Genomic DNA, 43,586 nt, shown 5'->3' on the forward strand with positions numbered 1-43,586 from the left:
CGCGGCGCATCGGGATCGACTCCGTGCTCGTCACCTGCGACACCACCAATGAGGGCTCGCGGAAGGTCATCGAGGGGGCCGGCGGGGTGCTGGAGGACGAGCGGGGCGGAAAGCTGCGGTTCTGGGTGGCCACGGGCGGGTAGGAACGCGGAGTACGTGCGTACGAGCCTGCGGAACCGCCGGGCGGCCGTGCGCGTACTCTGGGTAGTACAACGATCGTCCCGGCGCGGCACCCGCACCCGAGATCTCTCCGCGACCGCGCGGGTGAACCGGGATCCGGGGTGGCCCCCACGTCCAAGGGCGGCGCGTCACCGCGTACCGCTCGCACCGAGGAGAAGAACCACTGGGCAAGCGACAGCCCGAAGGCCCGCCGCCCGCACCGGCGGTGCAGCGCATCCGACTGCGCTACACCAAGCGTGGCCGCCTCCGGTTCACCAGTCACCGTGACTTCCAGCGCGCTTTCGAGCGGGCGCTGCGCCGTGCCGAGGTGCCCATGGCCTACTCGGCCGGATTCACCCCGCACCCCAAGGTGTCGTACGCCAATGCCGCACCCACCGGCACGGGCAGCGAGGCCGAGTTCCTGGAGATCGCCCTCGTGGAGGCGCGCGACCCGGACAAGCTGCGCGAGCTGCTCGACGAGTCGCTGCCCGCGGGCCTCGACATCATCGACGCCGTCGAGGCCCGTACGTCGGGACTCGCCGACCGGCTGACCGCTTCCGTATGGGAGCTGCGGCTGGAAGGCGTCAGCCAGGAGGAGGCGGCACACGCCGTGTCCGCGTTCCTCGCCGCCGAGACGGTGGAGGTGCAGCGCCGGGGCAAGAACGGTCTGCGCACCTTCGACGCGCGCGGCGCCGTGGCCGGCCTGGAGGTCGACCCGCAGCCGACCCGTCCACAGCCTGATAGGCCGGGGGTCGGGCCCTGTGCGATACTGCGGCTGGTGGTTCGGCACGTAACACCTGCCGTCCGACCCGACGACGTCCTGTCCGGTCTCCGAGCTGTGGCCGACCTGGCGCCGCCGGTCCCCGCAGCGGTGACCAGGCTGGCGCAGGGGCTCTTCGACGAGGAGAGCGGCACGGTGACCGACCCGCTCGCGCCCGACCGCGAGGCAGACCGGCCCGCCCCAACCGAGGCCGCCGGATCCGCCGCCGCGAAGGCGCCTGAAGGTGCAGGTTCCGCGTAGGAGCGGTCGTTGTAGCGCAGCCCCAGGACTCGGGAGCCACCTGGGTCGGGCGGCGCACTGACCAGAAGACTTTCGCCAGGCCGTGCGTACATCGCGTAGGGAACCGGCGACCACAGACATACAGCTCCCGTGCGGCGCCCGCGCCCCGGACGGCGGCAACCGCGCACCGCGCGGGCCGCGGCCGGACCGGAACAAGGCGCGGCGCCCGGGAGCGTGACGGGAGAAACCCCCGCATGCTCGAGTCCACCGAACCCGGTACCCCCGGGGACACCAGCGCCAACGAAGAGAACAACTCACCCAGCGACACGCTGCCGCCGCGCCGCAGGCGCCGCGCCGCGTCCCGCCCGGCAGGCCCGCCGGTCGCCGCCGAGGTCAAGGACCCCGGAAGCGTGACGGAGACGATCACACCGGCCGCCGCTTCGGGCTCCGCGGAGCCCGCCGCCCCGGAGGAGCCGGTGGCGGCGCCGCGTGCGCGTCGCCGTGCGGTCCGTAAGACGGCGGCGCCGGAGCCGGTCGCGGCCGAGGCCGCCGCTCCTGAGGCCGCCCCCGAGGCCGCCCCTGAGGCCGTCGCTCCCGAGGCGCCCGCCTCGCAGGAGCCGGTGGCGGCGCCGCGTGCGCGTCGCCGTGCGGTCCGTAAGACGGCAGCGCCCGAGCCGGTCGCCGCCGAGACACCCGCTGCCGAGGCCGTCGCTCCCGATGCGCCCGCTCCTGAGGCCGTCGCTCCCGAGGCGCCCGCCGCCGCTCCGGAGACGCCCGTCGCCGAGGAGCCCGCCGCCGCGCCGCGTGCGCGGCGCCGCGCCACCCGTAAGGTCACCGCGCCCGCCACCACCGCCTCCGAGGCCGCGGCCGAGATCGTCGCCGAGCCGGTGCAGGCCGCCGAGGCGCCCGCCGTGGCGGCGCCCGCCGCCGAGGAGACCCCGGCCGAGGAGCCGGCCGCCGCGCCGCGCGCCCGCCGCCGTGCCACCCGCAGGGCCACCGCGCCCGCGGGCGCGCCGGAGCCCGTGGAGTCCGCGGAGGCCGCGGAGAACGACACGACGGCCCGGGGCGAGAGCCTGCCGGACGACACCGTCACCCGGATCGCCGCCGACGAGGAGCACGTCCAGGCCGCCGAGAAGGCCGCCACCCGGGGCCGTACGCGCCGCAGGGCCACCGCCCCCGCGACCGCGCCCGCCGCCGCTGCCGCCGAGCAGCCCCCCGCCGCCGCGCCCGAGCCCGTCAGGGAGAAGCGCGCCAAGGAGAGCGGCCGGGCCAAGGAGGAGCGGGCCGAGGCCCCCGAGCGCTCCTCCCGCCGCCGTACGGCCCGCCCCGCCGTCGCCGTCTTCCAGGCCCCCGTCTTCACCGAGCCGATGTTCCAGACCCCGGAGACGGCCGCCGCCATGGCCGCCGCCGGTTACGGACAGCCCGACGAGGCGGACGAGGAAGAGGACGCCACCGATGCCGTGACGGCCGCCGAGGCCGCGCCCGAGCCGACCGCGGCGCCCGAGCCCTCGGGCCGCCGCAGGCGCCGCCGTCGCGGCGAGGCCCCGGCGGAGCCCGCCGAGACCGAGCGCACCGCCACCACCCGTCCGGAGCGCGAGAGCGCCGAGGAGCACGAGGACGCCGAAGCCGCCGCCGAGACGGAGCCGGTCGCGGAGGGCGACGACTCGGACGAGTACGAGGACCGTCCCTCGCGCCGCCGTCGCCGGGGCGGTCGCCGCCGTCGCCGGGGCGAGTCGGCCGAGGACTCCGAGCGCGACGAGCGACGCGACGACTCGGACGACCGGCACGAGGACGCCGCCGAGCACTCCGACGGCGGCGCCGCCGAGCGGGACGACCACCACGACGACCAGCGCGACAGCGCCCCGGCCGACGAGGACGAGCACGAGGACAACGAGGCGGCCTCCGGTGGCGGCTCCTCCAGCAGCCGCCGCCGTCGGCGCAGGCGCCGCCGCAGCGGCGACAGCGGCGCCGAGGCCGAGTCGGGCTCGGGCTCCGGCACCGGCTCGAACGGGGACGACCCGGAACGTACCGTCGTCAAGGTCCGCGAGCCGCGTGAGCGGCGCGCCAAGGAGACCACCGAGCGCGAGCCGGGCACCGGCGCCGACGAGGTGCAGTCCATCAAGGGCTCGACCCGCCTCGAAGCCAAGAAGCAGCGCCGCCGCGAAGGCCGCGAGCAGGGCCGCCGCCGGGTGCCGATCATCACCGAGGCCGAGTTCCTGGCCCGCCGCGAGGCCGTCGAGCGGGTGATGGTCGTCCGCCAGAGCGGCGAGCGCACCCAGATCGGCGTCCTGGAGGACAACGTGCTCGTCGAGCACTACGTCAACAAGGAGCAGGCCACCAGCTACGTCGGCAACGTCTACCTGGGCAAGGTGCAGAACGTACTGCCGTCCATGGAGGCCGCCTTCGTCGACATCGGCAAGGGGCGCAACGCCGTCCTGTACGCCGGTGAGGTCAACTTCGAGGCGCTCGGCATGGCCAACGGCCCGCGCCGTATCGAGACCGCGCTCAAGTCCGGCCAGTCGGTGCTCGTCCAGGTGACGAAGGACCCGATCGGCCACAAGGGAGCCCGGCTGACCAGCCAGGTCTCCTTGCCCGGCCGCTACCTCGTGTACGTGCCCGAGGGCTCGATGACCGGCATCAGCCGCAAGCTGCCCGACACCGAGCGGGCCCGGCTGAAGACCATCCTCAAGAAGATCGTCCCCGAGGACGCGGGCGTCATCGTCCGTACGGCCGCCGAGGGCGCCAGCGAGGACGAGCTGCGCCGGGACGTCGAGCGGCTCCAGGCGCAGTGGGAGGACATCAAGAAGAAGGCGAAGAGCGGCAACGCGCCGACCCTTCTCTACGGTGAGCCCGACATGACCGTCCGGGTCGTCCGCGACATCTTCAACGAGGACTTCTCGAAGGTCATCGTCAGCGGCGACGACGCGTGGCAGACCATCAGCGGCTACGTCGCGCACGTCGCGCCGGACCTCTCCGACCGGCTCTCGCGCTGGACCAGCGAGGTCGACGTCTTCGCGACGTACCGCATCGACGAGCAGCTGATGAAGGCGCTGGACCGCAAGGTCTGGCTGCCGAGCGGCGGCTCGCTGGTCATCGACAAGACCGAGGCCATGATCGTGGTCGACGTCAACACCGGGAAGTTCACCGGCCAGGGCGGCAACCTGGAGGAGACCGTCACCAGGAACAACCTGGAGGCGGCCGAGGAGATCGTCCGCCAGCTGCGGCTGCGGGACCTCGGCGGCATCGTCGTGATCGACTTCATCGACATGGTGCTGGAGTCCAACCGGGATCTGGTGCTGCGCCGACTGCTGGAGTGCCTGGGCCGCGACCGTACGAAGCACCAGGTCGCCGAGGTCACCTCGCTCGGTCTGGTCCAGATGACCCGTAAGCGGGTGGGCCAGGGCCTGCTGGAGTCGTTCTCCGAGACCTGCGTCCACTGCAACGGCCGCGGTGTGATCGTCCACATGGAGCAGCCCACGACCGCCGGTGGCAACGGCAAGCGCGCCAAGAAGCGCGGTCGCGGCGGTGCCTCGGGTACGGAGCACGAGCACGAGCACGAGACGGCGGCCACGGAGAGCGAGTCCGAGGCCGAGGTCGCGGCGGAGGTGGCCGCCCCGGTCGCGCTCGCCGAGCCGGAGTTCGTCCCGGACGAGGAGCTGTACAGCAGCGTCGCGGAGGCGGAGGCCGCCGTACGCGGACGCTCGCGCCGCCGGGCGTCGCGCAAGGCGTCGGCCCCGGCCGGGTCGCCGCGCGGTACGGAGCCGAAGGCGGAGGCCGCGGAGGTGGCGGAGGCCGTCGAGGCCCCCGTCGCGACCCCGGAGCCCGCGCCCGCCCCGGCCGCCGAGCCGGAGGCGCCCGCCGAGGAGGCGGCCCCCGTGGGCCGTACCCGCCGCCGGGCCACCCGTAAGGCGTCGGCCCCGGCCGGTTCGCCGAAGGCGGCCGACGCGGAGACGGCGGCGGCCGAGGTGGTCCTGCCGGTCCGTACCGAGCCCGCGCCGGAGCCCGTCGCGGCCGAGCCGGTCGCGCAGGAGGCGCCCGCCGCCGAGGAGGCCCCCGTGGCCGCCCCGCCGCGTGCGCGCCGCCGGGCGACCCGTAAGGCGACCGCGCCCGCCGGTTCGCCCTCGGGCGCCGAGGACGCGGGCGTCGTCGTGGTCGAGCCGGCCGCCGAGCCGGTGGAGCCCGTACCGGCCGCCGAGCCCGCGGCGGACACCTCGGCCACCGAGGAGGAGTCCGCTCCGGCCAAGAAGGCGGTCCGCAAGACGGCCAAGAAGGCGCCCGCCAAGAAGGCCCCCGCGAAGAAGGCGGCGGCCAAGAAGACGGTCGCCAAGAAGGCCACGGCGAAGAAGACGACGGCCAAGAAGACCACGGCCAAGTCGACGTCGAAGAAGACCGCCGCCGCCGAGCAGCAGTCGCCGCGCGGAGTGTCGGCGCCGACGGACAACTGACCGTCGGTGGTACGCCGTTGAGCAGACCGGTGCCCCGTCCTGTGGTTCCAGGGCGGGGCACCGGTCTGTCCGGCCCCGCGCGTCCGGGGTGCGCGTGGCCCGTGCGTTAACGTGTCGGCAATTTGATGAGAAACTCCTGATAATCTTACCGACGGTCGCCGATGTGTGCCTTCCCTGCCTGGAGACTGCGGCGATTGTCCGCCCTGGCCCGCCGTCTCTCCCTCCTCAGGCAGAGCGTGGGTGTCGCGCCGGGGGGTGACGCGGCCTCGTCCGATGTCCGCCGCGCTCCAGACCTCAGTCCCGAGATCTCTCGCGGTGTTCAAGGAGGACGTCCATGCCGAGCAGTGACGCGCGGCCCATCCCGGCTGCCAGCCCGGTCATCGGTGAAGAGGAGATCGATGCCGCCGTACGTGTCATGCGTACCGGCCGTGTCGTGCAGGGCCCCGAAGTGGCCGCTTTCGAGGCGGGCTTCGCGGAGCTGGTGGGAGGCGCCCACTGCGTGGCCGTCAACTCCGGCACCTCGGCCCTCCACCTGCTCCTCCTCGCCCTGGGCATCGGCCCGGGTGACGAGGTGATCGTGCCGTCGTTCTCGTTCGCCGCGTCGGCGAACGCGGTCCGGCTGGTCGGCGCCGACGTCGTCTTCGCCGACATCGAGCCGGACAGCTTCTGCCTGGACCCGGCCGCGGTCGAGGCCGCGATCACCCCGCGCACCGCCGCGATCATGCCGGTGCACCTGTACGGTCACCCGGCCGCGATGGACCGGCTGATGCCGCTCGCCGAGAAGCACGGCCTCGCCGTGGTCGAGGACGCCTGCCAGGCACACGCCGCGGCGCTCGACGGCACGCCCGTCGGCGCCTTCGGCTCCGGCGGGACGTTCAGCTTCTACCCGACCAAGAACATGCACGCCCTGGAGGGCGGCATGGTGACCACCGGTGACGCCGAAGTCGCCCGTACCCTGCGGCTGCTGCGCAACCAGGGCATGGAGCAGCGGTACGCCAACGAGATCGTCGGCGCCAACATGCGCATGACCGACGTGTCCGCCGCCGTGGGCCGCGTCCAGCTGACGAAGCTCGACGGATGGACCGAGCGGCGCCGGGCCAACGCCGCGTACCTCGACGGGCACATCACCGCGCCGAACGTGGTCACGCCCACGGTCGCCGAGGGCGCCCGGCACGTCTACCACCAGTACACCGTCCGGATCCGGGGGGACCGCGACGCGGCGATGGCACGGCTCTCGGAGGCGGGGATCGGCAACGCCGTCTACTACCCCACCCCGATCCACCGGCTGAAGCCGTACTGGGAGCCGGACCAGAAGGCCGGTCGCGGCTGGGAGCTGCCGGAGACGGAGCGCGCCGCGGCCGAGGTCGTCTCGCTGCCCGTGCACCCCGCGCTCACGGCGGAGGACCTGGAGCGCATCGTCACCGTCGTCAACGGATTGGGAGAGAGTCTGTGAGTACTGGGGGGCTGAGAGCCGGGCTGATCGGGCTCGGTTCGATGGGACGTCATCACGCCCGGGTACTGGCCGGTCTTGAGGGCGTCCGGTTGGTCGGGGTCGTCGACCCGATGGGGGACAAATACGGAGCGGCGCAGGGAGTCCCTGTGCTGTCGACCGTCGACGAACTGCTGGAACTCGGCGTCGACTACGCGGTCGTCGCCTGCCCCACCGCGCTGCACGAGAAGGTCGGCCTCCAGCTGGCAGGGGCGGGCGTCGCCGCCCTTCTGGAGAAGCCCCTCGCCGACACGGTCGAGGGCGCGCGTCGGCTCGTGGAGGCTTTCGAGGCCCGCGCTCTGGTGGCCGGTGTCGGCCACATCGAACGCTGCAACCCGGCCCTGCTCAGCCTGCGCGCCCGGCTGGAGGCCGGTGAACTGGGCGACGTCTACCAGGTCGTCACCCGTCGCCAGGGCCCCTTCCCGCACCGCATCGCCGATGTCGGCGTGGTCAAGGACCTGGCCACCCACGACATCGACCTGACCGGCTGGGTGACGGGACAGGAGTACACCTCGATCTCCGCCCACACCGTGTCCAAGAGCGGCCGTCCGCACGAGGACATGGTCTCCGCCGTCGGCCGCCTGACCGACGGCACCATGGTCAACCACCTGGTCAACTGGCTGAGCCCGCTGAAGGAACGCTTCACCTCGGTCACCGGCGAGCGCGGCTGCTTCATCGCCGACACCCTCACCGCCGACCTCACGTTCCACTCGAACGCGGCCGTCACCACCGAGTGGGAGGCCCTGCGCGCCTTCCGCGGCGTATCCGAGGGCGACATGATCCGCTACGCGATCCCCAAGCGCGAGCCGCTGCTCGTCGAGCACGAACTCTTCCGGGACGCGGTCCTGGGCGAGCCGAGCGACATCTGCACCCTGCGGCAGGGGCTGCGCACGGTCGAGGTCGCGGCATCGGTACTGGAGTCGGCCGCCAGCGGCCGCACGGTGGTTCTTGAGACAGGAGAGCTTGCCAACCATGGGGGCTGACAAGGTGACGCCGGAGCGCCGCGAAGGCACCCGCGGCCGGATCGTGATGCTGGTCGACAACGGGGTCAACGGCGACTCCCGGGTCCAGAAGGAAGCGCGTTCCGCGGCCGAGGCGGGCTGGGACGTCGTCCTCCTGGGCAAGTCGCCCACCAAGAAGCAGCAGAGCTGGTACCTCGGTGACGCCGAGGTGCGGCTGCTGCACGTGCCCGCTCCGATGAACCGGCGGCGGCACGAGTACCGCCGCGCGATACTGCGCTCCCCGCTGGCCTACCCGGCCGGCCCGCTCGCCGCGTACCGCAAGCAGCGGGTGAAGGCGTGGCGCTCTGAGCTGAACATCCGGCTCATCGAGGCCAGGCTGAAGGGCTCGGCCCCGCGCAAGGCGGCTCTCGTACCCCAGCGGGTCGCGGCCAGGATCCTCAGCAAGTGGGTCGGCCTGCGCCTGGAGCGGACGTACGCGCTGGAGCGCCGCCGCAAGGAGATGACCTCCAAGCTGGACCGCTTCACCACCGCGTTCTGGAAGCGGAGCATGGGCGACCGCGCCTGGCGCCGGCTCGATCCGTTTCTGCTGGATCTGGAGCTGGCGTACGGGAAGGTCGTCGACGCGCTCGAACCCGATCTGATCCACGCCAACGACTTCCGGATGATCGGGGTCGGCGCCCGCGCGAAGCTGCGCGCGCAAGCCGAGGGCAGGGACGTCAAACTCGTCTGGGACGCCCACGAGTTCCTGCCGGGGATCAAGCCCTGGAACCCGCATCCGCGCTGGCACATCGCCCAGATCGCGCACGAGCGGGAGTTCTCCAGGTACGCCGACGCCGTCACCACGGTCTCCGCGACCCTCGCCGACATGCTCGCCGAGAGGCACGGGCTGACCGCGACGCCCGAGATCGTACTCAACGCGCCCGACGCCGAGGTCTCGCCGGAGCAGGCGGCGGAGCCGGTGCCCGATCTGCGGGAGCTGTGCGGGATCGGGCCGGAGGTGCCGCTGGCCGTATACAGTGGCGCCGCCGCTCCGCAGCGCGGGCTCGACGTCATGGTCGAGTCGCTGCCGCGGCTGCCCGGCACACACGTCGCGTTCATCGTCCTGCGGCCGGGCTCCGAGTACATGAACACGCTGCGGACGCGCGCCGAAGAGCTGGGCGTGTCGGACCGGGTCCACATCCTCCCGTACGTGCCGCACTACCAGGTCGTGCGGTTCCTGGCGACGGCGGACGTGGGGGTCATCCCGATCCACCACTGGCCGAACCACGAGATCGCCCTGATCACCAAGTTCTTCGAGTACTCGCACGCCCGGCTGCCCTTCGTGGTCAGCGATGTGAAGACCATGGGCGAGATGGTCGCCGAGACCGGCCAGGGCGAGGTCTTCAAGGCCGAGGACGTCGCTGACTACGTCCGCGCGGTCAAGGCCGTACTGGCGGATCCCAAGAAGTACCGCCAGGTGTACGACGGGAAGGGGCTGCTCGACACCTGGACCTGGGAGGCGCAGGCCGACGTGCTCGACGGGGTGTACTCGCGGCTGCTCGGGCAGACCCCGGCCGCCGCCCGTACCGACCGAGAGAGAGCCGTGGGAGCGACCGTATGAGTTCCGTACCCGACGTCAGCGTCGTCGTCGCCGTATACAACACCATGCCGTACCTCACCGATTGCCTGAACTCCCTCGTGGGGCAGACCATCGGGCTCGACCGCCTCGAAGTCGTCGCCGTCGACGACGGTTCGACGGACGACAGCGGCGCCGAACTCGACCGCTTCGCCGCCCGCTACCCCGGCACGGTGAAGGTCATCCATCAGGAGAACTCCGGTGGCCCCGCCGCGCCGAGCAACCGGGCGCTGGATGTCGCCACCGGCCGGTACGTCTACTTCATCGGGTCGGACGACCACCTCGGCGAGGAAGCCCTCGCCCGGATGGTCGGCTACGCGGACGAGCACGAGTCCGACGTGGTCATCGGCAAGATGGTCGGCACCAACGGCCGCTACGTCCGGCAGTCGCTCTACCTGAAGAACGACCCGGACGTCAGTCTGTACGGCAAGGAACTGCCGTTCGCCCTGGCCAACACCAAGCTCTTCCGCCGCGAACTCGTCGAGAAGCACGGGCTCCGCTTCCCGGAGGACATGCCGGTCGGCAGCGACCAGCCCTTCACCATCGAGGCGTGCGTACGGAGCCGGAGGATATCGGTCCTCGGTGACTACACGTGCTACTACGCGGTGAAGCGCGGCGACGCCAGTAACATCACGTACCGGGCCGATCATCTGGCGCGGCTCCGCTGCGTCGCGGCCGTCATGGAGCACACGGCCGCGCTGATCGAGCCGGGCCCCGACCGCGACGCCGTGTTCAAGCGCCACTTCACCTGGGAGATCTCCAAGCTCGTCCAGGACGACTTCACGCGCCTCGACCGTGTGACCCAGAGCGCGGTGTGCGAGGGAGTGGGACGGCTCGTCGACGCGTACCTGTCCGACGCCCTGCGCGACTCGCTCGGCGTCAAGCGCCGGGTCCGGCTCCTGCTGGCCCAGCGGGGCGCCGTGACCGAGCTGGAGCGGGCGATCCGCGAGGAGGGGGCGCGCGGAGCGCCGCCCTTCCTGCTGGACAAGGGGCGGGCCTTCGCCCGTTACCCGGGTCTGCGGGACCTGGGTGTCGCCCTGCCCGACCGCGCCTTCGAGGTGCTCGGGGAGGCGGTGACGGGCCGGATGTCCGCCGGTACGCGGCTGGTCTCCGCGCACTGGGAGCAGAACTCCGACGCGATGACGTTCGTCCTGGTGGCGCGGGTCCCGGTGGTGGGGGAGCGCTCCGGCGTGGTGGCGCGGCTGGCCCGGGGAGCCATGCCCGACACCGCCGACAAGCCGGGTGCGCGCCGTCTGCCGGCCGGCCATGAACTTCCCGCGCCGGTGGGGGAGTTCGCGTACGAGGAAGCGCCCGACGGATCCAGCACGATCCTGACGGCCCGCATACCCGTCGACCGGGCCAGGTCCAAGCGCGGCGTGCGGGTCTACGCCGACGTCGCGGGCAGCACGTACGAGATACCGATCCGCAGCAAGGGAGTGCCACTGCCGCTGGCACGGCGCTGGGGGCAGGACGACCCGTACCGTGCCTCGGCGCGTACGAATCCGAAGGGGCGGCTGGTGGTCGCCACCGCGCCGCTGTGGGAAGCCCCGTCCGGCCCCGGCGCGCGCCTGCGCAGGCTGCTGTCCCGGCTGAAGAGGAAGTGAATCCGATGAATATCTGTGTAGTCGCGCTCGGCAAGATCGGTCTGCCGCTCGCGGTGCAGTTCGCGGCCAAGGGCCACCGGGTGATCGGCGCCGACGTCAACGAGAAGGTCGTCGAGCTGGTCAACGCGGGCACCGAGCCCTTCCCCGGCGAGCACGATCTCGACGTCAAGCTGAAGCGGGCCGTCGGCGAGGGCCTGCTCTCCGCGACGACGGACACCACGGCGGCGGTCGCGCAGTCCGACGCGGTCGTGGTCGTCGTCCCGCTCTTCGTGGACGCCGAGGGCGTACCGGACTTCGGGTGGATGGACTCGGCCACCGAGGCGATCGCCAAGGGCCTGCGGCCGGGCACGCTCGTCTCGTACGAGACCACCCTGCCGGTGGGCACCACCCGTACGCGCTGGGCACCGATGCTGGAAGCGGGCTCGGGACTCACCGCCGGTGCGGACTTCCCTCTGGTCTTCTCCCCGGAACGGGTGCTGACCGGCCGGGTCTTCGCGGACCTGCGCCGGTATCCGAAGCTGGTCGGCGGCATCGACGAGGCGTCGGCGCTCCACGGTGTCGAGTTCTACGAGTCGGTGCTCGACTTCGACGCCCGCGAGGACCTGCCGCGGCCGAACGGTGTCTGGGACCTGGGTACGGCGGAGGCGTCCGAGCTGGCCAAGCTCGCCGAGACCACGTACCGGGACGTCAACATCGGGCTGGCGAACCAGTTCGCGCGCTTCGCCGATCAGAGCGGCATCGACGTCAAGAAGGTCATCGAAGCCTGCAACAGCCAGCCGTACAGCCACATTCACCAGCCGGGTATCGCGGTCGGCGGCCACTGCATCCCGATCTATCCGCGGATGTATCTGTGGAACGACCCGTCGGCCACGGTCGTACGGTCGGCGCGCGAGGCCAACGCGGCGATGCCGGAGTACGCCGTCGATCTGCTCGCCGCCGCCTACGGCGATCTGACCGGGGTGAACGTCCTGGTGCTGGGGGCCGCCTACCGCGGCGGCGTCAAGGAGACCGCCTTCTCCGGGGTCTTCCCGACGGTCGAGGCGCTGACGGCGCGCGGCGCGGTCGCGTATGTCTCCGACCCGATGTACACGGCGGCGGAACTGACCGCGCACGGCCTCACGCCGCACGACGGCGAGAAGGTCACCGCGGCGATCCTCCAGGCCGACCACGCCGAGTACCGCGAGCTGACCCCCGCCGACCTGCCGGATGTCACGGTGCTGGTCGACGGGCGCCGCACCACGGACCCGGAGGCGTGGCAGGGCGTACGGCGCGTGGTGATAGGCGGCTGACGTCCGCTGACGCCGTGAGGGGTCCGACAGGGCGGCCGGAAGGCGCTGTCGGGCCCCTCGCCGCGGGCCTCTCGCCGCGGGCGCGCGCCGGGGCGCGGCTACGGCAGGCGCGCGTCCGGCTCGGCCGTGACCTCGGCCAACGCACCCTCCGGGCTCTCCCGGTAGAGCGCGCCCGTCTGCGGGCACTCCCACACCCCCGGCTCCTCCTCGCGGGCCACGAGCCGTACCCCGGCCCTGCCGACCCAGCCGACAGCGCGGGCGGGCACCCCGACGACCAGAGCGAAGTCCGGCACGTCCTTCGTCACCACGGCACCGGCGGCGACCATGGACCAGCGGCCGATGCGCACCGGGGCGACACAGACGGAGCGGGCGCCGAGGGAGGCTCCCTCGGCGATCTGCACGCCGACCGCCTCCCAGTCGTCGCCGCGCTTCTGCTTGCCCTCCGGGTCGACGGAGCGGGGGTTGTGGTCGTTGGTGAGCACCACGGAGGGGCCGATGAAGACGCCGTCGGCCAACTCGGCCGGTTCGTACACCAGGGCGTAGTTCTGGATCTTGACGTTGTCGCCGATCAGGACGCCGGTGCCGACGTACGCGCCCCGTCCCACCACACAGCCTTCGCCCAGTCGTGCCCGCTCACGGATCTGGGCGAGATCCCAGACGCTGCTGCCGTCGCCGATCACGGCGGTCGCGTCGACCTGGGCGGAGGGCTGGACCCTGTAGTTCACTCTGCTGCCTTTCCGATGGTGATATGGCCCGGCGAGCATATGTCCGGGGCCCGGTCCAGCAGCAGCCGGTCGAAGTGGGCGCCGGTCCTCTCCCAGTCCCAGGTGGCCAGGGCGTGTGCGGACGCCGCGCGGCCCGCCGCCAGCCAGCTCTCCTCGGTGGCGGTGACTTCCCTCACCCGGGCCGCGGCTTCCGCGGGGGTGGTGACCACCCAGGACTCCGGGAAGAGCGTGCGGGCACCATGGGGCGTCCCGGCGAAGAAGGGCCAGTCGCGTACCACCGGAACGGCCGCGCTGGCCGCGCCCTCGACGGTGCTGAGCGACCAGCTCTCGCGGACGGAGGAGCTGAGGACGACCCCGATCTCGGTGAAGGCCGCCGGAACGTCCTCGCTCCGGCCCAACTGCCGGGCGGCGCCGGACTCCCGCAGCGGCGCCAGCTCCGCTTCGTACGCTCGCCGGTAGCGCTCCACGCCGGGTGCGGCGGAGTTGAAGGGACCGCCGACGAGCTGGAGCCGGTACCGGGCGTCCTCGCGCCGTACGAGCCGCAGGACCTCCAGCGCCCAGCGCGGGTCCTTGGCGATCTGGCTGGTGCCCATGAGCCCCAGGGTGAACCGCGCGTCCGGGGTCTTGGGCCGGACGAAACGACGGGTCAGGACGGCGTTGTCGATCACATGGAGCCGCGGCGCGCTCTTCTCCCCGAGCCCCGGCACGGCCGACACGGACAGATCGCGCAGATGCTCACTGACGAAGACGAGGTCGTCCACGCGCGAGAAGTCGACGAGATGGGGCCAGTGGGTGAGCGCCTCGTAGCTGTGCAGCCGCACGACGATCCTGGTCGTCCCGGGGTCGACCAGCGTGAAGAAGGCGGCAGCCGCGGCGCACCAGTCGATGAAGACGACATCGGCCCAGTCCAGATGGGGCCGCAGCGCCGCCTCCGCCTGACGTCCGTACGCCTGCTGACCGCCGAGCCTGCGCCCGGTCATGCGGCCCATTCCCTTGGCGAGGGGCGCGAGTCCGGGGTCGGCGGCGGTGTCGAGGACCCGTAGCTCCACCCCGGGGTGGTGCTCGTACCGCGCGATCACCTCGGCCAGGAAATTCTTGTTGGCGCTGTACGCGACGAGCAGCCGCAGGGGCCGGTCGGCGGGCGGCGCGGCCACGGCCTCCTCGCGGCCGGGGCCCGCCCGCAGGACGCGCATGGCCGCGCTGCCGCGCAGGGGGGCGGTGAACGCCCGCGGGTCCGTGGCGAGCGGTGAGGAGAGACTGTCCAGGTGCGGGCCCCGGTGGAAGGCGAGCAGGAGGGCCTTGGCCACGGACGCGGCGGCCTCGTTCTGCCGGCCCGCCTTCAGATGTCCGTCCGCGCAGGCCAGCTCCGCGGCGTACGCCTGGCGCAGATGGCGCGGGGTGTACCCGAGGGCGAACCGGCTCTCGGCGGCCTCGGCGAGGACATCCGCCTTGAGGCGGGAGTCCCGGACACGGTGCGCGGCGATACCCAGCACGCGCTCGGCGAGACCGGGAGAGTCGGTCTTGGCCATGCGCGCGACGCCCCATCGCGCGATGCGTGCCAATGATGCGTCGGAGATACGGGAGGAGAGCACGGTATGACTCCACGGTCCGGGTCAGGAATGGACCGTACGGAGTATCGCAGCACGGGTAAGTCCCGGTGACCACAGGATGAACACCGGGAGCGCCCGGGAATCGCCCGCTGCCGCGGGGCGCCGTCGGCTTCTGCTCGCTTCCGTCCGCTTCCGTACCCGGCGCCGGGAGTTGTCGCCACGCAGGGTGACGCGATCCGAACAGGGTGTCGCGGAACGGGTGTCGCCGTCGCGGGTCGAAGAATGGGTATTTCTTTGGGGAGTCGGCTCTTCCCGGGCCAGGACCCGGTTTGATTCTGTGCGGGGCGGCCCGTACTGTTGACCGTCGGCGTGTTTGTATGCGCGCCTACCCCTGAGCACCTACCTTCCCAGCGCTTTCGGGCGCGGTCGGAAGAGGCCGCTCGTCCTTTCCGGATCGTCACGGCCCCCGGGCCGTGTGAGCGGCTGGCATCAGGGGTTTCCGTTCCGAGCGAGAGTGAGATCCGCGTGTACGCCATCGTGCGCAGCGGTGGTCGCCAGCACAAGGTTGCTGTCGGCGACATCGTTGAGGTTGACAAGATTCCCACCGCCAAGGTTGGCGACACGGTCGAACTCTCGACCCTGCTCGTGGTCGACGGCGACGCCGTCACCAGCGACCCGTGGGTGCTGGACGGCATCAAGGTCACGGCGGAGATCGTGGACCACCACAAGGGCGCGAAGATCGACATCCTTCGCTACAAGAACAAGACGGGCTACCGCCGTCGCCAGGGCCACCGCCAGCAGTACACGGCGATCAAGGTCACCGGCATCCCCGCGGCTGCGAAGTAAGGGACTGAGGAGACATGGCACATAAGAAGGGCGCATCGTCCACTCGGAACGGGCGCGATTCCAATGCTCAGCGGCTCGGCGTGAAGCGCTTCGGCGGTCAGGTCGTCAACGCCGGTGAGATCCTGGTCCGCCAGCGCGGCACGCACTTCCACCCGGGTTCCGGCGTCGGCCGTGGCGGCGACGACACGCTGTTCGCGCTGAACCCCGGCGCGGTGGAGTTCGGCACCAGCCGTGGCCGCAAGGTCGTGAACATCGTTCCGGTCGCCTGAGCCGTTCCGGCACAGGCACGCTGTAGAACGGTTTTCTTCGCGAGGGCGGACCTCACTTCCCGGAGACGGGAAGCGGGTCCGCCCTTCGTGTGTTCTCACGTAAGACATTTCCGTATGTACTGGAGGCAATCCCCATGACCACCTTCGTGGACCGCGTCGAGCTGCATGTCGCCGCGGGTAACGGAGGCCACGGCTGCGCCTCCGTACACCGTGAGAAGTTCAAGCCGCTCGGTGGGCCCGACGGCGGCAACGGTGGCCGGGGCGGGGATGTCATCCTGGTCGTCGACCAGTCCGTGACCACGCTGCTCGACTACCACCACTCGCCGCACCGCAAGGCCACCAACGGCAAGCCGGGCGAGGGCGGCAACCGCTCGGGCAAGGACGGCCACGACCTCGTCCTGCCCGTGCCCGACGGCACCGTCGTCCTCGACAAGCGCGGCAACGTGCTCGCCGACCTGGTCGGCGAGGGCACCACCTACGTCGCCGCCGACGGCGGCCGGGGCGGTCTCGGGAACGCCGCGCTGGCCTCGGCCCGCCGCAAGGCGCCCGGCTTCGCGCTGCTCGGCGAGCCCGGCCGGAGCGGGGACGTCGTCCTGGAGCTGAAGACGGTCGCCGACGTGGCGCTCGTCGGCTACCCGAGCGCCGGGAAGTCGTCGCTGATCTCCGTCCTCTCGGCGGCCAAGCCCAAGATCGCGGACTACCCGTTCACCACGCTCGTGCCCAACCTCGGTGTGGTCACCGCCGGTTCGACTGTCTACACCATCGCGGACGTCCCCGGCCTGATCCCGGGCGCCAGCCAGGGCCGCGGCCTCGGTCTGGAGTTCCTGCGCCACGTCGAGCGCTGCTCCGTCCTCGTGCACGTCCTGGACACGGCCACGCTGGAGTCCGACCGTGACCCGCTCACCGACCTCGATGTGATCGAGGAGGAGCTGACGCAGTACGGCGGGCTCGACAACCGGCCGCGCGTCGTCGTCCTCAACAAGATCGACATCCCGGACGGCAAGGATCTCGCCGAGATGATCCGGCCCGACCTGGAGCAGCGCGGCTACCGGGTCCTCGAAGTCTCCGCCGTGGCCCACATGGGCCTCAAGGAGCTGTCCTTCGCCCTCGCCGAGATCGTCGCCAAGTCCCGCGCCGACAAGCCGAAGGAGGAGGCGACCCGTATCGTCATCCGCCCGAAGGCCGTCGACGACGCGGGCTTCTCCGTCGCGCTGGAGGAGGACGGCATCTACCGCGTACGGGGCGAGAAGCCCGAACGCTGGGTGCGGCAGACCGACTTCAACAACGACGAGGCGGTCGGCTATCTCGCGGACCGGCTGAGCCGGCTCGGGGTCGAGGAGCGGCTGATGAAGGCCGGCGCGCGCGCGGGCGACGGCGTGGCCATCGGCCCCGAGGAGGACGCCGTCGTCTTCGACTGGGAGCCGACGATGATGGCGGGCGCCGAGATGCTCGGACGACGCGGTGAGGACCACCGGCTGGAGGAGCCCCGTCCGGCCGCGCAGCGCCGCCGCGATCGGGACGCCGAGCGGGACGAGTCGCAGAAGGAGTACGACACGTTCCGGCCCTTCTGAGCCGCGGATCCTCCGGCGCCGGGTCGCGCGGCGCCGTGCGCGGGCGGTCGGCGCGGCGCCGTGCGCGGGCGGTCACGGCAGCAGCCGCGACCGCCCGTTGTCGCACCGGGTGACCGTCCGAACGCAACTCGTCCTCTCTCATGTGCGACCCTTCGCGCTCGTACGTGAAACTTCTGTGGTGTCCTTCACGGGCGCCCCCGCTCCACGTCCCACGGGCGCACTCGTCGTCGCAGGTGAACCAGGGGTTGCGTGCCGGTGGCCCCCGGTCGTGGTCCGCCTTGCGGGAGGATTGCCGCGAGTGGGACCATCGCTACATCCTCTGAGCCCGCAAGGTAGGTCAGTCCTGTGTCTGCAACTTCCGCGTCGCCCGCGAAGCCCCGCACCACCGCCGTCGTCCTGGCGGGCGGTACAGGTCAGCGGGTGGGTCTGTCGATCCCGAAGCAGCTGTTGAAGATCGCGGGGAAGGCCGTCATCGAGCACACGCTGTGGATCTTCGAGCAGAGCGACTCGATCGACGACGTGATCGTGCTCATGGCGCCGGGCTATGTGCCGGACGTGGAGAAGATCGTCGCCAAGGCCGGTCTGACCAAGGTCACCCGGGTCATCGAGGGCGGCACGACGCGCAACGAGACCACCGAGCGTGCCATCGCCGCCCTCGGTGAGGGGCTGGCGGAGGGCGAGGACCGCAACGTCCTGTTCCACGACGCCGTACGCCCTCTGCTGTCCCAGCACGTGATCAAGGACTGCGTGGACGCGCTCGGCCGTTACGCGGCCGTGGACGTGGCGATCCCGTCCGCCGACACCATCATCGTGACCCGTACGCACGGCGGCGACGGCGAGTTCATCACCGACGTCCCCGACCGCTCCCGGCTGCGGCGCGGCCAGACCCCGCAGGCGTTCAAGCTCTCCACCATCCGCAGGGCGTACGAGGTGGCCGCGGGAGACCCCAACTTCCAGGCCACCGACGACTGCTCCGTCGTCCTCAAGTACCTGCCGGACGTGCCGATCTACGTCGTCGCGGGCGACGAGTACAACATGAAGGTGACCCAGCCGGTCGACGTCTTCATCGCCGACAAGCTCTTCCAGCTGGCCTCCACCGCCGCTCCGCAGCAGGTCTCCGAGGACGCCTACCGGGAACTGCTCGCCGACAAGACGCTGGTGGTCTTCGGCGGTTCGTACGGCATCGGCGCCGACATCGCGCGGCTCGCCGAGGGCTACGGCGCCAAGGTCTACGCACTGGGCCGCTCCACCACCGGTACGCACGTGGAGAACCCGGAGCACGTCGACGACGCGCTGTCCCGCGCCTACGGCGAGACCGGCCGCATCGACTACGTCATCAACACCGCGGGCGTGCTGCGCATCGGCAAGCTGGCCGAGACCGACAACACCACCATCCAGGAAGCCCTGAACGTCAACTACCTGGCCCCGGTGCAGATCGCGCGCGCCTCGTACAAGTACCTGGTGGAGACCAAGGGCCAGCTGCTGCTCTACACCTCCAGCAGCTACACCCGGGGCCGCGCCGAGTACAGCCTCTACTCGTCCACGAAGGCGGCCATGGTGAACCTCACCCAGGCGCTCTCGGACGAATGGGCAGGCGAGGCGATCCGCGTCAACTGCGTCAACCCCGAGCGCACCGCGACCCCCATGCGCACCAAGGCGTTCGGCCAGGAGCCCGAGGGATCGCTGCTCTCCTCCGAGGCGGTCGCCAGGACCTCCCTGGACGTGCTGCTCTCCGAGCTGACCGGCCACGTGATCGACGTACGGCAGCAGGACCCGACGCGCGGCGCCTCCGAGGCGTCGGATTTCGAGCAGGCGCTGGCCGCCGTGCTGGACCGTCAGGAAGATGTGTAATAATTCTCCACAACTTGCATGTTTCGGGCCTCTGCGATCGCCTTACGGCATATCGCGGAGGCCCGAATGCGTGAAGCCCCACCTTCACAATTTCCTTCAAATGTGAAATAACCGGCACCCCTCTGGAGCAGGTTCTTCGTGATTTCGACCGCCATTCGACTGGCCCGCGTGGGCAGCCGGTCCGAGCTGGCCGCGGCAGTCCTGCTGGGGCTCGGCTATCCGTGTGTGCTGCTCGCCGCGCTGATCCCGAATCTCGGCTTCTTCGCCGGGGCCGCGGCTGTGACCTACGCAGCCGACCGCTTTCTGCATATGCGTGGCAGTTACCTGGTCAACCGGCTCCAGAAAGTCCGAGCCGGTCTGTCGATCCGCTTCCTCGTGCGTCAGCTGCTGCTGATCCTGCTCGTGGCGCGGCTCGACCTCGCGGACCGGGTCATCTTCTACGTCATGCTCGGCGGCTTCCTGGTCTTCTACGCCCTCCAGGTCTGCCACGGCGCGCTCGCGACCCTGATCCGGCTGCGCCGCACCATGCCGGTCGTGACCCGCAACGTCGACCTGAGCGCCATCAGGATCCCCGACGCGCCGCCGGGCGGCCTGCTGCGCCGCTCCGGCGAGAAGATACTGCATCTGGATCTGCCCGCGGTGGCCGGTCTGATCGTCGCCGCGTGGACCAACGACTACGTCTACGGCTATGTGGGGGTGGGCCTCACCATCGGCCTCGGCGTCCTCTACGTCGGCGCTCTCACGTGGTACCTGCGCGGGCGCCGCCGGGTCCCGGCCGCCTCGACCGTACTGACCGCCGTCGACGGCTGGCTGCGCGAGTACCGGCCCACCGTGGTGCTCTACTTCTCCGGATCCAAGGAGTCGGCCTACCAGGTCAACATGTGGCTGGAGACCATGGAGCAGATCGAGGGCCGGCCGCTGATCCTCCTGCGTGAGCGCGGGATCGCCGCCCAGCTCGCGCCGACCGCGGTGCCGGTGATCTGCGTCCCCGGCGGGACGCACCTGATGAACCTGGACCTCTCCACGGTCCGGGTGGCCCTGTACGCGGCCAACGTCGGCAAGAACATCCACCTGCTGCGCGTGCCCACCATGAAGCACGTCTTCATCGGCCACGGCGACAGCGACAAGCTCGCCAGCGTCAACCCGTACAGCAAGGCGTACGACGAGGTGTGGACCGCGGGCCGGGCCGGCCGCGACCGCTACGCGCTGGCCGATGTCGGCGTGCGCGACGAGGACATCGTCGAGGTGGGGCGCCCGCAACTGGCGCCGATCCAGCTGTCGAGCGGCGCCCCGAAGAACCCGATCCCCACGGTTCTGTACGCGCCCACCTGGGAGGGCTGGGACGACAACCCCGGCAACACCTCGCTGCTGCTGGCCGGTGAGAACATCATCAAGCGGCTGCTCGCGGCGGAGCGCCCGGTCCGGGTGATCTACAAGCCGCACCCGTTCACGGGCATCCGTGACCCCAAGGCCAAGGCCGTCCACGGGCGGATCGCGAACCTGCTGAGCGCGGCCACGGCCGCCAGGCTCACCGAGCCCCGCTGGGCGGAGGCCGCCGCGGCGGCCGCCGCGGAGCAGAGCACCGCGCTGGCCGAGCTGGCCCGTACGGAGACGGCGCTGGCGGCGCTCGACGCCCCCGGCCGCGCGGGCGGCGACGAGGCGGAGCGCTCGCGGGTCTCGCTGGTCGACCAGGGGTGGCTCGACGAGGCCAAGCGGCTGCGCGACGAGTGGAACGACGCCTACTGGCGCTCCTTCGGCTACTGGGAACACCGGGTCGTCACCGGGCCGGAGCCGAAGCTGTACGACTGCTTCAACCAGTCGGACGCCATGGTCTCCGACATCTCCAGCGTGGTGTCGGACTTCATCGCGAGCGGCAAGCCGTACGCGGTCACCGACTCGGCCGAGCTGGGCGTCGAGGAGTTCAAGCGGCAGAACACCGCCGTACGGGCCGCCGTGGTCCTCTCCAACAGCGCGGTGGAGCTGGACGAGCTGCTCACCTCGGTGGCCGACCCGGCCGCCGACCCGCTGGCGCGCGCCCGTACCGAACTGAAGCGGTATCTGCTGGGGCCCGACGAGCCCACGTCGATGGAGCAGTTCAACGCGGCGACGCGGGAACTGGCCGAGAAGGCGCAGGCGCGCAACACCGGCGTCGAGCAGCGGCTCGCCGAGCCGGAGGGCGCGGCGCCGCCGGACGACTCCGCGCCGACGGCCGAGCCCGAGGTCAACGACCTGGACTCACCGGTAAGGGGATAGCGCGACCCCGGCGGTAAGCCGGTACGAGAGAAGCCCGGCGGGGCGCCCCAGCGGCGCCCCGCCGGGCTTTTCGCCGCTGTCCGCCGGTTCGTCCGCCGCCGCGCCCGGAGAGCCGCTCCGGGGCCCCTCCGGGGGCCGCTCGGGGGGCCGCTCGGGGGTCGACACTCCGTCAGAGTCATGTGATGGCAGTCACAAAGACTGTTGAAGGTGACGACGCAACCAACATTCTCCGGAATCTGTCTTCTTTTCCGATGAACGATAAGTCAGTTCCTGATGTGAGTGTGATCGTCGGGGCATATGAGGCGATGCCCTACTTGATCCGCTGTCTGGAATCGGTCGAAGCCCAGACTCTGGGCGCCGACCGCATCGAGATCGTCGCCATAGACGACGGCTCGACCGACGGCACGGGGGAATACCTGGAGGAATTCGCGGCGCGGACGGCCATCCCGACCAGGGTGGTACGCCAGGCCAATTCGGGCGGTCCCAGTGGGCCGCGCAATGTAGGGATCGGCATGGCCCGGGGGCGCTATGTCTTCTTTCTCGACGCGGACGACTACTTCGCCGAGGAATCCCTGGAACGCATGGTCGCCATGGCCGACCGCGCCGGTACGGACGTGGTGCTCGGCAAGGTGGAAGGGGTGAACCGGGGGGCGCCCAAGTCGATGTGGCGCCGCACCGCCGACCGCGTCGACATCTACGACTCCCAGGTCATCTACACGCTCAGCGCGCAGAAACTCTTCCGCCGCGCCCTCATCGAACGGCTGGACCTGCGCTTCGACGAGGGGCTGAAGACCGGCGAGGACGCGCTCTTCACCATGGAGGCGTACATCCGGGGCGCCGGAGTCTCGGTCATCGCCGACTACACCTGCTATTACCTGGTCGGCCGGGACGACGGCAAACACGTGACCAAGAGCGGCAGTTACACACTGCGCTTCGATTCGGCGAGCGCGCTGATGGCGCTCATCTCCGCACTCGTACCGGCAGGACCCAAGCGGGACCGGCTGATGGTCAGACCCTTCACGGTCGGCCTGATCCAGCAGTTCGGGCACGGAATCCTGAAGCAGCCGAAGAAGATACAGAAACACAAGCTGGAGCTGGCGGCGCCGCTCATGGAGCGCTACTGGACCCCCGGCGTCGCCCGGCGCATCAAGGTCGCCGAGCGGCTGCGCCTGGAGTGCGTGGCCCTGGGGCGGCTCGATCTGCTGGCGGACATGTTGGCCTTCGTCAAGGCGGAGACCGTGCCCGAGGTGGTCCACCGCGGCCGGGACCGCAGCCCCCACCTGGTCTTCCCGCACTTCGAGGACCGCTCCTCCGGCCTGAAGGCGACGGCGTTCGAGGTGACCGTGCCCGACTGGCTGGGCAAGCCGGGGCAGCGGCGCATCGAGCCGCCCGAGATCGTCCGCCGGCGCAACTCGCTGGCGCGCAGAGTGGCACGCCGGGTGCGCGCTCAGGCGCGGGCCATAGCGCTGCTGCGCAACCGCGTCGCGTGATCACATCCGTCCGGGCCGCATCATCGTGGTCCGGACGGGCATCCGATGGAGAGCGAGGGGCGCACCGCCGGAGCGGCGCCGGTGGTACCCGACCGGCGCTCGCCCGCGCGCGGCGCCTCTGGAGCGCACTCCAGTGCGCCCCCGGTTCACTCGCGCAGGACGGCCAACAGCGGCCCCAAAAGGAGATGGTGGGTAAAATCGGACTGGTCGGGCGAGGCCCGGTGGCATCCAAGACCAGTAGGGGATGGGGATCGTGAAGGCACTCGTACTGTCCGGCGGGGCGGGTACCCGCCTGCGCCCGATCACGCACACCTCCGCGAAACAGCTCGTCCCGGTGGCGAACAAGCCGGTGCTCTTCTACGGCCTGGAATCGATCGCCGAGGCGGGCATCACGGAGGTCGGTGTCATCGTCGGTGACACCGCGGAGGAGATCAAGGAAGCCGTCGGCGACGGATCCCGGTTCGGCATAAAGGTCACCTATCTCCGGCAGGACGCCCCGCTCGGGCTCGCCCACGCCGTGCTCATCGCCAAGGACTTCCTCGGCGACGACGACTTCGTGATGTACCTCGGGGACAACTTCATCGTCGGCGGTATCAGCGGTCTGGTGGACGGCTTCCGCGCGGAGCGGCCCGACGCGCAGATCCTGCTGACGAAGGTGCCCAACCCCACCTCCTTCGGCGTCGCCGAACTCGACGCGGAGGGACGGGTGGTGGCCCTTGAGGAGAAACCGGCGGAGCCCAAGAGCGATCTCGCGCTCGTCGGCGTCTACCTCTTCACCCCGGCCGTCCACGAGGCGGTGCGCGCCATCGAGCCCTCCTGGCGCGGCGAGCTGGAGATCACGCACGCCATCCAGTGGCTGATCGACCAGCGGCGCGACGTGCGGTCCACCACCATCTCCGGGTACTGGAAGGACACCGGCAACGTCACCGACATGCTGGAGGTCAACCGCTCGGTGCTGGAGACCGTGGAGCCCTGCCGCGACGGCAGTGTGGACGACGAGACCGAGATCATAGGGCGGGTCAGGATCGAGGCGGGCGCGCGGGTCACCGGCAGCCGTATCGTCGGTCCCGCGATCATCGGCGCGGACACCGTGGTCCACAACGCCTACGTCGGCCCCTTCACGTCCGTTTCGGAAGGGTGCAGGATCGAGGACAGCGAGATCGAGTACTCCATCGTTCTGCGCGGCTCCTCCATCACCGGCGTGCGCCGGGTACAGGCGTCGCTGATCGGCAGGGATGTCGAGATCACCCCGGCGCCCCGTACCCCGTCCGCCCACCGACTCGTCCTCGGTGACCACAGCAAGGTGCAGATCTCCTCATGACCGACAGGATTCTCGTGACCGGAGGTGCGGGCTTCATCGGCTCGCACTACGTCCGTACGGTGCTCGGGCCCCAGGGCCCCGGGAACGTCCGGATCACGGTCCTCGACAGCCTGACCTACGCGGGCAACCCGGCCAACCTGGACGAGGTGCGCGACCACCCCGGCTTCGTCTTCGTCCAGGGGGACATCTGCGACGCCGAACTCGTCGGCAAGCTGATGGCCGAGCACGACCAGGTGGTGCACTTCGCCGCCGAGTCGCACGTGGACCGCTCCATCGACGGCGGCGCGGAGTTCGTCCGCACCAACGTCGTCGGGACGCACACGCTGATCGACGCCGCCCACCGCGCCGGTGTCCGCACCTTCGTGCACATCTCCACCGACGAGGTGTACGGCTCGATCGACGAGGGCTCCTGGCCCGAGACCGACCCGCTGGCCCCCAACTCGCCCTACTCGGCGGCCAAGGCGTCCAGCGACCTGATCGCCCTCTCGTACCACCGCACCCACGGTCTCGACGTGCGGGTGACCCGCTGCTCCAACAACTACGGGCACCACCACTTCCCCGAGAAGGTCATCCCGCTGTTCATCACCAACCTGCTGGACGGCAGGAAGGTCCCGCTGTACGGGGACGGCGGGAACGTCCGCGACTGGCTGCACATCGACGACCACGTCCAGGGCATCGAACTGGTCCGTACGCAGGGCAGGCCCGGCCAGGTCTACAACATCGGCGGCGGTACGGAGCTGTCCAACAAGGAGCTGACCGGGCTGCTGCTGGAGGCGTGCGGAGCCGACTGGGACACCAGCGTGGAGTACGTCACCGACCGCAAGGGCCACGACCGCCGCTACTCCGTGGACTGCGCCAAGATCCGCGACGAGCTGGGGTACGAGCCGCGCAAGGACTTCGCCGCGGGCCTCGCCGAGACCGTGGAGTGGTACCGGGCCAACCGCGCCTGGTGGGAGCCGCTGAAGGCCAGGGCCGCGCTGTGAGCGCCTGGCTGGTCACCGGTTCCGGCGGGATGCTCGGGCGGGACCTGCTGGCCCGGCTCGCCGCCGAGGGCGAGCCCGCCACCGGTCTCGACCGGGCCGCGCTGGACATCACCGACCCGGCCGCCGTGCGCGCCGCCCTGCGGGCCCACGAGCCCGCCGTGGTGGTCAACTGCGCCGCCTGGACCGCCGTGGACGACGCGGAGTCCCAGGAGTCCGAGGCGCTCGCCGTCAACGGCACAGGACCGCGCGTCCTCGCCGAGGCGTGCCGGGAGTCCGGGGCCGTGCTGGTCCAGATCTCCACGGACTACGTCTTCCCCGGCGACGCGGGCACCCCGTACGCGGAAGACGCTCCCACCGGCCCGCGCGGCGCCTACGGGCGCACCAAGCTGGCGGGGGAGCGCGCGGTGCTCGACACGCTCCCCGAGCGCGGCTACGTCGTCCGTACGGCGTGGCTGTACGGGGCCGGCGGCGGCAACTTCGTCCGCACGATGATCAAGCTGGAGTCCGTCAAGGACACCCTCGACGTGGTCGACGACCAGCGCGGCCAGCCCACCTGGACGGCCGATCTCGCCGGTCTGCTGGTCCGGCTGGGCCGGGCGGCGCTGGCGGGGACGGCCGAGCCGGGCATCTATCACGGCACCAGTGGCGGCGAGACCAGCTGGTTCGGCTTCACCCGGGAGATCTTCCGGCTGCTGGGCGCCGATCCGGAGCGGGTCCTTCCGACGGACAGCGCGGCGTTCGTCCGGCCGGCTCCCCGCCCCGCGTACAGCGTGCTGGGACACGAGGCGTGGAAGCGCGCCGGAATCGAGCCCCTCAGGAATTGGCGCGCCGCGCTCACCGAGGCGTTTCCCGAACTGCTGACGGCTGAGCGCCAAACGAGTGTTACCGGCCAGTAGATGTTTACGTTGCGGGCTTTTTCCCACTAAGTTCACTGAGAATCAATCCCTGGTTGTTGATTCTCAGTGAAGGGCCCCTTACGTGGATCGCCACGGCTTCCTGCGCCATATGCACCGTGTGTACAAACCCCGCACCTATTTGGAAATCGGGGTCAACGACGGGCGCAGTCTGGCACTGTCCCGGGCTCCCTCCGTCGCCGTCGACCCGGCTTTCCGCGTGGTCACGGACATCAGCTGTGATGTGCACCTGGTCAAGGCCACCAGCGACAACTTCTTCGCGCGCAAGGACCCGCTGATCCATCTGCGCAACGGCCGGAACCCGTTCCGCGCGCTGGCCCGCCGCGACCCGGCCAACCTGCTCGGCGGAGAGCCGAAGCTCGAACTGTCCTTCATCGACGGCATGCACCTCTTCGAGTACGCGCTGCGCGATTTCATGAACGTCGAGCGGCACTCCCGCTGGTCCAGCGTGATCATCCTCGACGACATGCTGCCGCGTGACGTGGACGAGGCCGCCCGCGACCGGCACACCACGTTCTGGGCGGGCGACGTCTACAAGGTCGCCCAGGTGCTGCGGCGCCACCGCCCCGATCTGCTCGTCGTCGACGTCGACACCGCACCGACCGGAGTGGTGGCCGTCTTCGGCGCCAACTCCGAGTCCACGGTGCTGAAGAACGCGTACGACAAGATCATCGAGGAGTACGTCGTCCCCGACCCGCAGGACGTGCCCCAGGAGGTGCTCGGCCGCAAGAACGCGGTGCGGCCCGAGGCGCTGCTCGGCGCCGGTTTCTGGCCCGGTCTGGTCAGGGCCCGCAATCTGCGCCGCTCGCGCTCCGCCTTCGTACCGCTGCGCCGGCAGATCGAGGCGATCACCGGCTGACGCCGCCCGGCTCCCGGGCGCACCGCCGGAGCACACCGAAGGGCCCGCGCGATCGCATCGGATCGCGCGGGCCCTTCGGGCTGTGCCGCGCCGGGCCGGTTCAGCCGCGCGCGGCCAGCTCCGCGTAGTACGCCCGGCACTCCTCGTACGACGGCAGCAGGCCCGTGGCCTCGGCCTCCGCGAGCGTCGGGGCGGCGGCGTCCTTGTCGGACAGCTGCGGGGCGATGTCCGCGGGCCACTCGATGCCGAGCGCCGGGTCCAGCGGATTGATGCCGTGCTCGCGCTGCGGCGCGTACCCCTCGGAGCAGAGGTAGACGACCGTCGCGTCATCGGTCAGCGCCATGAAGGCGTGCCCGAGCCCCTCCGCGAGGTACACCGAGCGATGGTCCACGTCGTCCAGCCTGACCGCCTCCCAGCGCCGGTAGGTCGGGGAGCCGACGCGGATGTCCACGACCACGTCGAGCACCGCGCCGCGCACGCACTTGACGCACTTGGCCTGGCTGGGCGGCACATCGGCGAAGTGGATGCCGCGCAGCGTGCCGAGGCCGGACACCGAGCAGTTGGCCTGGGCGAGGTTCAGCGGATGCCCGACGGACTTGGCGAAGTCCTCCGCCCCGAACCACTCGTGGAAGCTGCCACGGCTGTCCGGGAAGACCTTGGGCTCGTGCATCCAGGAGCCTTCGATCGAAAGCGGCTGCATCTGATCACATCCTTGTTCTGTTTCTGGTACTCGCTGCTGGGGGCGGCACCCGTCAGAGCCGGGCCGCGAGCCGCCGGACCCGCTTGCGCGTCGCCGGAGGCAGCCGGCGCACGATCGGACCGGCCACGGAGCGCAGCACCTTGCGCACGGACGCCCTGCGGCGCTGCACCGTCACCACCCGGACGAGCAGCGGATCGACCTGGGGCAGATCGCCGCGGTCCAGCCGAATCCGGCCGTCCTCCGTGACGGGCACCTCGCACAGCTCCAGCTCGGGGGCGGTCGGGCCGTCCAGCCGTACGGAGAGCCGCGCGGTGCCCGCGGGCAGTCCGGGGACGCGCGGGGGCACGTCGAGATGGGCCCTGCCGTGGTCGGGCCGGAGCGTGGCGGGGGCGGTCCTGGAGGTGCCGTCCGCGCCGGTCACCACCAGCTCGACCGGGTAGGAGCCGGAGGCGGAGCCGGTGAAGACGTCGAGCCGCAACTCGGCCCGGCCGCCCGGCATCCGGAAGACGGGACGGTCCGCCAGATGGGCGGCCAGCTTCTTGGCGCGGCCCGCGACATCGAGGGTGAGGTTGCCGTACGGGTCGGTGAAGTACGGGATGACCGGCCGGGCGGACGTACCGAGCAGGGCCGGCAGGCACTTGGCGTCCACCTGCGGCGCCCGGTCCGCGCCGAGCCTGGCCTTGCGCACGAGACCGAGGCCGCGCAGCGGCACCCAGACGTCCCAGAAGCCGCGCGAGACCCGGCCCCGGCCCTTGACCGCCTCGCTGGTGACACGGCCGGTGCCGCGCAGGACGACCTCGTACACGTCCTCGTCGGAGCCGGTCTCCGCGGCCTTCTCGATCTTGACGGTGAACTCGGCGGGGCACGGCCACTCGACGGCCGTCTCCCGGTTGCGCAGCGACATCTCGCCCTTGAACTCGCCCATGTCGTCGGTGACGTCGAGGAGTTCACCGTCCGGCAGCACTCCCGCGGTGATCTCCGGGTGCAGGTAGTAGCGGCCGTCGCGGCGGACGAAGCGCAGCGGGCGGTGGTCCTCGCCGTGGACCAGCCGGCCGGTGACGGTGAGCGCGATCCTGCCGTCGGGCTCCCAGACGAAGTCCTCCAGACGGGCCGCGCCCGTCACGGACTTGGCGAAGGCGGCGGCCTTCACCAGCCCCTCGCGGTCGCCGGCCCGCAGCAGGGTGGAGCGCAGCCGGGTGAGCGCGCCGAGCCCGTCGTGCACACCGTCGTGCATGAAGTCGCGCGCGAGCGGCAGCACCGCGTCGCACATCTCGTCCAGGTACTCCGGCGCGTAGCCGAGAACCGACGGTTCGCTCAGCCGTGCGAGCATTTCCACCCGGTAGAAGCGGCGCAGCAACCGGTCCCGGAATTCACCCGGTTCAGTGTTCTTCTGGACGACCTCCAGGACCTCGCGGAGGTTGCCGTAGTACCCGGAGGGCACGATCCGGGTCGATCCGGCGTTCCGGCCGTCGTCCCGCTTCGAGTAGTAGTAGCAGGTGTAATTCCCCAGAATCGAGACGACCTTGGCCCGGAAATACGCCTGCATCAGGTACAGCTGGTCCTCCAGCCGCCGCTTGCCCTCGGGGTAGGCGATGCCGTTCTCGCGGAGGAACTCGGTACGGAACATCTTGTGCGGGGTGAGGCTGTCGTACAGCGGTGCGTTGGTCAGATCGCACTTCTCGCGGTTTGTCTTGAAAACGCCGTGCGGAACGCCGCGGAAATTGGACGCGACCTTGCCGATGACGATGTCGGAGCCATTGCGGTGCCCCATCTCGTACAGCCGGCGCAGCGCGTCCGACGCCAGGTGGTCGTCCTGGTCGACGAACTGCACGTACTCGCCCGCGGCCTCCTCGACCGCGATGTTCCTGGGCTTCCCCGGCCAGCCGGAGTTGGGGATGTGGATCACGCGGAAGTGCGGATGTTCCTCGGCGAGTTTGTCCAGCCGGGCCGGGGTGTCGTCCGTCGATCCGTCATCGACGAAAAGCACCTCGAAGTCCTCGGCGGGCAGTGTCTGGGCCAACAGCGAATCCAGGCAGGGGTCGAGGTACTTTCCCGGGTTGTATACGGGAATGACGACGCTCACTTTTACCGGCATGTACGGATGGCCCATCTCGTGTGTGGTCTCGGCTGTTTCAAGTAGAAGGGGAGTCGCTGTCATCGGCGAAGTACGCGGGCACCATTTCCGCCAGCCTAGCGCCGGGGGCAGCCCCGGTATCACGACTGTTGTTACACCCGCGGGACCGCTTCTGTCGGCGGCCGGTCGTCGTGTTGACGCGCGTTTGACCGGCGTTTGACCCGCGTCGCGGACTTCACCCGCGTCCCATCCAGTGAAATGGGCCACCCCCGCGCGGCCGGTTCCGCGTACGCTGACCGGCCTGGAAGCAGGAAAGGGCCCATCCGGCCGTCGGTACGGGCGTACGGGCACGTGAGAGCGCGAGAGCAGAGGCTGAGCACGGTGGCAGCGGCACGGCAGGACGCGGTGGCACAGGCCCGCAGGATCGTCGTCAAGGTCGGCTCCTCCTCGCTCACCACCGCGTCCGGAGGACTCGACGCCGACCGGGTGGACGCCCTGGTCGACGTGCTCGCCTCCGTCCGGGGCCGGGCGCACGCGGCGGGCGGGGACGCGCGCGAGACCGTACTCGTCTCGTCCGGGGCCATCGCCGCCGGACTCGCCCCGCTGGGGCTGGAGCGCCGCCCCCGCGACCTGGCCCGCCAGCAGGCCGCGGCCAGCGTCGGGCAGGGGCTGCTGGTCGCCCGGTACACCGCCTCCTTCGCCCGGTACGGCGTACGCGTCGGACAGGTGCTCCTCACCACGGACGACACCAGCCGCCGGGCCTCCTACCGCAACGCCTACCGCACCCTCGACCAGCTCCTCGGCATGGGCGCCGTGCCGGTCGTCAACGAGAACGACACCGTCGCCACCGCCGAGATCCGCTTCGGCGACAACGACCGGCTGGCCGCGCTCGTCGCCCATCTGGTCCGCGCCGATCTCCTCGTGCTGCTCTCCGACGTCGACGGGCTCTACGACGGCGACCCCAGCCGCCCCGGCGCCTCCCGGATCGCCGAGGTGCGCGGCCCCGCCGACCTGGCGGGCGTCTCCATCGGCAGCGCGGGCAGGGCGGGCGTCGGCACCGGCGGCATGGTCACCAAGGTGGAGGCGGCCAGGATCGCCGCCGACGCGGGCATCCCGGTGGTGCTGACCTCCGCGATCCGGGCCGCCGACGCCCTCGCGGGCCGCGACACCGGTACGTACTTCCACCCCACGGGCCGCCGCTCGGCGGGCCGGCTGCTGTGGCTGGAGCACGCCTCGACACCGCTGGGCGCCCTCACCCTGGACGACGGCGCGGTACGGGCCGTGGTGGACCGGCGCACCTCACTGCTGCCGGCCGGGATCGCCGCGGTCGAGGGCGAGTTCAGCGCGGGCGACCCGGTCGAGCTGCGGGATCCGGCGGGCCGTCCGGTGGCGCGCGGGCTGGTCAACTTCGACGCCAAGGAGATTCCCCAGCTGCTCGGCCGCTCGACCAGAGAGCTGGCCCGCGAACTCGGCCCCGCCTACGAGCGCGAGGTCGTACACAGGGACGATTTGGTCATCCTGCATCCCTGACCGCCCCTGAAACGGCTGAAAGTCCGGTCTCCGGGCAGGCACCTTTACCAAAACGGCCCCACGTTCCGCCCGGGACTGGTCAACTTTGTCCCAGGGGTACGGCGGGGTACAGCACGACGACGCAAACAGGAGGCCGCTGGTGAGACGAGCGCGCCCGGGGGCGGTGCCCCGAGGGATTGGTGGCGGCGCCCAGGCCCGCCGGGCGACGGGCGAGAAACGAGCCCTGACCAGCGTCGAAGCGGGGGACGCCTTCGACGACACCGCCAGAGCCGCCGACACCGCCGACGGGCGGCCGGGGGAGGCGGCACCGACGACGGACGTGTCCGGGAAGGGGCGCCCGGTGTCGAAGCTGTGGCACATCACGCTCAGCGTCTCGGGCCAGGAAGCGCCGCTGACGGAGGTCAGACGCGGTCTCGAACAGCTCGCCCACGACCATCCCTTCCTGCTGACCAGCAGATACGCCAACGACCACGCGGAGATCCGCTACTGGGAGGAGGCCCGGGACCTGCACGACGCCGCCGCGGTGGCCCTGCGGCTGTGGGGCGAGCACCGCTCCACCGCGAAACTGCCGCCGTGGGAGATCGTGGGCCTTGAGGTCATCGACCGGGAGACGTACCACCTGCGCATCGCGGAGGGGTACGGCCCGCCGCCCGCGGCGCCGGTCGGCGTCCATCCGTTCTGACCGCTCCCCGACCGAGGCCGGAGCGGTGACCCGCCGGGGCACCGCTCCGTCTCGGAGTGCGGAATACGTGCCGAATGCCCGCAGGGCGCGCATTACCCTGCGGACATGACCTCGCTCTCGCCGTACGACAACCTCACCCCGGTCGCCAGGGCCGCCTACCGGTCCCGCGCCGCGGCCGCCGATATCGCGCCGCTGCCGCGCGCGGCCAAGGACGACGCGCTGCTGGCGATCGCCGACGCGCTGGAGGTCCGTACCCACGAGATCGTCACGGCCAACGCCGAGGACGTCACCCGGGCCCGCGAGACGGGCACGGCCGAGTCGGTCATCGACCGGCTGACGCTCACCCCGGAGCGGATCAGGGCCATGGCCGCCGACGTACGGGACGTGGCCGCGCTGCCCGACCCCGTCGGTGAGGTCGTCCGCGGTTCGACGCTGCCGAACGGCATCGATCTGCGCCAGGTACGGGTCCCGCTCGGCGTGGTCGGGATCATCTACGAGGCCCGTCCCAACGTCACCGTGGACGCCGCCGCCCTCTGCCTGAAGTCGGGCAACGCCGTGCTGCTGCGCGGCTCCTCGTCCGCCATCGCCTCCAACACCGCGCTCGTGCGGGTGGTGCGCGACGCGGTCGGCGGCGCGGGACTGCCCGCCGACGCCGTGCAGCTGGTGCCGGGCGAGGGCCGGGACGCCGTGCGGGAGCTGATGCGGGCGCGCGGGCTCGTCGACGTACTGATCCCGCGCGGCGGCGCCTCGCTGATCCGTACGGTCGTCGAGGGATCCACCGTTCCCGTCATCGAGACCGGCACCGGCAACTGCCATGTGTACGTGGACGCCGACACCGATCTCGACATGGCCGTCGACATCCTGATCAACTCCAAGGCCCAGCGGCCCAGCGTCTGCAACGCCGCCGAGACGCTCCTCGTCCACCAGGACAGCGCCGCCGCGTTCCTGCCGCGCGCGCTGGACGCCCTCGCGGAGGCCGGGGTGACGGTGCACGGCGACGAGCGGGTGCTCGCGTACGCGGCGGGCACGAAGGCGACGGTCGTGGCGGCGACCGAGGAGGACTGGGAGAACGAGTACCTCTCGTACGACATCGCCGCCGCGGTCGTCGACTCGCTGGACGCGGCCGTCGCGCACATCCGGCTCTGGTCGTCCGGCCACACCGAGGCGATCGTCACCACCTCGCAGGCCGCCGCCCGCAGATTCACCCAGTTGGTCGATTCCACGACGGTCGCCGTCAACGCGTCCACCCGGTTCACCGACGGCGGCCAGTTCGGCTTCGGGGCCGAGATCGGGATCTCCACCCAGAAGCTGCACGCGCGGGGGCCGATGGGGCTGCCCGAGCTGACATCCACCAAGTACATCGTCACCGGGGACGGCCACATCCGGTGACGGGAGACACGGGTCCGGCGCGCGGCCTCCCCCGGCCGTCGCCCGGCCGGTGTGACGTACGCCAAGCCACGAGAGTTCCGACTCCGCCTGCCCAAAACGCCGTGCCAGGTCTACTCTGATGATGTGCCGGACGACGTGGGGGGCAGGCCGTTTCCCGACGGCCGCGAGCCCGATGACGACCGCGGAGGCGCGGACAAGGACTTCGCCTCCGTGGTGTTCGACGAGGAATTCGTCAGATCCGCCACCATCCACGAACCCTCCGCCGTCGAGCGGCTGCTCGCCGCGGCCCAGGCGCGCGCCGAGGCCGAGGCCGCCCGCGCGCGATCGGGCGGCGGCCCCCACGACGACGACCAGTACGACGATCAGTACGAGCTGTACGGCAGGGACGGCGCGTACGGCCCGGAGTACGGCTACGGGAGCGGCTACGACCCCGCCGCGGACCCCGACGGGGCCGCCGGCCCCTACGGGCGCCACGGCGGCACCCTGCGGCCCTACCGGGGCACCGCCCGCTGGCACCGCCCGGTCGCCTGGCTGCTCGCCCTGGTGATGGGCGTCGGCATGGTCGCGCTGGCCTTCACCGCCGTCTACCGGGGCGGCGCGGCAGGCCGCGACGACCAGGTGCCCCAGCCTGCCACCACCGGGATCGACAAGCCGGGCGGGGTCACCCCGTCCGTCGAGGCGCCCCGCTCGGCGCCGGCGTCGGCCGTGCCCCACACCCCGTAGCGGCATGCCGCGCACCCGTGCGCCGGACACCCGTACGACCTGAACGGGTGAGTGTGGGCCCATCGGAAGTCGCCGACTTCTCCGGCGTTTACGTTCGACCCCTTCGACCTACCCTCAAGGTATGGCAGGGCACGGAGACCCACCCGAAGGGGAACCCGACGGGCCCCCTGGTGCCGAAGACGACGAGTACCGGTCCGTCGTCTTCGACGAGTCGTTCATTCGCGCTGCCCGCCTCCAGGAGTTCTCCGCCCGCGAGCGGATGAGCGACCACTCCCACGCCGTGCGCAAACTCCCGCCGCACCTGCCGACCGTGTCGCCGGGCAAGCGGTCGCGCGGCGGCGGCGGAAGGCGCTTCGGGAACGGCCCGCGACAGCTCCTGCTCCTCCTGCTGGTGCTGGTCCTCTCCTTCGGCACGGCCGTCTATCTGGGCCTGCGCAACCCCTACCGGCCGCCGCCGGTCCGCGCCGCGGAGAAGGCGCGCATCTCGGTGATCCCGCTGGCCCCCGAGGGCCGGGTGCCCGGCGGCGCCCCCGCCGAACTCCTCGCGCACAGCCCCGCCGCGCGGTTCCGGATCGGGGCCGAAGGGATCACCGTGCCCGGCGCCCGTCCCACCGGGGACTTCGCGGAGGGGCAGGTGGTGGCCGCGCTGGCCGTCGTCAAGGACTACCTGGTGGCCTCGTCGCTCGACCCGGACGTGCTGATGGGCCGGACCGTACGGCCCGTGCGCGTGCTGCTCGACCCCGAGCAGCAGGGGCAGTTCGACCGCAGCTTCACCGATCCGGCCGACGACGGACGCCACGATCCGATCGGCTGGCTCGTGCGCTTCGACCCGGGGAAGGTGGCGCTCGCCGACAGCCAGGTGCGGGTGCGCGGCTCGATGCGGTACGAGGAGACCGCGCCCGGGACGCTGGAGGTCACCTCCGACCACGTCTTCGTCTACGCGCTGCGGCCGGCCGGCACCACCGGCCCCACCGCGCGGGACGCGCCGCCCGCCGAGGACGCCTCGCTGTTCACCGTACGGCGCGAGCTGCGCTTCCGGTTCAGCGTGGACGACCTGCCCAGGCACCAGGTGGCGCTGCTGAACAGCGCCGCCCAGGCGGGCCCCCAGTCCTGCGCCGCCGACGTGCCGAGGTCGCTGCGCCCGCTGCTGGCGGGCGAACGGGCGAAGCCGCACAGCCCGGCCGCGACCGACCCGTACACGACGGGACCGGCGACGCCCGCCCTGTGCGGCACGCTGTCCCCGCTGGCCGAGCCGAGCGGGGTGGGCAGCGGGGGTCCGGCCGGCTGACGACCGGCCGGACCACTCGGGGGCGGGGGCACCGGGGTCAGGACGTGCGCGGGCCCTCGTCCGGGCCGGGACCGCCGCTGCCGTTCTCGGTGCCGGAGCCGCTGCCGTTGCCGTTGCCGGAGTCGTTACCGGAGCTGTTGCCGGAGCCGGAGCCGGAGCCGCTGCCTGAGCCGCCGCCTCCCGTGAACCTGTCGCGCAGCTTGCCGCCCAGATCGCCCGCACCGCCCGCGATGTCGCCGACCAGTTTCATCAGCGGGTCCTTGCTGCCGCGCACCGTGTCCGCGTAGTGCGAGGCGGAGTCCCGGAAGGAGTCCGTGACCGAGGTGTCCTTGTCCTCCGAGCGGCGCGGGTAGTGGCCGTCCATGATCCGCTGGAAGTCGCGGCTCTCGGCCCACTTCTTCAGCTCGGCGGCCCGCACGGTGGTGAACGGGTGCGTACGCGGCAGCACATTGAGGATCTTGAGGACCGAGTCGCGCAGATCGCCGCCCGCCTCGTACTCCTCGGCCTGCGCCAGGAACGCGTCCACGTTCATCTCGTGCAGATGGTTGCCACCGGCGATCTTCATCAGGCCGCGCATCGACGCCTGTATGTCCTGCCCGACCAGCAGCCCGGCCCGGTCCGCCGACAGCTCCGACTTGCGGAACCACTCGCGCAGCGCCGTCACGATCGCCATGATCGCGACATTGCCCAGCGGGATCCAGGCGACCTTCACCGCGAGACCGGTGAGGAAGAGCAGGATCGTCCGGTAGACGGAGTGACCCGACAGCGCGTGGCCCACCTCGTGGCCCACGACGGCCCGCATCTCCTCGTCGTCGAGCAGCTCCACCAGCCCCGTGGTGAGCACGATGATCGGCTCGTCCAGACCGATGCACATCGCGTTGGGCTTCGGGTCCTGCGCCACGTACATGGCGGGGACCTTCTCCAGGTCCAGGATGTAGCAGGCGTCCAGCAGCATCGCGTGCAGATGCGTGAACTGCGCGTCGCTCACCCGTACCGAGTCGGAGAGGAAGAGCAGGCGCAGGCTGCGTTCCGGCAGCAGCCCGCTGAGCGCCTTGAAGACGGTGTCGAACCCGCTGAGCTTGCGCAGGGCGACCAGCGCCGAGCGGTCGGCGGGGTGTTCGTACGCCCGGGAGGAAATACCGGGGAAGCGCTTGCGCTGCCTGCTCGGCACGTTCTCGTGGCCGGCCGCCTCGCCGCCGGCCGCTTCGCGACTGTCATCTGTCATGGAAATCCCCTGTTCGTACGAGTCGAAGCTCGTCCCCCTGACGGCTTCCACCCTAGGTGCTGGCGCTACGGTGTGGCGGGGGCCCGTGGCCGAGCCCCGGGGAACGACCCCCGGGCCTCGAAGACAGGCTCCAGCCGGAACAGACCGAGGAGCACAGCCGACATGCCGGAAATCGTCACCCTGCTCGCCGCCGCCTCCGATCAACAGGGACCGGGCCGTACGGTGCCGATCGTGCTGGTCGTCTGCCTGGTCGGAGCAGCCTTTCTCGCCTGGTTCCTGCTGCGCGGATACCGCGACAACGATCACAACGACTGAGTCGGCGTGAGCGTGCCCGCTGCCCCCGCATACGATGTGCCCGAAGTCTCCGCTCCGACTTCCCCACGATCCCCGAGGAAAAGGGCCCGCAGAAGATGAGCCTCACCGGCACCGCCGCCAACCTGGTCATGCTCGCCGAGGGCGGCGAGGGCGGCAATCACGAAAGCCTCAACCCTGCCCTGGTCGGTGGCGGCGCCCTGTTCGCGCTGCTCCTGCTGCTGTGGATCACCACGCGCTTCAACCGCGACCGCTGACGCGGCGTCGCGATCCGGTGCCAGTAGGCTGTGGCCGCATGGGAGAGCAGCAGGCGTCCAGCGGCCCCGTCCCCGTTCCCGACACCGGATCCGGCCGCGGTAAGCGCCGACTCGGCGTGATGGGCGGGACTTTCGACCCGATCCACCACGGGCACCTCGTGGCGGCCAACGAAGTAGCGTCCCTGTTCCACCTCGACGAGGTGGTGTTCGTACCGACCGGGCAGCCGTGGCAGAAGAGTCAGCGGGCGGTCTCCCCGCCCGAGGACCGTTATCTGATGACGGTCATCGCCACGGTGGCGAACCCGCAGTTCTCGGTGAGCCGTATCGACATCGACCGGGGCGGTGCCACGTACACGATCGACACGCTGCGGGATCTGCGGAACCTCAACAACGACGCGGACCTCTTCTTCATCACCGGCGCCGACGCGCTCTCCCAGATCCTGAGCTGGCGCGATCACGAGGAGCTGTTCTCGCTCGCCCACTTCATCGGAGTCACCAGGCCCGGCCACGATCTGACGGACGACGGGCTGCCCAAGGGCGGCGTCTCCCTGGTGGAGGTCCCCGCGCTGGCGATCTCGTCGACCGACTGCCGGGAGAGGGTCGCCCAGGGCGAGCCGGTCTGGTATCTGGTGCCGGACGGTGTCGTGCGCTATATCGACAAGCGGCAGTTGTACCGCGGCGAATGAGCCACGGAGAGGGGCACCGGTGAACGACCGACAGCAGCCGTACGATCCGTACGACCCGTATTACGCGCAGCCCACCATCGTCGGTTACGACGAGTACGGGCAGCCGGTGTATCAGCAGCCCCAGCAGAACCAGCAGACTCAGCAGAACCAGCCGCAGCAGCAGTACGACGCGTACGGGCAGCCGCAGCAACAGCAACAGCAGCAGCAACAACAGCAGCAGGGATACGGCTACGACCCGTACGCCCAGCAGCAGTACGACCCGTACGGGCAGCAACAGCAGCCGCAGCAGCAACAGGGGTACGGATACGACGGATACGGCTACGACACGGGCAGTCGGCAGCCCGTCGGCGTCGACACCGAGCAGCAACAGCAGCAGCAACAGCAGTGGAACATCCCCCAGCAGCAGGCCCCGCAGCAGGCGGTGCCCGTGCCCGCGCCGGAGGCGCCCGCACCCGAGCCGTCCGCGCCGCCCGCCGCGCCCGCCGGGTCTTCCGCTCCCGCCGCCTCCGAGGCCGCCGTACCGGGGCCGCGCCGCCCCGACGCCGACGCCGACGCCGAAGCCGACGCCGACGCCGACGCCGACGCCGACGAGCGTGACTACAAGACGGAGCAGTTCTCCTTCATAGAGGAGCCGAACGAGAACTCCGAAGACGTCATCGACTGGCTCAAGTTCACCGAGAGCAGGTCCGAGCGCCGCGAGGAGGCCAAGCGCCGGGGCCGCAGCCGCGTCGTGGCCCTGGTCGTCGCGCTCGTCGTGGCGGTCGCCGGAGGCGTGGGCTACCTCTGGTGGGCGGGCGACCTGCCGGGCCTCTCGTCGTCGGAGGGTGCGGCGAACACCGCGTCGGGCCCCCAGAAGCGGGACGTCATCGTCGTCCATCTGCGCAGCACGAAGAAGAAGGACACTTCCACCGCTCTGCTGGTCAACAACTCCACGACCGGCAAGGGCACCACCGTCCTGCTGCCCAACTCCCTCGCCGTCGCCGACGACGAGGGAGTCTCCACGACGCTCGGCAAGTCCGTCGACGAGGACGGCTCCGACGCCACCCGCGACTCCGTCGGCACCCTCCTGGGCACCAAGATCTCCGGCACCTGGCGGCTGGACACGCCTTATCTGGACACGCTCGTCGAGCTGGTCGGCGGTATCGAGGTCGACACGGACATCGAGGTCCCGGGCGCCAAGAAGAGCGACGGCCCGCTGGTGAAGAAGGGCGACAAACAGACCCTCAGTGGGAAGATGGCGGTCGGCTACGCCACCTACCGGGCCCCGGACGAGGCCGAGGCCAAGCAGCTCGAACGGTTCGGGCAGGTCCTCCAGGGCGTGCTGCGCAAGGTCTCGGGCGAGCCGAAGACGGCGACCGTCACCGTGGAGACCCTGGGCCAGATCCTCGATCCCTCGCTGCCGGAGAAGGACCTCGGCGCCGCCCTCGCCAAACTCGCCGAGCACGCCAAGGTCGGCGACTACCGGACGACGCTCCTGCCCGTCCAGGAGAACGGCACGCTCAGCGAGCAGACCGCCGACAGCGTGGTCAAGGACATCCTCGGCGGCTCCGTCAGCGCCCCCGAGCAGGGCGCGGCGGTCCGGGTCGGTGTGAAGAACGCCAGCGGCGACCAGGACGCGGCGGAATCCGCCCGTATCTCGCTGGTCAACGGCGGCTACGGCTTCGTGGACGCGGGTACGGCCGACGCGGTGGCGTCGTCGCGCGTCACCTACGGTGACGCGGCGAAGAAGGCGCAGGCGGAAGAGGTCGCCAAGACCCTCGGCCTGCCGACGAGTGCCGTGGAGAAGGGCAAGGCGGCGGCCAACGCCGACGTCTCCGTCGTCCTCGGCCAGGATTACAAGATCAACTAGTGCGGCGGGGGGTGTGCCGGGCGGGGGGCCTGCCCCCCCCGCCCGGCACACCCGTCGGCGGGCAGCGCGGGCTGTCGGTGGTCCGTGAGATCCTGGACGTCTCCACAACCGTCTACGAAAGCCTGCAAGTGACCGCTACTGATCGTTCCCTTCAGCTCGTCAACGCCGCGGCCCAGGCCGCGGCGGACCGGCTCGCCCACGACATCATCGCGTACGACGTCAGCGATGTGCTCTCCATCACGGACGCCTTCCTGCTCGCCTCCGCGCCCAACGACCGTCAGGTCAAGTCGATCGTCGACGAGATCGAGGAGCGGCTCCAGAAGGAGCTGGGCGCCAAGCCGGTGCGCCGCGAGGGCGACCGCGACGCGCGCTGGATCCTCCTGGACTACGTGGACATCGTCATCCACGTCCAGCACAGCGAGGAGCGCGTCTTCTACGCCCTGGAGCGGCTCTGGAAGGACTGCCCCGAGCTGCCGCTGCCCGAGGACGCCGTCAAGACCCGTGGCAAGGCCCAGGAGCACGCCGTGGCCACCGGCGACCACACCGGGATCGCCGGTGACCCGGAAGGTGAGCTGAGCTGAACGGCGCGCGGGGCGGCAGGGACCGCCGTATCGTCCTGTGGCGCCACGGCCAGACGGCGTGGAACCTGGAGCGCCGCTTCCAGGGCTCCACGGACATCGAGCTGACCGCCGAGGGCGTCGCCCAGGCCCAGCGTTCTGCGCGGCTGCTGGCCTCCCTGAAGCCGGTCGCGATCGTCGCGTCCGACCTCCGGCGGGCCGCGGCCACCGCCGGTGAGCTGGCCGCCGTCACCGGGCTCGGCGTCGCGTACGACGCCGGGCTCCGCGAGACCTTCGCGGGGGACTGGCAGGGGCTGACCCACGAGGAGATCATCGGGCGCTACGGCGATCAGTACGCGGCGTGGAAGCGCGGTGAGTCCGTGCGGCGCGGCGGTGGCGAGCTGGAGACCGAGGTCGCGGACCGCGCGGCGCCCGTGGTGCTCGGCCACGCCGACGCGCTGCCCGACGGCGGCACCCTCGTCGTGGTGAGCCACGGCGGCACGATCCGCACCACCATCGGCCGGCTGCTGGGGCTTGAGTCGTACCACTGGGAAGGGCTCGGCGGGCTCTCCAACTGCTGCTGGTCGGTCCTGGGCGAGGGCGCGCGCGGCTGGCGGCTGCTGGAACACAACGCCGGTACCCTCCCGGAGCCGGTCCTCGGCGACGACGACTGAGCGGTCCCGGGCGGTGCCGGACCGGATTTCGCTTTCGGGCTGGTCGCAGGCTAAAGTTCTTCTTGTTCGCAGCGCGGAGCGCGGGGAACACGCGGGGCTATAGCTCAGTTGGTAGAGCGCCTGCATGGCATGCAGGAGGTCAGGAGTTCAATTCTCCTTAGCTCCACAATCGGTCATCAGTTTCACCCATCGAATCCCGTCCCCTGTTGGGGGCGGGATTCGCTGTTGTGCCTCCGCGCCGGGGAGCGGACGTCGGGGTGATCTTGGGGGCCCCGGCCGGTTTCACCGGTCCCGATCGGGGAAGGTCATCGGGACGTCCGGCACCAGCCCTTGCAGGCAAGTGATTTCGGGCTGTCCGCAGGTCACTGACGTGACAGAATCGGACCGCCGGAGGGGGGCGAGGACCGGACCGGGAGCTGGAGCTGACTGATGGGTGCCCACAGGCGTAAATGCGACTGGTGTGGCAGCGGTACGCCGATCGTCCGTGACATGGACCCGGTCAACGCCGACTACCAGTACTGGTGCGAGGAGTGCGCGCGGGCGCTGATCATAAAAGGCGACCCCATCGAGACGTACCGCGAGCTGGAGGGCGAGCCGATCTACGGGCGGCTCGTCGAGGAGCACTGCACGCTCAAACGGTTCTACTCGTTCGCCACGGCCTGATGGACTGATCGCCTGATCCACCGGTCGCCGCCGGTATGCCGCCTGCGCCGCCGGGTGTCGCCGGGTGCCGCGCGCCCCGTCCGGAATCGATTTGGTGGTGGGCGGCGGGACCGTTAAAGTTGGCGATGTCGCCGAGGGAAACCCCGGTGGCACCGCGCACGGGGCTATAGCTCAGTTGGTAGAGCGCCTGCATGGCATGCAGGAGGTCAGGAGTTCAATTCTCCTTAGCTCCACAGGTTCCGTACGAAGAAGCGGGCCGCCCGAATCCGGGCGGCCCGCTTCTTCGTATGCCTTGCTTCTTCGTATGCCCTGCCGGGAGGCGCGTCCTGCCGGGCGGTTGACCGGGCCGGCCCCGGTGGGCCCGCCCGGTCAGAGATCACACGCGACGCGGGCTCTCAACCGCGCCCGGGGCCAAGCGCCTTGCGGCGGCTGCCGCCTCCGCCCGGCGGCAGCGCGGCGCGGGAGGGGGCCTTCTCCACCCTGGGCTGCGCCGAGGGCGCCTGCTCCAGCCGCAGCGCGAGCTGCGGGCACCTGCGCACGGCGCGCTGGGCGGCGCCCTGGAGGTGCATCGGGACGTCCGCCTTGGCCGGTGTGGGGAAGCCGTCCGGGCTCATCCGGAACAGCTCGGGGAGGATGTCGGCGCACAGGCCGTGGCCCTCGCAGAGCGTCCAGTCGATCGCCAGCTTGCCGCCGCTGGGGATGGACTCCACCAGGTCCTGGTAGCCCTCGCCCGGCAGTGGCAGCACACCGGTGGTCTCGCGCCCGCAGCCGCCGTTCAGCACGTGTGCGGCGAGGTCGTCGGTGAACGCGGCCAGCGTGGAGTTGAAGAACCGCGCCGAGCCGTCCGGGTGCTGGCAGGCGCCGCGCGCCTTGACCGCCTGGACGACCGCGCGCAGCGCCTCCAGTGAAGCCTGGCCCCCGCCGTTGATCACGTCGGAGAGGCCGCCGGCGGCGGCGGGCAGACCGAGCTTGCAGGGGCCGCACTGACCGGCGCTCTCGGCCGCCAGCCAGTTGGCGACCCGCAGCGCCTCGCCCAGCGGACAGGTCTCGGGCCCGATCGGCAGGATCGCGCCCGCGCCCAGCGCGCCGCCCAGGGACTTGAAGGACTTCTTGGAGATGACGGCCTCGTGGGCGGAGACCGCGTCCATCCAGTCGCCGTGGTAGCCGCCGGTCAGCACCCCCTGCGGCATCGGCGGGGCACCGGCCATCTGCAGGATGTACCGCAGCGGCACCCCGGTCGGCGCCTCGATGACCATGGGGCGGGCGACCGCTCCGGAGAGCGTCAGCATCACCGTGCCGGGCTCGTCCTCAAGACCCGTGTGCGTGTAGCGGCGGGCACCGATCCGCGCGCCGACGGCCAGCTGGGCGAAGGTCTCGGCGTTGGACAGCAGGGTCGGCAGCCCGCCGACGCCCGACTCGGCGGCGCGCTCACGGCGGCCTGGCGGCTTGGCGGGGCCGCCGCCGATCGCGCGGATCACGGAGGACGCCTCGCCGGAGACCATGCGCTCGGGAGTGCGGACCACCTTGGCCCGCAGCGCCTGTCCGCGCCGGTCGGAGAGTCCGCGCTCGGCGAGCGCCGCGCGGATCGACACCTCGGTGGAGTTACGGGTGACCGCGATGATCAGCGTGCGCGCGCCGAGTGCCTCGGCGGCCAGGAGGGCGCCGTCGAGGATGAGGTGCGGGGCCCGGTTGAGCATCACGGTGTCTTTGCGGCAGGGGGGTTCGCCCTCACTGCCGTTGACGACGACGACCGGCCGTACGCCGCGGCGGATCGCGGACTTG

General features: G+C 71.2%; 36 protein-coding genes and 2 tRNA genes (1 of these 38 only partly in view). 32 read left to right on the top strand and 6 right to left on the bottom strand.

Annotated features, from left to right (window positions below; genetic code table 11):
- From DVH02_RS02270 to DVH02_RS02305, 8 genes are all read left to right on the top strand, one after another.
- On the top strand, positions 1 to 143 hold the final stretch of the coding sequence (locus DVH02_RS02270; RefSeq protein ID WP_114621958.1) for a GNAT family N-acetyltransferase. 391 nt of this gene lie to the left of the window's left edge; 143 of the gene's 534 nt are visible here — the last part of the coding sequence; its start codon lies beyond the left edge, outside the window; the stop codon is at positions 141 to 143.
- A 242-nt stretch (positions 144 to 385) separates the two neighbouring features.
- The gene (locus DVH02_RS02275) at positions 386 to 1,180 is read left to right on the top strand and encodes a TIGR03936 family radical SAM-associated protein (RefSeq protein ID WP_114621959.1); all 795 of its coding nucleotides are present in this window, start codon (positions 386 to 388) and stop codon (positions 1,178 to 1,180) included.
- Between the two features lie 233 nt (positions 1,181 to 1,413).
- The gene (locus DVH02_RS02280) at positions 1,414 to 5,604 is read left to right on the top strand and encodes an Rne/Rng family ribonuclease (RefSeq protein ID WP_114621960.1); all 4,191 of its coding nucleotides are present in this window, start codon (positions 1,414 to 1,416) and stop codon (positions 5,602 to 5,604) included.
- A 334-nt stretch (positions 5,605 to 5,938) separates the two neighbouring features.
- Positions 5,939 to 7,057, top strand: a complete 1,119-nt coding sequence (locus tag DVH02_RS02285) for a DegT/DnrJ/EryC1/StrS family aminotransferase (protein ID WP_114621961.1) — start codon at positions 5,939 to 5,941, stop codon at positions 7,055 to 7,057.
- On the top strand, positions 7,054 to 8,076 hold the full coding sequence (locus tag DVH02_RS02290) for a Gfo/Idh/MocA family protein (RefSeq protein ID WP_114621962.1): 1,023 nt from the start codon (positions 7,054 to 7,056) through the stop codon (positions 8,074 to 8,076). Before DVH02_RS02285 ends, DVH02_RS02290 begins: the two co-directional genes overlap by 4 nt.
- Complete coding sequence (locus DVH02_RS02295) at positions 8,066 to 9,655, top strand: glycosyltransferase family 4 protein (RefSeq protein ID WP_233517992.1); 1,590 nt, start codon at positions 8,066 to 8,068, stop codon at positions 9,653 to 9,655. The genes DVH02_RS02290 and DVH02_RS02295 overlap by 11 nt, the downstream gene beginning before the upstream one ends.
- A complete protein-coding gene (locus DVH02_RS02300) occupies positions 9,652 to 11,274 on the top strand; it encodes a glycosyltransferase family 2 protein (RefSeq protein WP_114621963.1) in 1,623 nt (540 codons plus the stop codon). Before DVH02_RS02295 ends, DVH02_RS02300 begins: the two co-directional genes overlap by 4 nt.
- Before the next feature lie 5 nt (positions 11,275 to 11,279).
- Entirely contained in the window at positions 11,280 to 12,563 is a 1,284-nt protein-coding gene (locus tag DVH02_RS02305) for a nucleotide sugar dehydrogenase (protein WP_114621964.1), read from the top strand.
- 98 nt (positions 12,564 to 12,661) lie between these two features.
- Here DVH02_RS02305 and DVH02_RS02310 read toward each other — a convergent pair whose 3' ends face one another.
- Both DVH02_RS02310 and DVH02_RS02315 read right to left on the bottom strand, forming a co-directional pair.
- A complete protein-coding gene (locus DVH02_RS02310; protein ID WP_114621965.1) occupies positions 12,662 to 13,288 on the bottom strand; it encodes an acyltransferase in 627 nt (208 codons plus the stop codon).
- Entirely contained in the window at positions 13,285 to 14,817 is a 1,533-nt protein-coding gene (locus tag DVH02_RS02315) for a glycosyltransferase family protein (protein WP_114621966.1), read from the bottom strand. The genes DVH02_RS02310 and DVH02_RS02315 overlap by 4 nt, the downstream gene beginning before the upstream one ends.
- Before the next feature lie 546 nt (positions 14,818 to 15,363).
- On the opposite strand from DVH02_RS02315, the gene rplU reads away from it, so the two are divergent.
- From rplU to DVH02_RS02365, 10 genes are all read left to right on the top strand, one after another.
- The gene (rplU, locus tag DVH02_RS02320; RefSeq protein WP_097869286.1) at positions 15,364 to 15,684 is read left to right on the top strand and encodes a 50S ribosomal protein L21; all 321 of its coding nucleotides are present in this window, start codon (positions 15,364 to 15,366) and stop codon (positions 15,682 to 15,684) included.
- A gap of 14 nt (positions 15,685 to 15,698) precedes the next feature.
- A complete protein-coding gene (gene rpmA, locus DVH02_RS02325) occupies positions 15,699 to 15,953 on the top strand; it encodes a 50S ribosomal protein L27 (RefSeq protein ID WP_114621967.1) in 255 nt (84 codons plus the stop codon).
- Positions 15,954 to 16,087: 134 nt separating this feature from the next.
- Entirely contained in the window at positions 16,088 to 17,524 is a 1,437-nt protein-coding gene (obgE, locus tag DVH02_RS02330) for a GTPase ObgE (RefSeq protein ID WP_114621968.1), read from the top strand.
- 345 nt (positions 17,525 to 17,869) lie between these two features.
- A complete protein-coding gene (locus DVH02_RS02335) occupies positions 17,870 to 19,375 on the top strand; it encodes a bifunctional cytidylyltransferase/SDR family oxidoreductase (RefSeq protein WP_114621969.1) in 1,506 nt (501 codons plus the stop codon).
- A gap of 138 nt (positions 19,376 to 19,513) precedes the next feature.
- The gene (locus tag DVH02_RS02340; RefSeq protein WP_114621970.1) at positions 19,514 to 21,628 is read left to right on the top strand and encodes a hypothetical protein; all 2,115 of its coding nucleotides are present in this window, start codon (positions 19,514 to 19,516) and stop codon (positions 21,626 to 21,628) included.
- 251 nt (positions 21,629 to 21,879) lie between these two features.
- Positions 21,880 to 23,118, top strand: a complete 1,239-nt coding sequence (locus DVH02_RS02345; RefSeq protein ID WP_114621971.1) for a glycosyltransferase family 2 protein — start codon at positions 21,880 to 21,882, stop codon at positions 23,116 to 23,118.
- A 253-nt stretch (positions 23,119 to 23,371) separates the two neighbouring features.
- Positions 23,372 to 24,439, top strand: coding sequence for a glucose-1-phosphate thymidylyltransferase (locus tag DVH02_RS02350; RefSeq protein ID WP_114621990.1), 1,068 nt, complete (start codon positions 23,372 to 23,374; stop codon positions 24,437 to 24,439).
- Positions 24,436 to 25,422, top strand: a complete 987-nt coding sequence (gene rfbB / locus DVH02_RS02355; RefSeq protein WP_114621972.1) for a dTDP-glucose 4,6-dehydratase — start codon at positions 24,436 to 24,438, stop codon at positions 25,420 to 25,422. The genes DVH02_RS02350 and rfbB overlap by 4 nt, the downstream gene beginning before the upstream one ends.
- The gene (rfbD, locus tag DVH02_RS02360) at positions 25,419 to 26,318 is read left to right on the top strand and encodes a dTDP-4-dehydrorhamnose reductase (RefSeq protein ID WP_114621973.1); all 900 of its coding nucleotides are present in this window, start codon (positions 25,419 to 25,421) and stop codon (positions 26,316 to 26,318) included. Before rfbB ends, rfbD begins: the two co-directional genes overlap by 4 nt.
- Before the next feature lie 82 nt (positions 26,319 to 26,400).
- Complete coding sequence (locus tag DVH02_RS02365) at positions 26,401 to 27,195, top strand: O-methyltransferase (protein WP_114621974.1); 795 nt, start codon at positions 26,401 to 26,403, stop codon at positions 27,193 to 27,195.
- A 100-nt stretch (positions 27,196 to 27,295) separates the two neighbouring features.
- Here DVH02_RS02365 and rfbC read toward each other — a convergent pair whose 3' ends face one another.
- Both rfbC and DVH02_RS02375 read right to left on the bottom strand, forming a co-directional pair.
- Positions 27,296 to 27,895, bottom strand: coding sequence for a dTDP-4-dehydrorhamnose 3,5-epimerase (gene rfbC / locus DVH02_RS02370; protein WP_114621975.1), 600 nt, complete (start codon positions 27,893 to 27,895; stop codon positions 27,296 to 27,298).
- A gap of 52 nt (positions 27,896 to 27,947) precedes the next feature.
- Positions 27,948 to 29,978 (bottom strand): glycosyltransferase family 2 protein, encoded by a 2,031-nt coding sequence (locus DVH02_RS02375; protein WP_233517995.1) that lies wholly within the window; start codon positions 29,976 to 29,978, stop codon positions 27,948 to 27,950.
- A gap of 372 nt (positions 29,979 to 30,350) precedes the next feature.
- Here DVH02_RS02375 and proB point away from each other — a divergent pair, with 372 nt between their 5' ends.
- The 5 genes from proB to DVH02_RS02400 all read left to right on the top strand — a co-directional run bounded on the left by proB (position 30,351) and on the right by DVH02_RS02400 (position 35,581).
- Positions 30,351 to 31,499 (top strand): glutamate 5-kinase, encoded by a 1,149-nt coding sequence (gene proB / locus DVH02_RS02380; protein ID WP_199566138.1) that lies wholly within the window; start codon positions 30,351 to 30,353, stop codon positions 31,497 to 31,499.
- A 139-nt stretch (positions 31,500 to 31,638) separates the two neighbouring features.
- Positions 31,639 to 32,181: a hypothetical protein gene (locus tag DVH02_RS02385; protein ID WP_114621977.1), complete on the top strand. Its 543-nt coding sequence runs from the start codon at positions 31,639 to 31,641 to the stop codon at positions 32,179 to 32,181.
- A 105-nt stretch (positions 32,182 to 32,286) separates the two neighbouring features.
- Positions 32,287 to 33,570 carry a glutamate-5-semialdehyde dehydrogenase gene (locus DVH02_RS02390; protein WP_114621978.1) on the top strand — a complete coding sequence of 428 codons (1,284 nt, stop codon included), beginning with the start codon at positions 32,287 to 32,289 and terminating at the stop codon, positions 33,568 to 33,570.
- 123 nt (positions 33,571 to 33,693) lie between these two features.
- Positions 33,694 to 34,293, top strand: coding sequence for an SCO2584 family spore wall biosynthesis protein (locus tag DVH02_RS02395; RefSeq protein ID WP_114621979.1), 600 nt, complete (start codon positions 33,694 to 33,696; stop codon positions 34,291 to 34,293).
- 121 nt (positions 34,294 to 34,414) lie between these two features.
- Entirely contained in the window at positions 34,415 to 35,581 is a 1,167-nt protein-coding gene (locus DVH02_RS02400) for an SCO2583 family membrane protein (protein WP_114621980.1), read from the top strand.
- A gap of 37 nt (positions 35,582 to 35,618) precedes the next feature.
- On the opposite strand, the gene DVH02_RS02405 is transcribed toward DVH02_RS02400, so the two are convergent.
- Positions 35,619 to 36,806: a M48 family metallopeptidase gene (locus DVH02_RS02405; RefSeq protein ID WP_114621981.1), complete on the bottom strand. Its 1,188-nt coding sequence runs from the start codon at positions 36,804 to 36,806 to the stop codon at positions 35,619 to 35,621.
- Between the two features lie 162 nt (positions 36,807 to 36,968).
- Here DVH02_RS02405 and DVH02_RS35485 point away from each other — a divergent pair, with 162 nt between their 5' ends.
- The 9 genes from DVH02_RS35485 to DVH02_RS02440 all read left to right on the top strand — a co-directional run bounded on the left by DVH02_RS35485 (position 36,969) and on the right by DVH02_RS02440 (position 42,037).
- Positions 36,969 to 37,121, top strand: a complete 153-nt coding sequence (locus DVH02_RS35485; RefSeq protein WP_199566139.1) for a hypothetical protein — start codon at positions 36,969 to 36,971, stop codon at positions 37,119 to 37,121.
- Positions 37,122 to 37,216: 95 nt separating this feature from the next.
- Positions 37,217 to 37,375: a hypothetical protein gene (locus tag DVH02_RS35490; RefSeq protein ID WP_199566140.1), complete on the top strand. Its 159-nt coding sequence runs from the start codon at positions 37,217 to 37,219 to the stop codon at positions 37,373 to 37,375.
- A 38-nt stretch (positions 37,376 to 37,413) separates the two neighbouring features.
- On the top strand, positions 37,414 to 38,061 hold the full coding sequence (nadD, locus tag DVH02_RS02410) for a nicotinate-nucleotide adenylyltransferase (protein WP_114621982.1): 648 nt from the start codon (positions 37,414 to 37,416) through the stop codon (positions 38,059 to 38,061).
- A 19-nt stretch (positions 38,062 to 38,080) separates the two neighbouring features.
- The gene (locus DVH02_RS02415; protein ID WP_114621983.1) at positions 38,081 to 39,910 is read left to right on the top strand and encodes an LCP family protein; all 1,830 of its coding nucleotides are present in this window, start codon (positions 38,081 to 38,083) and stop codon (positions 39,908 to 39,910) included.
- 128 nt (positions 39,911 to 40,038) lie between these two features.
- Positions 40,039 to 40,491 carry a ribosome silencing factor gene (rsfS, locus tag DVH02_RS02420; RefSeq protein ID WP_114621992.1) on the top strand — a complete coding sequence of 151 codons (453 nt, stop codon included), beginning with the start codon at positions 40,039 to 40,041 and terminating at the stop codon, positions 40,489 to 40,491.
- Positions 40,488 to 41,141 carry a histidine phosphatase family protein gene (locus DVH02_RS02425; protein ID WP_114621984.1) on the top strand — a complete coding sequence of 218 codons (654 nt, stop codon included), beginning with the start codon at positions 40,488 to 40,490 and terminating at the stop codon, positions 41,139 to 41,141. Before rsfS ends, DVH02_RS02425 begins: the two co-directional genes overlap by 4 nt.
- A 93-nt stretch (positions 41,142 to 41,234) precedes the next feature.
- Positions 41,235 to 41,307: transfer RNA gene (locus tag DVH02_RS02430), tRNA-Ala, on the top strand.
- A 263-nt stretch (positions 41,308 to 41,570) separates the two neighbouring features.
- On the top strand, positions 41,571 to 41,804 hold the full coding sequence (locus DVH02_RS02435; protein WP_114621985.1) for a hypothetical protein: 234 nt from the start codon (positions 41,571 to 41,573) through the stop codon (positions 41,802 to 41,804).
- Positions 41,805 to 41,964: 160 nt separating this feature from the next.
- A tRNA-Ala gene (locus DVH02_RS02440) sits at positions 41,965 to 42,037 on the top strand.
- Positions 42,038 to 42,199: 162 nt separating this feature from the next.
- Here the strand turns inward: DVH02_RS02440 and DVH02_RS02445 are convergent.
- A partial coding sequence (locus DVH02_RS02445) for an NADH-ubiquinone oxidoreductase-F iron-sulfur binding region domain-containing protein (RefSeq protein ID WP_233517996.1) occupies positions 42,200 to 43,586 on the bottom strand: 1,387 nt, incomplete at its 5' end.

The sequence above is a fragment of the Streptomyces corynorhini genome (assembly GCF_003346515.1).
In the GTDB taxonomy this organism is placed as follows: Bacteria; Actinomycetota; Actinomycetes; order Streptomycetales; family Streptomycetaceae; genus Streptomyces; species Streptomyces corynorhini.

What these genes read in the sequence shown, in the direction of transcription:
- nadD (WP_114621982.1), top strand. Translation starts at nt 37,414, where the DNA reads ATGGGAGAGCAGCAGGCGTCCAGCGGCCCCGTCCCCGTTCCCGACACC.
- DVH02_RS02400 (WP_114621980.1), top strand. Translation starts at nt 34,415, where the DNA reads ATGGCAGGGCACGGAGACCCACCCGAAGGGGAACCCGACGGGCCCCCT.
- DVH02_RS35485 (WP_199566139.1), top strand. Translation starts at nt 36,969, where the DNA reads ATGCCGGAAATCGTCACCCTGCTCGCCGCCGCCTCCGATCAACAGGGA.
- DVH02_RS02405 (WP_114621981.1), bottom strand. Translation starts at nt 36,806, where the DNA reads ATGACAGATGACAGTCGCGAAGCGGCCGGCGGCGAGGCGGCCGGCCAC.
- obgE (WP_114621968.1), top strand. Translation starts at nt 16,088, where the DNA reads ATGACCACCTTCGTGGACCGCGTCGAGCTGCATGTCGCCGCGGGTAAC.
- DVH02_RS35490 (WP_199566140.1), top strand. Translation starts at nt 37,217, where the DNA reads ATGAGCCTCACCGGCACCGCCGCCAACCTGGTCATGCTCGCCGAGGGC.
- DVH02_RS02390 (WP_114621978.1), top strand. Translation starts at nt 32,287, where the DNA reads ATGACCTCGCTCTCGCCGTACGACAACCTCACCCCGGTCGCCAGGGCC.
- DVH02_RS02285 (WP_114621961.1), top strand. Translation starts at nt 5,939, where the DNA reads ATGCCGAGCAGTGACGCGCGGCCCATCCCGGCTGCCAGCCCGGTCATC.
- DVH02_RS02295 (WP_233517992.1), top strand. Translation starts at nt 8,066, where the DNA reads ATGGGGGCTGACAAGGTGACGCCGGAGCGCCGCGAAGGCACCCGCGGC.
- DVH02_RS02435 (WP_114621985.1), top strand. Translation starts at nt 41,571, where the DNA reads ATGGGTGCCCACAGGCGTAAATGCGACTGGTGTGGCAGCGGTACGCCG.
- rfbC (WP_114621975.1), bottom strand. Translation starts at nt 27,895, where the DNA reads ATGCAGCCGCTTTCGATCGAAGGCTCCTGGATGCACGAGCCCAAGGTC.
- DVH02_RS02280 (WP_114621960.1), top strand. Translation starts at nt 1,414, where the DNA reads ATGCTCGAGTCCACCGAACCCGGTACCCCCGGGGACACCAGCGCCAAC.
- DVH02_RS02305 (WP_114621964.1), top strand. Translation starts at nt 11,280, where the DNA reads ATGAATATCTGTGTAGTCGCGCTCGGCAAGATCGGTCTGCCGCTCGCG.
- DVH02_RS02300 (WP_114621963.1), top strand. Translation starts at nt 9,652, where the DNA reads ATGAGTTCCGTACCCGACGTCAGCGTCGTCGTCGCCGTATACAACACC.
- DVH02_RS02345 (WP_114621971.1), top strand. Translation starts at nt 21,880, where the DNA reads ATGAACGATAAGTCAGTTCCTGATGTGAGTGTGATCGTCGGGGCATAT.
- rpmA (WP_114621967.1), top strand. Translation starts at nt 15,699, where the DNA reads ATGGCACATAAGAAGGGCGCATCGTCCACTCGGAACGGGCGCGATTCC.
- rfbB (WP_114621972.1), top strand. Translation starts at nt 24,436, where the DNA reads ATGACCGACAGGATTCTCGTGACCGGAGGTGCGGGCTTCATCGGCTCG.
- DVH02_RS02315 (WP_114621966.1), bottom strand. Translation starts at nt 14,817, where the DNA reads ATGGCCAAGACCGACTCTCCCGGTCTCGCCGAGCGCGTGCTGGGTATC.